Here is a 54760-nt window from a genome sequence, read left to right on the forward strand (position 1 = left end):
CGGCGGCAGGATGGCCGGGGCCCGGCGGCAGGACGAGCGGGCCAGGCCCGACCCGCGCACACTGGCGCGGGTCGGGCCGGGCGTCACACGAGCCGCTCGAGCTCGGCCGGCGTCCCGGTCATGATCACGGCGGCATGCTCGGTGATGCGCTCGATCGGCCAGTCCCACCAGCGCACCGCGAGGAGCCTGCGGACATCCTCTTCGTCGAACCGCATGCGGATGCGCCGCGCGGGGTTCCCGCCCACGACCTCGTACGGCGCGACGTCCTTCGTGACGACACTGTGCGCGCCGATCACCGCGCCGTCGCCGATGGTCACGCCGGGGAGGATCGTCGCCTCGCGGCCGATCCACACGTCGTTGCCGACGACCGTGTCGCCGCGCTGCTCGATCGCGAGGAAGGCGTCGAGGGTGTTCTCCATCCAGGCCCCGCCGAACATCGTGAACGGATAGGTGGATGGTCCGACCATCGGATGGCTGCCGCCCGGCATGAGGAACGTCGCCCCCGGGGCGATCGCCGTGAAGCGGCCGATGACGAGGCGCTGGGGGCCGTAGAGGTACCGGACGTTGGCCTCCTCGAACGGCGGACGGGTTCCCTCGTCGTCGTAGTACGTGTACTCGCCGACCTCGATGAGCTCGGACGTCACGACGCTCCGGAGGAACAGGACGTTCGACAGCTCCGGCCGCGTCGTCGGCGTGGGCTGGGAGGGGTCGGGGATGCGGGGATCGGTCACTGCTGCTCCTCCTCGGAGGTCATCCACTGCACGAGCTGGTACACGACGCCGTTCGGGTCGGCCATCTGGAAGTAGCGCTCGCCCCACGGCTCGGTCTCGATCGGCGTGACGATCTCGACGCCCTCGGCGCGCAGGCGCTCGTACTGCGCGTCGATGTCGGGAACGACGAACACCACGAGCAGTCCCCCGGCGTCGTGCGCCTGCGCGGCGGGCCTGAAGGTCCCGAGCCCGGTGCGCAGGAAGATGAGCGCGAACCCCGCCTCGGGGTGCGCGAGCGAGCAGAACCCGTCGGCGGACATGGTCTCGGAGAAGCCGAGATGCCGCTTCACCCAGGCGGCGGACGCCTCGACGTCGCGGACATTGAGCGAGAGGGCGGATTCGGTGATGTGCATGGAGCGGCCCCCTGTCGGTCGGATGGTCTCGGCTGCGGATGCGGTCGTGCGGGTCATCGCGTCCTCCTTCTCCTCAACGGAACGTCGTACACTGTACGGTATACGACGTACAGAGCACAACCCCGTCCATGGCAGGATCATTCCCATGTCCTCGAACCGCACCGGATCCGGCGAGCCCAGCGCCACGCTCGCCCTGCTGTGGGGCGAGCCCGCTCGCACGCAGCGGAAGGGGCCCGCGCGCTCGCTCACCGCGGTCCAACTCGTCGATGCCGCGCTCGAGCTCGCCGACGAGAGCGGCCTGGCCGCGGTGACCATCCGCGCCGTGGCCGAGCGGGTGGGAGTGTCGGCGATGTCGGTCTACACGTATGTCCCCGGCAAGCCGGAGCTGCTGGACCTCATGGTCGACGCGCTCTACGGCCGGATGCCCCGGCGCCCCTGGGCGGATGAGACGTGGCGGGCGCGGCTCGGGATGGTCGCCGAGGCGAATCGCGAGCTGCTGACGGAGCACGCATGGCTGACCGAGGTCGCCGCTCTGAGCCGGCCGCCCCTCGGGCCCGGACTGATGGCGAAGTACGAGCACGAGCTCGCGGCGTTCGACGGGACGGGACTCGCGGATGCCGACGTCGACGCGACGCTGACCTATCTGCTCGGCTTCGTGCAGGCGCACTGCCGCGCGGCGCACGACGCGCAGCGCGCCACAACGGATTCGGCGATGAGCGACGGCGAATGGTGGGCGGCCAATCAGCCGATCCTCGCGCGCGCGTTCGACCCGGCGCGCTATCCCCGCGCCGTCCGGATCGGAGCCGCGGCCGGGGAGGCGCAAGGGTCTGCCTGGGCGGCGGATCGGGCGTGGGAGTTCGGTCTTGCTCGCACACTCGACGGCCTCGCCGCGCTCATCGACTCGGCCTGAGCCCCGCCGACGGGAACGGGCGAGGCGAGCCCCGGCGACCCGCAGGTCGCCCTCTCGCCTCGCCCGCTCCTCAGTGACCGGCGACGATCCGGATCAGCCGCAGGGGTTCTGCGTCGTCACGGCGCCGTTCGCGACCGCAGCGGTCGTGCCCGACAGGACGTAGTCGGCTCCGCCGTTGTTGTCCCACGTGCCCGCGCCGTTGTTGAACGCCGCCGTCACCGACGCGCCGTTCGAGTCGATCGTCCGCGACACCCATCCCGAGCACGCCGCCGTCATCGACTGCCCCGGCGCCGTCGTCCACGCGCCCGAGCCGACCTTGTAGTGGATGTTGTACGCCGACCATCCCTTCGACGTCGAGTAGTACACCGTCAGGTCGTCGGTCGCCGTCGTCGCGCAGGGGTTCTGCGTCGTCACGGCGCCGTTCGCGACCGCAGCGGTCGTGCCCGACAGGACGTAGTCGGACCCGCCGTTGTTGTCCCATGTGCCCGCGCCGTTGTTGAACGCCGCCGTCACCGACGCGCCGTTCGAGTCGATCGTCCGCGACACCCATCCCGAGCACGCCGCCGTCATCGACTGCCCCGGCGCCGTCGTCCACGCGCCCGAGCCGACCTTGTAGTGGATGTTGTACGCCGACCATCCCTTCGACGTCGAGTAGTACACCGTCAGATCGTCGCCGGTGACGGGGCCCGTCGTCGCCTTCGCGTCCTTGTGGAGCGCGATGGCGTCGTCGGCGCCCACCGTCGCGGTGAACTGGCCGCCCGAGACCGTGATCGTGGGGCCCGACCACACGCCGTTCGTCTTCACGGCGTCGATGACGTTGTAGTAGGTGCCGTCGGGCAGGCTCGTCGTGAACGTGCGGGTGAGGTCCCCGCCGCGGTTGATCGCGACGAAGCCGGCGTCTCCGCGGCCGAACGCGATCGCGCTGCTGCCATTGGTCCACTTGTCCGTGATCGGCTTGCCGTACGTGGCGGTGCGGAAGCCGACCATGTTGAGGATGTCGTTCTGCTTGTGCGTGAAGGTCCATCCGCCCTGAGGGCTCGCGTCGACGACCGCGCCCGCGCCATCCGTCGCCGGGCCGGCGTCCTTGTTGCTGAACGCGTAGCCGGAGTGGATCGACGGCGAGCCGTAGTTCCAGGCGAGCGTGAAGATCTGCGCGAGGTCGTAGGCGGCGCCGTCCTTGTACGAGAGGGTCTCGCCGTTGCGCTCGGTGTCGTGGTTGTCGACGAACACCGCGGCGTTGGCCTGCGGGAGGAAGCCGCTCCAGGTCGGTCCGATGCCGTTGCCCTCGATGAGCCAGTTGAGCGTGCGGCCGCCGAACGCCTCCTTGAGCTTGCGCGCGAACGCGAACTCGTGGATGTCGCCGATCGAGGTGTACTCCTCCGGCTGGATGGGCTCGTTGGCGCGGATGACCTCCTGCACGACGTAGAGCGAATCGCGGTTCTTCACCTTGCTCCAGATGCCCTGCATGTCGGTCGCGGCGATGTGCTTCACGGCGTCGATGCGGAAGCCGGCGACGCCCATGTCGACGAGCTTGTTGAGGTAGCCGGCGATCGTGTTCTGCACGTACGTCGAGCTCGTGTTGAGGTCAGCGAGGTTGACGAGATTGCACTCCTGCACCTCCCAGCGGTCCTGGTAGTTGACGATGTCGCGCTTGCACCCGTGGAAGTCCCAACTCTGGTAGAGCCCGGGGTACGTGTAGTGCTGGTATTGAGTTCCGGCCCATCCGGTGCCGCCCGCGGACTGCCCCGACATGTGGTTGATCACGGCGTCGACGATGACGCCCACCCCCGCCGCGTTGCACGTGTCGATCATGTTCTGGAACTCGGCCTCGGTGCCGAGGCGCGAGTCGAGCTTGTACGAGACCGGCTGGTAGTGCGTCCACCAGGCCGACCCGAGCACGTGCTCCTGCGGGGGCGACGTCTGCACGTACCCGTAGCCGGCGGGGCCGAGGGTCTCGGTGCACTCGCGGGCGATCGCGTCCCACGTGTACTCGAACAGGACGGCCGTGGTGTCCTTCGGCCCGGGAGCGGCGGCTTCGGCGGGCTCGGCGGGAGCGGCGATCGCGAGGAGCGGGGCCGCGAGGGCGAGGGCTCCGGCGAGCGCGAGCGCGCGGAGCGGGCGCCTTCTGCGGCGCGGGCGGTCGACGGTCGGGGCAGGGTTCATCGGGGCATGCTCCTTCGCTTGTCGTCGATGCGCGCTTCGCCTTCGAGTGCGCACCGGGGCACATCCGCGTGCCCGCTGTGACGCTAGCGGCGCGGATGGGTCTGCTGCAAGCGTTTGCAGAAAATTCGTCGAGGGCGGATGGTGATGGCGCGGGTCGCGCGCAATCTCGGGGCTTCTCATCGACATGAGTCGGCAAGCGCTTGCATCCACGGCGCGACCACTACGCTGTCGACGTGCGCCTCGGAGTCCTCGACATCGGTTCGAACACCGTCCACCTGCTCGTCGCGGATGCCCACCCCGGCGGCAGACCGCTCGCGCAGACGAGCGAGAAGTCCGTCCTGCGGCTCATGCGCTATCTCGAGGACGACGGGCGCATCTCCGACGAGGGCGTGAAGGCGATCATCGACGCCGTGCATCGCGCGCGCGAGGTGGCCGAGAAGGAGGGCGTCGACGAGCTGCTCGCCACGGCGACCTCCGCCGTGCGCGAGGCCGCGAACGGCACCGACGTCATCCTGCAGATCGAGGCCGCGCTCGGCCAGCCGCTCCAGGTGCTGGGCGGCGAGCAGGAGGCGCGCTTCACGTTCCTCGCCGTCCGGCGCTGGTTCGGCTGGTCGGCGGGGCAGATCCTCCTCTTCGACATCGGCGGCGGGTCGCTCGAGATCGCGGGTGGCAGCGAGGAGCTGCCCGATCTCGCCGAGTCGGTCCCGCTGGGCGCCGGCCGGATGACGATCGGGTTCCTGCCCGACGACCCGCCCGGCGACCGGCAGGTCGACCGGCTCCGCGCGCACGCGGCGTCGGCACTCGCTCCGCTCGCCGAGCGCTTCGCGTCACTCCCCCGCCCCGACCACGTCGTGGGGTCGTCGAAGACGATCCGCTCCCTCGCGCGGCTCGCGGGCCATCCGCTCGAGGGCTGGGCAGGCAACGACCGGATGGTGCTGCGCCGCGACGCGCTCGGCTCCTGGATCCCGGTGCTCGCGCGGATCCCCGCGCAGGCGCGGCAGGAGCTGCCCGGCATCACGGCCGATCGCACGTTCCAGATCACGGCGGGTGCGGTCGTCCTGCACGAGGCGATGGCCGCACTCGAGGTCGACGAGCTCGAGGTGTCGCCGTGGGCGCTCCGCGAGGGCGTGCTGCTGCGCTACATCGAGGACCTGGGCTGGTAATCCCCACTTCTGGCGCGGGATTCCGCGCCGCGCCGAGGGCTACCGTGGAAGGGTGAGCGACGAAGACACCGGCTGCGGCTGCGGGTGCGGAACCCCCGGGCGCGGCGCTTTCCTCTCCCTGAGCACACGGCCGCCCTCGACGGCGCCGGCCAACACAGGGCGCCACGCGATCGAGCAGGCGCGCATCCCGGCGGGCGCGTTCACGATGGGCGACTCGTCGGGCGATCGCAACCCTCAGGACGGCGAGACGCCGCTGCACCGCGTGACGCTCGACGCGTTCGAGATCGACACGACGACCGTGACCAACGCCGACTTCGCGCGCTTCGTCGACGACACCGGCTACCGCACCGAGGCCGAGACGTTCGGCTTCTCGGCGGTGTTCCACCTCGCTGTCGCAGCCCCCGAGGAGGACATCGTCGGTCAGCCGCCGGGGACTCCCTGGTGGTTCGGCGTCAGGGGCGCCGACTGGCGCCATCCGGGAGGATCCCGCTCCGACCTCGACGGACTCGACGACCATCCGGTTGTGCACGTCAGCTGGAACGACGCCGTCGCGTACTGCGCGTGGGCCGGTCGCCGCCTGCCCACCGAGGCCGAGTGGGAGTACGCCGCGCGCGGCGGAATCGACGGGGCGAAGTACCCGTGGGGCGACGCGGAGGTCGACGAAGGCGGATGGCGCGCCAACATCTGGCAGGGCGTGTTCCCGCGCGAGAACACCCTGGACGACGGATGGCTCACCACGGCTCCCGTGCGCACCTTCCAGCCGAACGGCTTCGGGCTCTGGCAGACCGTCGGGAACGTGTGGGAGTGGTGTCAGGACTGGTTCGATCCGCGCACCTACGAGCGCGGCGACGTCGAGAACCCGACTGGGCCCGCCACCGGGGCCGCGCGCATCCTGCGCGGCGGCAGCTATCTCTGCCACATCTCGTACTGCAACCGCTACCGCAACTCCGCCCGGTCGCAGAACACCCCGGACTCGTCGATGGGCAACGCCGGGTTCCGCACCGTCGCGCTCCGCGAGGAGCGCTCGTGAGCCGCTTCCCGCAGCGCGTCTACCGCGAGGGCGACGAACCCGACCCCCGTTTCAGCCTCGCGAACGAGCGCACGTTCCTCGCGTGGCTCCGCACCGCGCTCGCGATGTACGCGGGCGCGTTCGCTCTCGAGGCGCTCGACATCCCGACGGCCGCCGGATGGCGCCTCGCGGCCGCGGCCGTCTTCCTCGTGCTGGGCACCCTCGCCGCCGTCCAGGCCTGGCTCGGGTGGGCGCGCACCGAGAAGGCGCTCCGTCTGGGCCGGCCGCTTCCCGGGCTCGGCGTCGGAGGGGTCATCGTCGTCGGCGTGGTCGTCGCCGTGGCGCTCGTCACCATCGGGATGTTCGTGTGACGGACGCGGTCTTCGACCCGGGGCTGCAGCCCGAGCGCACGCTGCTCGCATGGCGCCGCACGAGCCTCTCCTTCGGGCTCGCGAGTCTCGTCGCCATGCGCTTCACGGCGGAATCGCTCGGGCTCGCGGCCGTGATCGTGGGCCTCGTGGGGGCAGGGCTCGCCGTGGGAGCGTACTTCGCGGCGGCCATCGGATACCGCCGTGCGCACGCGTCGCTCCACCGCTCCGGCGCCCTGGAGCGGGGAGCGTGGCCGCTCGCTCTCGCGACCGCCGCCGCGCTCATGCTCGGCGCCGCGTGCGCCGGCTACCTCGTGATGGGCGCGCTCGGGAGCTGAGGCCCGTCATCCTCGTCAGACTAGCTTTCGTCGTCGAAACCGGTGCTCCCGGCACAGGTCCCGACGACCAGGGCTAGTCTCGACGGCGGTGGGCGGTTCCCGACCCGCGCTCAGGCGAAGAGGGAGTACGTGACGAGCGCGCCGCCGCGTCCCCGAGACCGTTCGACGACGACCTCGGGCGGGCGCTCGGCCTTGCACTGGCCTGCGACCGCTGCCGGCGGCAGTCCGCCGGTGAACGGGCGCGCCTTGCCCTTCGACCGGTCGCGGACGTGCTCGGCGACGCCATCCGGAACCCTCATGACCGGGCCGCAGCGCGAGCCGTCGATCACGACGTGCACCGAGACATCCGCCGGCGCCGAGGGCTCATCCGGCTGGTCGTCCGCGTGCGCGGCGCCGCCGAACGCGAGCGCGCCGCAGATGGCGAGCACTCCGCCCCATCGCGCCGTCCGCCGCATCACCACCGAAGCATATCGGGGCGCTGCGCAGCGCGATACACGGATGGCGCCACGCGTGCGGGCGCGGCGCCATCCGAGCTCAGGCTGCGGGCAGATCGATCGTGTGCGCGGTGTGATCGCGCTTCGTGCGCAGGTAGTTCGCGTTCGAGGCCGAGAGGTGCACGGCCGTGGGAACGCGCTCTTCGACCGCGACGCCGAGGGCGCCGAGCTGGGCGGCCTTGTCGGGGTTGTTGCTCAGCAGGCGGATGCGGTCGACGCCGACTGCGCGCAGCATCTGCGCCGCCGAGGTGTAGTCGCGCTCATCCTCACCGTGGCCGAGCGCGAGGTTCGCCTCGTAGGTATCGAGTCCCGCGTCCTGCAGGGCATAGGCGTCGAGCTTCGCGTAGAGTCCGATGCCGCGTCCCTCCTGGCGGAGGTACAGCAGGAAGCCGCCCTCGTCGGCGATGCGCTCGACGGCCTCGCGCAGCTGCGGGCCGCAGTCGCAGCGCTCCGAGCCGAAGACGTCGCCCGTGAGGCACTCGCTGTGCGGGCGGACGAGCGGTGCGACGCCGTCGCGCTCGAGTGCGCCGCGCCAGTCGCCCAGCGCGAGAAGGAGGTGCTCCCGGCCGTCGGCGAGTCCGTCGAACGTGATGACCTCGGCCTCCGTCGCGTATCCGTCGGGGAACCGAAGAGGGATGCGCACGCGCACCCGCTCACGGGCGGCGGGGACATCCAGCGTCGCAGCGGGGCGCGAATCCGAGAACTCGATCACAGCAGGTGAAACAGCCCTCTCCGGCGTCTATTCCCTCGAATCGAGAATGTGACGAGGGGGCCTTTGGCGCGTGTCTCGGTACGGGCGGGAATCCGCCCCGGATGACCGCGGGAAGCGAGACACGGGGCGTCCGCCGGACGAGCGTGTCTCGGTGCCGGCGGGAATCGGGCTCGGATAACCGTGGGAAGCGAGACACGGGGTGTCAGCCGGACGAGCGTGTCTCGGTACCGGCGGGAATCCGCTCCCGATAACGGCGGGAAGCGAGACACGGGGTGCCCGCCGGACGAGCGTGTCTCGGTACCGGCGGGAATCCGGCCCGGATAACCGCGGGAAGCGAGACACGCGGCGTGCGTCGGACCGGCGTGTCTCGGTACCAGCGGGAATCGGGCTCGGATAACGGCGGGGCGTGAGACACGGGGGGCCCGCCGGACGAGCGTGTCTCGGTACCGGCGGGAATCGAGCCCGGATGACCGCGGGAAGCGAGACACGGGGCGTCCGCCGGACGAGCGTGTCTCGGTGCCGGCGGGAATCGGGCCCGGATAACCGCGGGACGCGAGACACGCCGCGTGCGTCGGACCGGCGTGTCTCGGTACCGGCGGGAATCGGCCCCGGATAACCGCGCGAAGTGAGACACGTGAGGTCTCGGCCCGAACGAGCGGCTACGACGCGTCGGGAGCAGGGGTCTCGGGAGTCGGGTCGTCGGGAGCGGGCGTCTCGGGAGCGGGCGTCTCCGGAGTCGGATCTTCGGGCGTCGGCGTCGGCTCCTCGGGCTCGGGCGTCGGCTCCGGGCTCGTCTCGGGCGTCGGCTCGGGCGACGGGTCCGGCGTCGGCACGGGAGCGGGCACGACCGGCGTCTGCTGCCGCTCGCGCTCCTCCGCCTCGCGCTGCTCCTGCTCGAGGCGCTCCTGCTCGATCGCGATCGCCGCCCGATGCTGGTCCGCACGCAGCGCATCGACCGCAGAGGCGAACTCCTTTAGCCGCTGCTCCAGCTGGGCGGGGTCGCTCGCGTCCGCCGCGCTCTGCGCGGCCGACGCGACCGCCGCGCGGAAGTCCTCGACAGCATCGGGGTTCTCCCCCAGGATCACCTCGGCGCGGGGCAGCAGGGATCCACGGAATGCCTCAAGCGCCGCGGAGAACTCGGCGTCGAGCTCCGCCATCCGATTGCGCGCCTCGCCGACGGCTGCGATGGTCGCGTCGGCTTCGGCCTCGGCCCCGTCGAGGGCCGTGAGGGCACGGTCGAGATCCTCATCCGTCTCGACCGTCGCGGTCTCGGGCACGGCTGCCGGCTCGGACGGCAATTCTAGTCGGCCGAGCCCGTCCGCATAGGCGGCCACCGCCTGCGCGGCGGTCGACCGCGCGGCCTCGTCGGCGTACCCCTCCGCGCCCGCAAGGGCCGTGGACATCCGCTCGGCCGTCTCCGTGCGGGTCGCGATCGCGGCGGCGACATCGGACCGCGCGGAAGACGCCTCATCCCGAGCCGAGACAGCCTCCGCACGAGCGCTCGCGTACTGCTCGGTCCGGTCCGACTCCCCCGCCCGCGCGAGCATCGGCCCCGCCACGAGCGCGACGACGACGATCGCCAGGACGACGGCCGCCGCCGACCCGATGAGCAGCGGACGCAGACTCCGGCCCGGTGCCTGCGCGCGAAGCGAACGACGCGTGGGCGCGAGGTCGGGGTGAACCGGCACCCAGGTGGTGCGCATCGGGCGTTCGGGCGTCTCGGAGCGGGGCATCGTCTCCAGGATAGAGAGACGACCGTACGTCCGACGATTCGGCGGCCGCGGCCATCCGCCCAGAGAGCGCGGAGGGCAAACCCGCGGATGGCCCCGGCTCGCGTCAAGCGCGCCGCAGCGAACCCGGCTCGCGTCAAACCCGCCCCGGCAAACCCGCCCCGTCAAGCGCCCCGACCGATGACCCCGGCAGGCCCGCGCGCCGGGAACGGCCGCGCGTCAGAGCGCGAGCCGCTCCCGGACGACGTCGGCGATCGCGTCGGCGTGACGCTGGGCCGAGGCGCCGTCGGCTGCCTCGACCATCACGCGGACGAGCGACTCCGTACCCGATGCGCGCAGGAGCACGCGGCCGGTGTCGCCGAGCTCGGCCTCGACCGTGCGGACGACGTCCTGCACGACCTCGTCGTCGACGCGCGTCTTGTCGACGCCCTTCACGTTGACGAGCACCTGCGGGTAGACCGTCATGATCGCCGCGAGCTCGGCCAGGCTCTTGCCCTGACGTGCCATCTCGGCCACGATGTGCAGGCCCGTGAGCACGCCATCGCCCGTCGTCGCGAAGTCGCTCATGATGACATGGCCCGACTGCTCGCCGCCGAGGGAGTATCCGCCGGCGTTCATCTCCTCGAGCACATAGCGGTCGCCGACGGCGGTCGTCTTGACCGTGATCCCCCGCTCGCGCATCGCGACGTGCAGGCCGAGGTTGCTCATCACGGTCGCGACGAGCGTGTCCTGCGCGAGCATGCCGCGCTCCTGCATCGAGGCGGCGAGGATGGCCATGATCTGGTCTCCGTCGACGGGCGTGCCGTCGGCGGTCACGGCGAGGCAGCGGTCGGCGTCGCCGTCGTGCGCGATGCCGACGTCGGCGCCGTGCGCGACGACGGCCTCGGCGAGCTTGTCGATGTGCGTCGATCCGACGCCGTCGTTGATGTTGAGCCCATCGGGGTCGGCGCCGATGACGGTGACCTGGGCGCCTGCGTCGCGGAACACCTCGGGCGAGACGCCGGCGGCCGCGCCGTGGGCGCAGTCGAGCACGACGCGGATGCCGTCGAGGCGCGCGGGAAGAGAGCCGAGCAGGTGCAGGAGGTAGCGGTCCTCGGCGTCGGAGAAGCGCCGGATGCGGCCGACCTCGCCGCCGGTCGGCAGCAGCTTGTCGCGCGTGAGGTAGCTCTCGATCCGCTGCTCGACGACGTCGGGCAGCTTCACGCCGCCGCGCGCGAAGATCTTGATGCCGTTGTCGGGCGCGGGGTTGTGCGATGCCGAGACCATGACGCCGAAGTCGGCATCGCGGTCGGCGATGAGGAAGGCGAGCGCGGGCGTCGGGATGACGCCGGCGTCGTAGACGTCGACGCCGGATGCCGCGAGACCCGCCGCGACGGCAGCGCTGAGGAACTCGCCCGAGATGCGGGGGTCGCGGCCGATGACGGCCGTGGTGCGCTTGCCCGCGGCTCGGCGCGCCTCCGCGGAACGCCCCTGGCCCAGGACGACCGCGGTCGCCTGGGCCAGGGAGAGAGCCAGGTCGGCGGTGAGGGTGCCGTTGGCAAGCCCTCGCACGCCGTCCGTGCCGAAAAGCGGCATGGAGTGTGTCTGCCTCAGCGCTTCGAGAACTGCGAAGCCTTGCGGGCCTTCTTGAGACCGGCCTTCTTGCGCTCGATGACGCGAGCGTCGCGCGTGAGGAAGCCGGCCTTCTTGAGGGTCGGGCGGTTGTTCTCGCGGTCGACCTCGTTGAGGGCACGGGCGATCGCGAGACGCAGCGCGCCGGCCTGGCCCGAGGGGCCGCCGCCGTTGATGCGGGCGATCACGTCGTAGGCGCCGTTGAGGTTGAGCACCGTGAAGGGGTCCGTGATGAGCTGCTGGTGCAGCTTGTTCGGGAAATAGTCCTCGAGGGTGCGGCCGTTGACCGTGAAGGAGCCCGAGCCGGGGATGATGCGCACGCGGGCGATGGCCTGCTTGCGACGACCCACGGCAGCACCGGGGACGCTCACGACGGGGCGCTCGGCCACGACGACGTCGTTCGCCGGCGTCTCAGTCGAGTAGTTCTGGATGTCGTTTTCGATTTCGTTCGCCACGATGAAGTCCTTAAACGCCGCTTACTGGGCGACCTGGTCGAGGGTGTACGTCTTGGGCTGCTGAGCGGCGTGCGGGTGCTCGGCACCGGCGTACACCTTCAGCTTGGCGAGCTGCTCGCGACCAAGGGTGTTCTTGGGGAGCATGCCGCGGACTGCCTTCTCGACAGCGCGAACCGGGTTCTTCTCGAGGAGCTCGGCGTAGGTGACCGACTTGAGGCCGCCCGGGAAGCCCGAGTGACGGTAGGCCTTCTTCTGCTGGAGCTTCTGACCGGTGAGCGCGACCTTGTCGGCGTTCACGATGATGACGAAGTCGCCCATGTCCATGTGGGGAGCGAAGGTCGCCTTGTGCTTGCCGCGGAGGAGGGCGGCGGCGTGCGAGGCCAGGCGGCCGAGAACGACGTCGGTGGCGTCGATCACGAGCCACTCGCGCTGGGCTTCACCGGCCTTCGGGCTGTAAGTGCGCGTCACAGTAGTGCTGCTTTCTGTTCGAACGGAGACGTTCGTGAATCCCGCTCCGGGCGGTTTGACCGGTCGATGCCGGCCATCACCTGCGGTGGAGGGCTCACGTTCGCGGCGCCCGAGACGGGCACCAAAGAGCAATCCTAACCGATGAGGGTGCGGATGGCCAAAAGCGGTCGTCAGCGATAGCTCGCGCTGACGAGGATGGGCAGGTGATCGCTCGCGCCCTGCGGCAGCGTCGTGATGTCGTCGATCGTCAGCCCGGCGGACGTCGCGAAGTCGTAGTGCCCCCGGAAGAACCGATACCGCGTGTAGGTGCGGGCGTCGCTCAGGGTCAGGTCGTAGCCGTGGCCCTTGATCCGCTCGTGCAGCCGCTCCTTGAAGACGGGGTAGTTGTAGTCGCCCACCATGAGCGTCGGGAGGCCCGGACCCAGGCGCTGGAGCGCACCCAGCGCCGAGCGGATCTGGTGACGCCGGAGCGAGTTGAGTGCGGTGAGCGGAGCCGCATGGAACGACGCGAAGATCACCTCACGCCCGGCATCGATGTCGAACATCCGCGCTCCGAGGAGTCGCTCGTGGGCGGGCTTCAGGAGGATGTCGTGCAGCGAGCGCTTGAGCGAGAGCACGACGACGTCCTCGAGGCGGAACATGTTCTCGCGGTAGTAGAGCGCGAGGCCGAGCCGGTTCCGCTCGGTCGCCTTCGCGAGTCGGAGGCCCGCGACGTGCTCGGGGAGGTCGGTCGTGTCGGCCTCCTGCAGGCAGAGGACGTTCGCCTCCCACCGATCGACCAGGTGCTCGAGCTCCGCGGCCGCGGCGTGCTTGCGGAGGTTGTACGAGATGACTCTCATGCCGCCCACGGTATGCCCGCCGAACGTGCGGAGGCTATGGGTTGCGCGCGCGTGTCCTGGACGCGAGCCGGCCGCCATCCGCTCGCCCGCCATCCGCTCGCGCGTCAGCCGCCGACCTCGTCGGCGTCGCGCCGGTTGCGCGTCTGCTCCGCCCGCTGCGCGAGCTGGTCGTCGGCCGGATAGCCGACCTCGGTGAGCGTGAGGCCGCGCGCGGCGAGCACCTTGAACTCGTTCGTGCGCTCGAGTCCGTCGCGGATGATGCGGAGGTGCTCGGCGGTGAGCTTGCCCTCCCCCACAGCGACGCACGCGCCGACGAGCGCGCGCACCATCGAGTGGCAGAACGCGTCGGCGCGGACGTTCGCGACGAGCACGCCGTCGTCGTCACGGCGCCAGTCGAACTCGAGGAGCGTGCGGATGGTCGTGGCCTCGGGCCGCGGCTTGCAGTACGCCGCGAAGTCCCAGAGTCCGACGAGTCCGCGCGCGGCCTCGTCCATCGCGGCGACGTCGAGCTCCGCGCGGACGGTCGTCGTGCGGTGGCGCTCCATGGGGTCGTAGCCGACGACCTGGTCGGCGATGCGATACGCGTAGCGGCGCCACGTCGCGGAGAAGCGCGCGTCGAATCCCTCGGGCGCGGTCGACACGCGGTTCACGGCGACATCGGAGTACTGGCCGAGCACGCCCATGAGGCGACGCGCGACCGGCTCCATCGGGTCGTCGACCTCGGGGGCGTTGCGACGACGCTGCGTCATCCGCTCCCACTGCACGTCGTCGATGTCGGCGTGGGCGACCTGCCCGGTCGCGTGCACGCCGGCGTCGGTGCGCCCTGCGACCACGAGCTGCACGGGCGAGCTCGCGATCCGCGTGAGCGCCGCCTCGAGCGTGCCCTGGACGGTGCGGAGCCCCGGCTGCCGGGCCCATCCTCGGAAGTTCGTGCCGTCGTACGCGATGTCGAGCCGGATGCGCCGCATCGGTTCAGGATATCGGGGAGCGGCGGGCGCTCTTTCGCGGCCGGGAGCCGGCGACGTCCATCCAGGGCCGCGGCACCGCCAGGGACACGCACCACCCGGCCGCACCGCCGCCCCACCCCGCCGCGGCGCCCCACCGCCCAGGTCGCGAAAACCGTCCCAGAGACCGCCGATACGGACGACAACTGCGACCCGACGGATGGCGCCCAGCCCAGGTCGCGAAAACCGTCCCCAAAACCCTCGATAGGGACGGCAACTGCGACCCAGACGGATGGTGCCCAGCTGTTAGCGCCCAGGTCGCGAAAACCGTCCCAGAAACCGCCGAAAGGGACGACAACTGCGACCCGAACAGATGGCGCCCAGCTGTTGGCGCCCAGGTCGCGAAAACCGTCCCAGAAACCGCCAAAACGGACGACAACTGCGACCCGAACAGATGGCGCCCAGCCCAGGTCGCGAAAACCGTCCCAGAAACCGCCAATAGGGACGACAACTGCGACCCAGACGGATGGGCGCCTAGCCGACGAGCTGCGGCAGCGCCGCGAGCACCGCCTTCGCCGACCGCTCTGCGGCGTCATCGACGTGTGTGAGGAACTCGGTGCCGTCGGGGGCGCAGAGGTCGCTGATCGCACGCACCGACACGAAGCGGACTCCGTGATTGAAGGCCGTCTGCGCGATGGCCGCGGTCTCCATGTCCACGACGTGGATGCCCGGGAAGACCTCGCGGAGACGGTGTGCGATCTCGACCGTGACGAACTTCTCCCCCGAGCCGATGCCGCCGCCGCGCACGCGCACGCCGTCCGGTGCCGATGCGGTGAGAGCCGCGACGGCGAGCGGGTCAGGTGCGTAGCTCGCGGGCATCCCCGGGACCTGGCCCGCCTCGTAGCCGAATGCACGGGCATCCGCTTCGACGTTGACGTAGTCCATCCCGACGAACACGTCCCCGACCTCGACGTCGGCGGCGAGGCCACCGGCCGACCCGGCCGAGACGAGGAGCACGTCGTCGCCGTACCTATGCAGGGCGCCGACCGCGGCATCCGCCGCGTTGACCATGCCGATGCCCGATCGCACGAGCACGAACGTGCGGCCGTCGACCACGACGCCGCGGTGCTCGGCGCGCGCGATGCGGACCGGCTCGCTCACCTCGCTGGCCGCGTCGAGGAAGGGCTGCGCCTCCTCGTCCATCGCGACCTGGACGACGACGGTCGTCATGCGCTCGCGCCCGGCGCGAAGACGGTCGCCCACGCGTCGCGCTGCGCGAGGAAGTCGCGGACGGCGCTCTGGGCGCCCTCGAGGGTGTGGTTCGCACCCCATCCGCATTGCGTCTCGTTCGCGGCGGGCACCTCGGTCGCCTCGAGGATGTCTCGGAGAGTCGCCTCGACGAGCGCGAGGACCTCCTCGTAGGCGGGCTCGCCCTGCAGGATGAGGTAGAAGCCGGTCTGGCACCCCATCGGCGAGAAGTCGATCACGCGATCCGAGTGATTGCGGCTCTTCTCGGCGAAGAGGTGCTCGATCGAGTGGATGGTAGGCATCTCGAGATGCGCGACGTTCGGCTGCGCGAAGCGGACGTCGTACTTCACGATGACGTCGCCCGCCGGCAGCTGCTTGCGGTCGGCGAGGCGCACGTACGGCGCGGACACGATGCGGTGGTCGAGGTTGAACGACTCGACGTTCATGCGGGGCGCTTCAGTCACCCTCCGAGCCTACGCGCCGTCGCGCCGGGGGCGGGTGGTGTGGCCGGGAGGAGGCAGGGGCTGCGGGCGACGGGAGCCCGCCCCTCGCACCGGCCCGGGGCCATCCCCCGCCCGGACACAGCGAAGCGCCCCGCACCATCCGGTGCGGGGCGCTGCGCGGTCGCGAAGTGCTTACTTCGACTCGGCCTCGGGAGCGTCGGCCTCCTCGGCCGCCTCCTCGTCCGATGCCTCGTTGTCGACGAGAGCCTCGCCGGCGGTGTCCTCCGCGGCGACGCCGGCCTCTTCGACCTCGGCGGGCTCGGCGGCCTCGTCCTCGTTCGCGTCGGCGACGGGAGCGGCGGGCTCAGCCGGCGCGGCGGGCTTCGACGTGGACTTCTTCGCCTTCGGCGTGACGGGCTCGAGGACGAGCTCGATCACGGCCATGGGAGCGTTGTCGCCCTTGCGGTTGCCGACCTTGGTGATGCGCGTGTAGCCACCCTCGCGGTCCGCGACGAGCGGAGCGATCTCGTTGAACAGGACGTGCACGACTTCCTTGTCACCGATCACCGAGAGCACGGTGCGGCGCGCGTGGAGGTCGCCGCGCTTGGCCTTGGTGATGAGGCGCTCAGCCAGGGGGCGGAGGCGCTTCGCCTTCGTCTCCGTGGTCTTGATCGACTTGTGGGTGAACAGAGCCGCTGCGAGGTTCGCGAGAAGCAGGCGCTCGTGGGCCGGGCCGCCGCCGAGGCGGGCACCCTTCGTGGGCTTGGGCATTTCTTGTTACTCCAGTATCAGGACAGGAAGTCGGGTCAGAGGGACTCTTCGTCGTAGCCGCTGTAGAAGCCGGTGCCATCGAAGCCGGGCACCGAGTCCTTCAGCGACAGACCGAGCGAGACGAGCTTGTCGCGCACCTCGTCGACCGACTTCTGACCGAAGTTGCGGATGTTCATGAGCTGCGTCTCCGAGAGGGCGACGAGCTCGCTGACCGTGTTGATCCCCTCGCGCTTGAGGCAGTTGTACGAGCGGACCGACAGGTCGAGGTCCTCGATGGGCATCGACAGCTCGTTCGAGAGGACGGTCTCGACCGGCGCGGGGCCGATCTCGATGCCCTCGGCCTCGACGTTCAGCTCGCGGGCGAGGCCGAACAGCTCGACCAGCGTGCGGCCGGCCGACGCGACGGCGTCGCGGGGCGCGATCGACGCCTTCGTCTCGACGTCCAGGATCAGCTTGTCGAAGTCGGTGCGCTCACCGGCACGGGTGGCGTCGACGCGGTAGCTGACCTTGTAGACGGGCGAGTAGATCGAGTCGACGGGGATCTGACCCGCCTCTGCGTACTCGTTGCGGTTCTGCGTCGCCGACACGTAGCCGCGGCCGCGCTCGATCGTGAGCTCGAGCTCGAACTTGGCGTCCGAGTTGAGCGTCGCGATGACGAGCTCGGGGTTGTGGACCTCGACGCCGGCCGGAGCCGAGATGTCTGCGGCCGTGACCTCGCCGGCACCCGTCTTGCGCAGGTACGCGGTGATGGGCTCGTCGCGCTCGCTCGAGACGACCAGCTGCTTGATGTTGAGGATGATCTCGGTGACATCCTCCTTCACGCCGGGGATCGTGCTGAACTCGTGCAGCACGCCGTCGATGCGGATGCTCGTGACAGCCGCGCCGGGGATCGACGAGAGGAGGCTGCGACGGAGCGCGTTGCCGATCGTGTAGCCGAAGCCGGGCTCCAGGGGCTCGATGACGAACCGGCTGCGGAACTCGGAGATCTTCTCCTCGGTGAGGGTCGGACGCTGTGCGATGAGCACTATGTGTTCCTTTCGATCAAGTGCCCGCTATATGACACTTGCGATGATGAGAGGTCTTGAGTTGTACTCGGGACCCAGCTCGCGCCGGGCGTTGAACGGCGAATGCGCCGGGGTGCTCGAACGAGCACCCCGGCGAAGACGTTCTCAGACGCGGCGACGCTTCGGCGGACGGCAGCCGTTGTGAGCCTGCGGCGTCACGTCCTGGATCGAGCCGACCTCGAGGCCGGCGGCCTGGAGCGAGCGGATCGCGGTCTCGCGGCCCGAGCCCGGACCCTTCACGAACACGTCGACCTTCTTGACGCCGTGCTCCTGCGCCTGACGCGCAGCCGACTCGGCGGCGAGGCCGGCGGCGAACGGCGTCGACTTGCGCGAGCCCTTGAAGCCCACGCCACCCGACGAGGCCCAGCTGATCACGGCGCCGGACGGGTCGGTGATCGAGACGATCGTGTTGTTGAACGTCGACTTGATGTGGGCCTGGCCCAGCGCGATGTTCTTCTTCTCCTTGCGGCGCGGCTTGCGCGCGGCAGTCTTCGGTGCAGCCATGGTTTTCTCCTAAACCTATCCGCGCGCCTTAGCGGGCCTTCTTCTTACCGGCGACGGTGCGCTTGGGACCCTTGCGCGTACGCGCGTTGGTCTTCGTGCGCTGACCGCGGACCGGGAGACCACGACGGTGGCGGAGACCCTCGTAGGAGCCGATCTCGACCTTGCGGCGGATGTCGGCGGCGACCTCGCGGCGGAGGTCACCCTCAACCTTGTAGTTGCCCTCGATGTAGTCGCGCAGCGCGACGAGCTGGTCGTCGGAGAGGTCCTTCACGCGGATGTCGGGGCTGACACCGGTGGCGGCGAGGATCTCGTTCGAGCGGGTACGGCCAACGCCGTAGATGTACGTGAGTGCGATCACCACGCGCTTGTCGCGCGGGATGTCGACGCCGGCAAGACGTGCCATGCGGTTCTCCTGATGATTGTGGAGGTGTGGAGCAGGATCGGTGCCCGGGCCTCCGCCCCGAGGTGTCCCCCGCCGAGCGGGTTCTGATCCTGCCTGAATTCAGTTGTGGGTCTCTGCGACTGATCCGTCACGACTCAACGCTCCTTCGTCGCATTGAGCCGCGCCGCATCAGCCCTGGCGCTGCTTGTGGCGCGGGTTGCTCTTGCAGATGACCATGACGCGGCCGTGACGGCGGATCACCTTGCAGTGGTCGCAGATCGGCTTGACGCTGGGGTTGACCTTCATGATGCTTCCTGTTCGCTGTCTTCGTACCGGCGTCGTCGCGCGCGACGGCCGCCGGTCGTTACTTCTCGACCGGTCAGCGGTAGCGGTAGACGATGCGGCCGCGCGTCAGGTCGTAGGGGCTCAGCTCCACGACCACACGGTCTTCGGGGATGATGCGGATGTAGTTCTGCCGCATCTTCCCGGAGATCGTTGCGAGCACCTTGTGCCCAGCGGGCTTGTCGAGCTCGACACGGAACATCGCGTTCGGCAGCGCCTCGACGATGGTCCCCTCGGACTCGATGACTCCGTCTTTCTTCGCCATATCCTCGCTCGCGTAGCTGCAGACCGGTCGGTCTGCGGTGGTTGGATGGTGATGCCGGGTTCGTCGAGACGACACGCCGAGATGAGGCGCAAGGCACCAAAGATCTATGTTAGGTCACGTCGGGCGTGTCGGCAACTCGGCGTGTCGCGCCCTGCGCACCCCTGCTACTTCGTGAGGAGCGGCTCGAGGTCGGTCTCGGGGCCCTGGAGCGTGAGCGAGACGACCTCGCCGTTGACGACGATCGTCGGCGTCGAGATGCCGGTGGCGCCCTCCGCGAGCGGCGTCTCAGGCGTGCGCTCGGCGACATAGTCGGCGTACTCCTCGCCCTGGATGCACGACGCGGCGTCGCCCGCGCCGACCTGCGACGCGTACTCGACGAGCTGGTCGTTCGTGAGGCCCTCGGTCGACTCCGCCGGCTGCTTCTCGAAGAGGCGGTCGACGTAGGCGTAGAACGCGTCGGGGTTCGTCTCGGCGACGCAGTACGCGGCGCTCGCGGCGCGCGTGGAGTACTTCGTGCCCATCGACGCGTTGTCGAGGATCGAGATGGGGTGGATGACGAGCGTGACGTCGCCCGACTTCACCTTCTCGCTCACGTAGTCGCTGTAGCCCGCCCAGTAGTCCCCGCAGAAGGGGCACATGAAGTCGACGTACTCCTCGATGACGTTCGGCCCGTCGCCGAGGCTCACTCCCCCGGTCTCCTCGTTGACGACGCCCGCGGCGGGCGCCTCGGCGGGAGCGGTCGCGGCGTTGTTCATCGTCACGACGAGCGCGCCGACGCCGACGACGGCGACCACGACGACCAGCGAGATGATGATCGCGAACCAGTTCGTCTTCTTGCCAGGGGCTGCCATCATCACGTCAGTTCTTCTCCGGGGTGTCAGGCGATGGGGTGAGGGGTCACGCCGAACGCGGCGAGAGCAGCGGCTCCGCCGTCGGGCGCTGTGAGGACCCAGATGCCGTCATCATGCACGGCGACGCTGTGCTCCCAGTGGGAGCCGTCGCTGCCGTCGACGGTCGACACGGTCCAGTCGTCGTCCTCGACGAAGACCTCCTCCGATCCGGAGGTCATCATCGGCTCGATGCACACGGTGAGCCCGGGGCGTACATCCGCGCCGCGGTCGCTCGTGCGGTAGTTGAAGATCGAGGGCGCCTCGTGCATCTTGCGGCCGATGCCGTGGCCGACGTAGTCGCGCAGGATGCCGGCGGGCTGCCCCGTCCACGAGAGCGGGTTCGCCTCGATGTGGTCCTGGATGGCTGCGCCCACCTCGCCGAGGTGCGCCGCGGAGGCGAGGGCGGCGATCCCCGCCCACATCGAGCCCTCGGTCACGCGAGAGAGCTCCTCGCGGCGCGCGACGACATCCGCATCTCCCCCGGGCACGACGATCGTGATGGCGGAGTCGCCGTTCCATCCGTCCTTCGTCTCGGCGCCGCTGTCGATCGACACGATGTCGCCGGGCTCGAGCACGCGCTCACCCGGGATCCCGTGGACGACCTGCTCGTTGACCGAGATGCACGTCGTGTGGCGGTACCCGCGGACGAGCTGGAAGTTCGAGCGCGCACCGCGCTCGACGATGACGCGGTGGGCGGCGGCGTCGAGCTCGGCGGTCGTGATGCCCGGGCGGATGATCCGGCGCACCTCCTCGAGGGAGGCGGCCGTGATCAGTCCGGGCTCGATCATCGCCCGCAGCTGCGCGGCGTTCTTGTAGGGCGAGCGGCGGAACACGCGCTCAGGCAGCCACGCGCACGAGGCCGCGGGCCTCGAGGGCGGCGAAGATGCGCGCCGTGATCTCGTCGAGCGTGCCGACGCCGTCGATGCGGTCGACGATGCCGCGCTCGGCGTACACGTCGACGATGGGCGCGGTCTCCGACTCGTAGATGTCGAGGCGCTTCGCGATCGCCTCCTCCGTGTCGTCGCTGCGGCCCTGCTCCTCGGCGCGCTTCGCGATGCGCGCGATGGACTCGTCGCGCGGGACGTCGAGGAGGATCACGGCGTCGAGGTTCTCGCCGCGCTCCGCGAGGAACGCGTCGAGGTGGCCGACCTGCGTCGTGTTGCGCGGGTAGCCGTCGAGCAGGAAGCCGCCCTGGGCGTCGTCCTGCGAGAGGCGGTCGCGCACGATCTCGCTCGTGACCTCGTCGGGCACGAGGTCGCCGGCGTCGGTGATCGCCTTCACCTTGAGGCCGAGCTCGGTGCCCTGCTTGATGTTGGCGCGGAAGATGTCGCCGGTCGACACCACGGGGATGCCGAACGCCTCGGCGACGAGCACGCCCTGCGTGCCCTTGCCGGAGCCCTGGGGGCCGACGATGAGGAGACGGGCTGTCATCGGAGGAGTCCTTCGTAGTGGCGCTGCTGGAGCTGCGCGTCGATCTGCTTCACGGTCTCGAGTCCCACGCCGACGATGATGAGGATCGACGCGCCCCCGAACGGGAAGTTCTGGTTGGCGCCGACCGTCGCGAGGGCGATGAGCGGGATGAGAGCGATGAGGCCGAGGTACAGCGAGCCCGGGAGCGTGATGCGCGTGAGCACGTAGTCGAGGTACTCGGCGGTGGGGCGGCCGGCCCGGATCCCGGGGATGAAGCCGCCGTACTTCTTCATGTTGTCGGCGACCTCGACGGGGTTGAACGTGATCGCGACGTAGAAGTAGGTGAACCCGATGATGAGCAGGAAGTACACCAGCATGTACAGCGGGTGGTCGCCTGTCGTCAGGTAGCTGTTGATCCACGTGACCCAGCCGGGCAGGTTGCCCTCGGCGTCGGGCGTGGAGTTGAACTGCGCGACGAGCGACGGGATGTACAGCAGCGACGAGGCGAAGATGACCGGCACGACGCCCGCCATGTTGACCTTGATCGGGATGTACGTGTTCGTGCCGCCGTACGTGCGGCGTCCGACCATCCGCTTCGCGTACTGCACCGGGATGCGCCGCTGCGACTGCTCGACGAACACCACGGCCGCGACGACGACGATGCCGACCGCGAGCACGAGGAGGAAGATCTCGAAGCCGTTCGCCTGCCAGATGGCCCACATCGCGGCCGGGAAGGTCGCGGCGATCGACGTGAAGATGAGCAGCGACATGCCGTTGCCCACGCCGCGCTCGGTGACGAGCTCGGCGAACCACATGATGAGGCCGGTGCCGGCGGTCATCGTGATGATGACGAGCAGCTGCGCCCACCAGGCGTCGTTGGTCAGCACGTTCTCGCACTCGGGGACGCCGGTGACCCCGAACAGCTGGCCGCTGCGCGCGACGGTGATGAGCGTGGTCGACTGCAGGAGCGCGAGCGCGATCGTCAGGTAGCGCGTGTACTGCGTGAGCTTGGCCTGGCCCGCCTGGCCCTCCTTGTAGAGGGTCTCGAAGTGCGGGATGACCACGCGCAGCAGCTGCGTGATGATCGTCGCGGTGATGTAGGGCATGACGCCCAGCGCGAAGATCGACAGCTGCAGGAGCGCGCCACCGGAGAAGAGGTTGACGAGGGAGAGCAGGCCCTGCGTGCCCGACGTCTGATCGATGCAGCTCTGCACGTTCGGGAAGTTGACGAACGGTGCGGGGATGTGCGCGCCGAAGCGGTACACGGCGATGATCCCGAGCGTGAAGCCGATCTTCCGCCGCAGATCGGGCGTGCGGATGATCCGCGCGATAGCGCTGAACAAGGAAGAGCCTCCCAGTGGAATGGAGTGGTGGGCCGCGAAGAGAAGGCGCACCGATGTCCAGAGTAACGGAAAGGGCCGGAGGCTCTCGCCTCCGGCCCTTTCGCGGGGTGTTACTTGATGCTGCCGCCGGCGGCGACGATCTTCTGCTCAGCCGAGCCGGAGACCTTGTCCACCGACACGTTGAGCGCGACCGAGATGTCGCCGTTGCCCAGGAGCTTGACCTTCTCGTTCTTGCGAACGGCGCCCTTGGCGACGAGGTCGGCGACGGTCACGTCGCCACCCTGGGGGTAGAGCTCCGCGAGCTTGTCCAGGTTCACGACCTGGTACTCGACGCGGAACGGGTTCTTGAAGCCGCGGAGCTTCGGGGTGCGCATGTGCAGCGGCATCTGCCCACCCTCGAAGCCGACGCGCACGGTGTTGCGGGCCTTCGTGCCCTTGGTGCCACGACCGGCCGTCTTGCCCTTCGAGCCCTCACCACGGCCCTTGCGGGTCTTCGCGGTGTTGGCACCCGGGACGGGACGGAGGTGGTGGGCCTTCAGCACGCCGGGGCGCTGCTCGTTGGTCTCAGCCATCAGTCGATCTCCTCAACGTTCACGAGGTGAGCGACGGTGCGGACGTAGCCGCGCGTCTGAGCGTCGTCGGGACGGACGACCGAGTCGCCGATCCGCTTGAGGCCGAGGCTGCGCAGCGTGTCGCGCTGGTTCTGCTTCTCGCTCACCTTGGACTTGATCTGGGTCACCTTGAGACGCGCAGCCATCACGCACCTGCCTTTGCGGTAGCGGCGGCCTCGGCCTCCGCGCGCACGAGACGAGCCGGAGCCACCTGGTCGAAGTCGAGACCGCGACGCGCGGCGACCGCACGGGGCTCCTCGAGCTGCTTCAGCGCCTCGACGGTCGCGTGCACGATGTTGATCGTGTTCGACGAGCCGAGCGACTTCGAGAGCACGTCGTGGATGCCCGCGCACTCGAGGACGGCGCGGACGGGGCCGCCCGCGATGACACCGGTACCGGCAGCGGCCGGACGGAGGAGGACGACACCGGCGGCCGCCTCACCCTGCACGGGGTGCGGGATGGTGCTGCCGACGCGGGGAACGCGGAAGAAGTTGCGCTTCGCGTCCTCGACGCCCTTCGAGATGGCCAGGGGCACCTCGCGGGCCTTGCCGTAGCCGACGCCGACCACACCGCTGCCGTCGCCGACGACGACGAGCGCGGTGAAGCTGAAGCGACGACCGCCCTTGACGACCTTCGACACGCGGTTGATCGTGACGACGCGCTCGAGGAACTGGCTGTCGTTGCCGCGGCTGTTGCGGTCACGGCTGTTGCCGCGCTGCTCGCGACCGCCGCGGCGAGGCTCGCGCTCGCGGCGCTCCTCGGTCTGCTCGGGCGCTGCCTGAGCAGCGGCTTCGGTGGTCACTTCGGTCTCCTTGTTCTCACTCACAGGTTCAGGCCTCCCTCACGGGCGCCATCCGCGATCGCGGCGACACGACCGGCGTAGCGGTTGCCTCCACGGTCGAACACGACGTCGTTGATGCCGGCGGCCTTCGCGCGCTCGGCGACGAGCTCGCCGACCTTGCGGGCCTTGGCGGTCTTGTCACCCTCGAACGAACGGAGGTCGGTCTCGAGCGTCGACGCGCTGAAGAGCGTGATGCCCTTGCTGTCGTCGACGAGCTGCACGAACACGTGGCGCGCAGAGCGGTTGACGACGAGACGGGGGCGCGCCTCGGTGCCCACGACCTTCTTGCGAAGGCGAGTGTGGCGACGCGAGCGCGCGACGGACTTCGACTTCACAGCCATGATTACTTACCAGCCTTTCCGGCCTTGCGACGCACGACCTCGCCGGCGTAGCGCACACCCTTGCCCTTGTACGGCTCGGGCTTGCGGATCTTGCGGATGTTGGCAGCCACCTCGCCGACGGCCTGCTTGTCGATGCCGCTGACGGTGAGCTTGTTGTTGCCCTCGACCGTGAACGTGATGCCGGCCGGCGGCTCGACGACGACCGGGTGCGAGAAGCCGAGAGCGAACTCGACGGACGAGCCCTTCTGGGCGACGCGGTAACCCGTGCCGACGACCTCGAGGCCCTTGGTGTAGCCCTGGGTCACGCCGATGATGTTGTTGGAGATGAGGGTGCGGGTGAGGCCGTGCAGGGCACGCGACTCACGCTCGTCGTCGGGGCGGGTGACGAGAACCTGGTTCTCCTCGACCTTGACCTCGATGGGCTTCGCGACCTCGAGGGCGAGCTCGCCCTTGGGGCCCTTGACCGCAACCTGCGACCCGTCGACCGTCACGGTGACGCCGGCGGGGATGTCGATGGGAAGACGTCCGATACGCGACATGGTTCGATCACCACACGTAGGCGAGAACTTCTCCGCCCACGCCCTTCTGCTCGGCCTGGCGGTCGGTGAGGAGACCGCTGGAGGTGGACAGGATGGCGACGCCGAGTCCGCCGAGCACGCGCGGGAGCTCGGTCGACTTCGCGTACACGCGGAGACCGGGCTTCGAGACGCGCTTGATGCCCGCAATGGAGCGCTCGCGGTTCGGGCCGTACTTGAGGGTCAGCGTGAGGGTCTTGCCGACGCGCGCGTCGGTCTCCTCCCACGCCGAGATGTAGCCCTCCTGCTTGAGGATGTCGGCGATGTGCGTCTTCAGCTTGCTCGACGGCAGCGACACGGAGTCGTGGTGCGCCGAGTTCGCGTTGCGCAGACGGGTCAGCATGTCTGCGACCGGGTCTGTCATTGTCATATGACGATTCCTTTGTTCATGAGGTTTCGGCTGCCGTTACACGACAGACGACCTTCGATGACCTGCGATGCTCGATTGTGTGCCTTCACACGAGACGCCCCCGCGGCGCGGCCGCGGGGGCGAAACGCATGAAGCAAACGCCCTAGTGTATCAGGCCTGCTCGTTCTTGCCCACGAAGGGGAATCCCAGGTGGCGCAGGAACGCGCGACCCTCGTCATCCGTCTTCGCGGTCGTCACGATGGTGATGTCGAAGCCGCGGACGCGGTCGATCTTGTCCTGGTCGATCTCGTGGAAGATCGACTGCTCCGTGACACCGAAGGTGTAGTTCCCGTTGCCGTCGAACTGCTTCGGCGACAGGCCGCGGAAGTCGCGGATGCGGGGCAGGGCGAGCGAGATGAGACGGTCCAGGAACTCCCACGCGCGGTCACCGCGGAGGGTGACGTGCGCGCCGATGGCCTGGCCCTCGCGCAGCTTGAACTGAGCGATCGACTTCTTCGCCTTGGTGACGACAGGCTTCTGGCCGGTGATGGCGGTGAGGTCTGCGACCGCGCCCTCGATGACCTTGCTGTCGCGAGCGGCCTCGCCGACACCCGTGTTCACGACCACCTTGACGAGGCCGGGAACCTGCATCGGGTTCGCGTAGCCGAACTCGTCCTGCAGCTTCTGACGGATCTCGTCCCGGTAGACCTGCTTCATACGCGGCTGGATTTTGCCAGTCTGCGCAGCGGTATCCGTGCTCATTCTCAGATGTCCTTACCCGACTTCTTCGCGTAGCGCACGCGAACAGTCTTCTTGACGCCGTCCTTGACCTGCTCCTCGAGACGGAACCCGACGCGGGTCGGCTTCTTGGTCTCGGGGTCGACGAGCGCGACGTTGGACACGTGGATGGGGGCCTCGAGGGTCTCGATGCCGCCGGTCTTCGTGCCGCGCTGCGTCTGGCCGACGCGGTTGTGCTTCGTGATGTAGTTGACGCCCTCGACGACGACGCGGTTGCCGCCGTCCACGACCTCGAGCACCTTGCCCTGCTTGCCGCGGTCTCCACCGCGCTCGGGCTTGGCGCCGGAGATCACCTGGACGAGGTCGCCCTTCTTGATCTTCGCCATGAGTTACAGCACCTCCGGTGCGAGCGAGACGATCTTCATGAACTTGCGGTCACGAAGCTCGCGGCCGACGGGCCCGAAGATGCGGGTGCCGCGGGGCTCCCCGTCGTTCTTCAGGATGACGGCGGCGTTCTCGTCGAACTTGATGTACGAGCCGTCGGGACGGCGCGTCTCCTTGACAGTGCGGACGACGACGGCCTTGACCACGTCGCCCTTCTTCACGTTGCCGCCGGGGATCGCGTCCTTGACGGTGGCGACGATCGTGTCACCGAGACCCGCGTAGCGGCGGTTCGAGCCGCCGAGCACGCGGATGGTGAGCAGCTCCTTGGCGCCGGTGTTGTCAGCGACCTTGAGGCGGGATTCGTTCTGAATCACTTCTTACTCCTTGGTTCCAAGCGAGCCCCGGAGGGCTTACTTGGCCTTCTCGAGGATCTCGACCAGGCGCCAGCGCTTGGTGGCGCTCAGCGGGCGGGTCTCGTTGATGACCACGAGGTCGCCGATGCCGGCGGTGTTCTGCTCGTCGTGCGCCTTGAGCTTCTTCGTGCGACGGATGACCTTGCCGTAGAGGGGGTGCTTCACGCGGTCCTCGACCTCGACGACGATCGTCTTGTCCATCTTGTCGCTCACGACGTAGCCGCGGACGGACTTGCGGTAGCCGCGCTCGGCGGTCTCCTCGGTCTTGTTCTCGGTGGCCATCACTCAGCCTCTCCCTCGGCGGCAGCCGGCGTCTCCGCCTTGTCCGCCTTCTTCGCCTTGGTCTTCTTGGCCTTCGTCTCGACCGGAGCCGGCGTCGCCCGGATCCCGAGCTCGCGCTCGCGGATCACGGTGTAGAGACGCGCGATGTCGCGCTTGACCGCACGGATGCGGCCGTGGCTCTCCAGCTGGCCGGTGGCCGACTGGAAGCGCAGGTTGAACAGCTCTTCCTTGGCCTTGCGCAGCTCCTCGACGAGGCGCTGGTCTTCGAACGTGTCGAGCTCCTTGGGGGCGAGCTCCTTGGTGCCGATCGCCATTACGCGTCGCCCTCCTCGCGCTTGATGATGCGTGCCTTGAGAGGCAGCTTGTGGATTGCTCGGGTCAGTGCCTCACGGGCGAGCTGCTCGTTAACACCGGCGACCTCGAAGAGGACGCGACCCGGCTTGACGTTTGCGACCCACCACTCGGGCGAGCCCTTACCGGAGCCCATTCGGGTCTCGGCGGGCTTCTTCGTGAGCGGACGGTCGGGGTAGATGTTGATCCACACCTTTCCGCCACGCTTGATGTGACGCGTCATGGCGATACGAGCTGCCTCGATCTGACGGTTCGTCACGTACGCGGGCGTGAGCGCCTGGATGCCGAAGTCGCCGAAGCTGACCTTCGTGCCACCCGTGGCCTGGCCGTCGCGCTTGGGGTGGTGCTGCTTGCGGTACTTGACCTTGCGGGGGATGAGCATTACGCCGACGCTCCTTCCGCGACCGGCGCTGCCTCGGCGTCGTTGCGACGCGGGCCACGACGGCCGCCACGGTCGCGCTGCGAGGAGGGCTTACGCGAAGCCTCTTCACGCGCGAGTTCCTTGTTGGTGAGGTCGCCCTTGTAGATCCAGACCTTCACGCCGATGCGGCCGAAGGTGGTCTTCGCCTCGTAGAAGCCGTAGTCGATGTTCGCGCGGAGCGTGTGCAGCGGCACACGGCCCTCGCGGTAGAACTCCGAGCGGCTCATCTCGGCGCCGCCGAGACGGCCCGAGACCTGGATCCGGACGCCCTTGGCGCCGGCGCGCTGCGCACCCTGCAGGCCCTTGCGCATCGCGCGGCGGAAGGCCACGCGGGCGCTGAGCTGCTCGGCGACACCCTGCGCGACGAGCTGAGCGTCGGCCTCGGGGTTCTTCACCTCGAGGATGTTCAGCTGGATCTGCTTGCCCGTGAGCTTCTCGAGCTCACCGCGGATGCGCTCGGCCTCCGCACCGCGGCGGCCGATGACGATGCCCGGACGCGCGGTGTGGATGTCGACGCGCACGCGGTCGCGGGTGCGCTCGATCTCGATGTTGCTCACACCGGCGCGGTCGAGCGACGTGGTGAGCAGCTGACGGATCTTGATGTCCTCGGCCACGTAGTCGGCGTACCGCTGACCCGGCTTGGTCGAGTCAGAGAACCAGCGCGAGACGTGGTCCGTGGTGATGCCGAGGCGGAAGCCGTACGGGTTTACCTTCTGTCCCATTACTTGCTCGCCTTCTTGTTGCCCGCAGCGGCCGCCTCGGCGACCTCCGGGGTCGAGAGCACGACCGTGATGTGGCTCGTGCGCTTCTTGATCTGGAACGCGCGGCCCTGTGCACGGGGCTGGAAGCGCTTGAGCGTCGTCCCCTCGTCCACGAAGGCGTTCTTCACGTACAGGTCCTGCTCGTTGAGGTACTCACCGGCGTTGCCGGCCTTGACCTGCGCGTTGGCGATCGCCGACTCGACGAGCTTGTAGATGGGCTCCGAGGCGGACTGCTGCGCGAACTTGAGGATCGCGAGAGCCTCCTGGGCCTGCTTGCCCTTGATGAGGGCCACGACACGACGAGCCTTCTGAGGGGTCACGCGGATGTGTCGCACACGTGCGATGGACTCCACCATTTCTCTCTCCTCTCGGTCGCCTTAGCGGCGACGGCCCTTCTTGTCGTCCTTCACGTGACCGCGGAAGGTGCGGGTGGGCGCGAACTCGCCCAGCTTGTGGCCGACCATGGTCTCGGTCACGAACACGGGGATGTGCTTGCGACCGTCGTGCACGGCGATGGTGTGTCCCAGCATGGCGGGGATGATCATCGAACGGCGCGACCAGGTCTTGATGACGTTCTTGGTACCCGCCTCGTTCTGCGAGACAACCTTGCGAAGCAGGTGCTCGTCGACGAAGGGGCCCTTCTTCAGACTGCGTGGCATCTTCTTGACTCCTACTTGCGCTTCTTGCCGGCGTTACGACGACGAACGATGAGCTTGTCGCTTTCCTTGTTCGCGTGACGGGTGCGGCCCTCAGGCTGACCCCACGGCGTGACGGGGTTGCGACCACCGGAGGTCTTGCCCTCACCACCACCGTGCGGGTGGTCGACCGGGTTCATCGCGACACCGCGGACGGTCGGGCGGACGCCCTTCCAGCGCTTGCGGCCGGCCTTGCCCCAGTTGATGTTGGACTGCTCGGCGTTGCCGACCTCGCCGATGGTGGCGCGGCAGCGTGCGTCGACGTTGCGGACCTCGCCCGAGGGCAGACGGAGCTGCGCGTAGGGGCCGTCCTTGGCGACGAGGCGCACCGAGGCGCCCGCCGAACGGGCCAGCTTCGCGCCGCCGCCGGGGCGGAGCTCGATCGCGTGGATGACCGTACCGGTGGGGATGTTGCGCAGCGGCAGGTTGTTGCCGGGCTTGATGTCGGCGCCGGAGCCCGACTCGACGATGTCGCCCTGACGGAGCTTCTCCGGCGCGAGGATGTAGCGCTTCTCGCCGTCGAAGTAGTGCAGGAGCGCGATGCGCGCGGTGCGGTTGGGGTCGTACTCGATGTGAGCGACCTTCGCGTTGATCCCGTCCTTGTCGTTGCGACGGAAGTCGATCACACGGTACTGGCGCTTGTGGCCACCGCCGATGTGACGCGTCGTGATGCGGCCCTGGTTGTTGCGGCCACCCGTCTTGGCGAGCGGGCGGAGCAGCGACTTCTCGGGCGTCGAGCGCGTGATCTCTGCGAAGTCAGCCACCGACGAGCCGCGGCGACCCGGGGTCGTGGGCTTGTAGTTGCGAATAGCCATTTCTCTCTATTCCTCCTGGCCGTCTCAGGCGACAGCCGTGAAGATGTCGATGGTGCCCGACTTGAGGGTCACGATGGCGCGCTTGGTGTCCTTGCGCTTGCCCGTGCCGAAGCGGGTGCGGCGTGCCTTGCCGACGCGGTTGATCGTGTTCACCGAGGCGACCTTCACGTCGAAGATCTTCTCGATCGCGAGCTTGATCTCCGACTTGTTCGAGCGGGGGTCCACGATGAACGTGTACTTGCCCTCGTCGATCAGGCCGTAGCTCTTCTCCGAGACGACCGGCGCGATGATGACGTCGCGCGGGTCCTTGTTGAGAGCGGTCATGCCGAGACCTCCTGGGTGGCGCCGGTCTTCTGCGCGATGAACGCGTCGATCGCGGCCTTCGTGAACACGACGTCGTCGGAGGTGACCACGTCGTAGGCGTTGAGCTGGTCAGCGGCCAGGACGTGGACGTTGCGCAGGTTGCGCACGCTCAGCCAGCCGAAGTCGTCCGTGCGGTCGAGCACGACGAGGACCTTCTTCGACGAGGTGACCTGCGCGATGAACTGCGCAGCGGCCTTCGTCGAGGGCTTCTCGGTTCCGAACGCGTCGACGACGTGCAGGCGGCCGCCGCGGAAGCGGTCGCTGAGCACGCCCGCGAGGGCGGCGGCGATCATCTTCTTGGGGGTGCGCTGCGAGTAGTCGCGCGGCTTCGGACCGTGGACGATGCCACCGCCGGTCATGTGCGGCGCACGGATCGAGCCCTGGCGGGCGTTGCCCGTGCCCTTCTGCTTGAAGGGCTTGCGGCCGGCGCCCGAGACCTCACCGCGACGCTTGGTCGAGTGGGTGCCCTGGCGAGCCGCCGCGAGCTGCGCGACGACGACCTGGTGGATCAGCGGGATGTTCGTCTTGACGTCGAACACCGAAGCGGGAAGCTCGACCGTGCCGGTCTTCTTGCCGTCGGTGCCGAGGACGTCGAGAGCGAGAGTCGAGTCAGCCATGTGCCTCAGGCTCCCTTCACAGCGTTGCGGACGAAGACGATCCGGCCGCGCGCACCGGGGACGGCGCCCTTGACGAGCAGCAGACCCTTCTCGGCGTCGACGGCGTGAACCGTGAGGTTGAGGACGGTCACGCGCTCGCCGCCCATGCGGCCGGCCATGCGCATGCCCTTGAAGACGCGGCTCGGGGTCGACGACGCGCCGATCGAACCGGGCTTGCGGTGGTTGCGGTGCGCACCGTGCGAAGCCGAGACGCCCTTGAAGTTGTGGCGCTTCATGACACCCGCGGTGCCCTTGCCCTTGCTGGTGCCGACGACGTCGACCAGCTGGCCGGCCTCGAACACGCCGTCCACCGTGAGCTCCTGGCCCAGGGTGTAGTCGGCGGCGTCCGCGGTGCGGATCTCGGTGAGGTGACGACGGGGCGTCACGCCGGCGGCCTCGAAGTGGGCCGTGAGGGGCTTGTTCACCTTGCGGGGGTCGACCTGCCCGTAGCCGATCTGGACGGCGTTGTAGCCATCCTTCTCGACCGAGCGGATCTGCGTGACCACGTTCGGAGCGAGCTCGATCACCGTGACGGGGATGAGCTTGCCGTTCTCGTTCCAGACCTGGGTCATGCCGAGCTTGGTGCCGAGCAGACCCTTCGAAACCTTGTTGTTGATGTCAGCCATGTCGAACCTCAGAGCTTGATCTCGATGTTGACGTCAGCAGGGAGGTCCAGACGCATGAGCGAGTCGACCGCCTTGGGGGTCGGGTCGACGATGTCGATGAGGCGCTTGTGGGTGCGCATCTCGAAGTGCTCGCGGCTGTCCTTGTACTTGTGAGGCGATCGGATGACGCACACGACGTTCTTCTCCGTCGGGAGCGGCACCGGGCCGACGACCTGAGCGCCGGCACGGGTCACCGTGTCGACGATCTTGCGCGCCGACGTGTCGATGACCTCGTGGTCATACGACTTCAGGCGAATGCGGATCTTCTGTCCCGCCATTGTCTGTCTCTCTTTCCGCGTCGTACCTCTCGGGCATTGGACGCACTGCGGCGCTGGCGCGCCTTCGGCACATCGAGGCCGCCCGAGGACGGCGCATGCTGCACCACTGTTCTGCTGTCAATCGGCCATCCGGAGACGACCGCAGCCGCACTTCTCCCCGGGAGGGGAGGTGGGGTCGGGTGTTCTGCTGCCCGCGGCCTAGGTCTCTGCGCTCGAGGCGCCGCCTATGCACTGCCCTGGCAGTGATCCGGCTGGCGCGCCGAAGCGCACGCCGGAATGTGGAACCTGTCTATTCTGCCATCCCCGACGGTGTCGTCGCAACCCGGGCGTGTCGCGCCTCGGGCCGTTGTGCCGCAAGGGATCCCGGGCAGGCGTTCAGGTTCGTCGCGCACCCCTCCGGCGGGCCTGCGTCTTCGGGCTGCCGGGGCTGTCGCACCCCCTCCTGCATGTCTCACTTTCGGCGGCCATCCGCTCGCCATTCCAGCGACGAGTGAGACACGGACGGATGGATGTCTCACGCACTGCGGGGCATGTCTCGGTTTCGGCGGCCATCCGGTCACCATTCCAGCGACGAGTGAGACACGGACGGATGGATGTCTCACGCACTGCGGGGCATGTCTCGGTTTCGGCGGCCATCCGGCCACCATTCCAGCGACGAGTGAGACGCGGACGGATGGATGTCTCACGCACTGCGGGGCATGTCTCGGTTTCGGCGGCCATCCGGTCACCATTCCAGCGACGAGTGAGACACGGACGGATGGATGTCTCACCCGCAGCGGCTATAGGCCTTCGATTCCCACGCCAGGTGAGACACGGGCAAGGTGGTGGACCCGTGCTCCGATGCCGTAGGCCGATCCGCCTCGAGGATGCTCATCCGCTTGCCGCGATTCGCGACGAACCGGCGTCCGTTCGGAAGCGCGGCCGCCCCAAACGACGCCCAAAGCCCCAAACGCCGCCCCCGCCCGCCGAACGAGCCTCGTGCCGCTCAGTACCAGCCGACGGACTGGGAGTGACCCCACGCGCCGCAAGGGTTGCCGTAGGTGCCCGCAATGTAGCTCAGACCCCACGCGATCTGGGTGGCCGGGTTCGTCGCCCAGTCCGCGCCGAACGACGCCATCTTGTCGCCGGGGAGCGCCTGCGGGATGCCGTAGGCGCCGCTCGACGGGTTCTGGGCGGTCGACGACCATCCCGACTCCTTGTCCCAGAGGGACACGAGGCACGCGAACTCGCCGTCGCCCCAGCCGTACTGGTCGGCCGCCATCTGCCGTGCGATCTCCTGCGCGCTGCCCGACGGCACCGCCGGCGCCTGGGGCGCGGGCTGAGGCGCGGGAGCAGCCTGCTCCTGCTGAGCCTGCTCCTCCGCCGCCTGCTGCTCGGCGGCGGCCTGCTCCTCCGCGGCGCGCTGCTCCGCCGCGGCCTGCTCTGCGGCCGCCTTCTCGGCGGCAGCCTTCTCCGCGGCGGCCTTCTCGGCCGCGGCCTTCTCCTCGGCGGCCTTGCGCTCGGCGTCGGCCTTCTCGGCGGCAGCGGTCTCGGCGACGACCTCGTCGGTCTCCGCCTCGGCGTCCTCGGCCGCGGCGAGCACCGTCACGACGGGGAGCTTGTCGGAGGCGTCGAGCGTCGCGACGTACTTCTCGAGCTGCGCCGTGTCGACCGAGGGGTGCGCCTCGTCGATCGCCTGCTGCGCGGCGTCGAGGGCCTCGGTCGCCGTCCGCGCCGCGGCGTCGACGGTCGCCGCGGCCGTGACCTCCTGCGCGGTGCGCGGCACGGGCGTCAGCTCGACGGCGGCCGCGGCGACGCTCCCGCCCGCGGCGGAGAGGCACAGCGCGAGAGCCGACCCGATCGCCCAGCGGCGACGGCGGCGGCGCTCCTTCTCCTGACGGAGGAGCACGAGGTGGTTCGGGCGGGGGAAGGGGGTGAGAAGCTGCTCGGCCATGCGGTGTCCTGATCTCGTGTTCGTGGCTCAGTACCAGTCGGTGGCCTGGGAGTGCCCCCAGGCGCTGCAGGGGGTGCCGTACGCGGCGGCGATGTACTCGAGGCCCCAGGCGATCTGCGTCGACGCGTTGGTCTGCCAGTCGGCGCCGGCCGTCGCCATCTTGTCGCCGGGGAGCGACTGCGGGATGCCGTAGGCGCCGCTCGAGGGGTTGGTCGCGGTGTACGACCATCCCGACTCCTTGTTCCAGAGCGAGACGAGGCACGAGAACTCGCCGTCGCCCCAGCCGTACTGCTCGGCGGCCATGGTGCGGGCGGTGGCCTGCGCGCCCTCGACCGTGTTGGCGGCTGCCGCGGCCTCGGCGTCGGCAGCGGCCTCCGCGGCCTCGGCGGCCGCCTTCTCCTCGGCGGCCTTCTTCGCGGCCTCCGCGTCGGCGGCCTCGGCGGCAGCGGTCTCGTCGACGACGCGCTCGGTCTCGGCAGCGGCGTCCGCGATGGCGGCCTCGACGGTGACGACGGGGAGCTTGTCGTACGCGCGGAGCGTGTCGACCTGCTCGACGAGCGCGGCCGTGTCGACCGACGGATGCGCGTCGGCGATGGCCGTCTCGGCCTCCTCGATCGCCGACGTCGCGGCCTCGACCGTCTCGGGCTGCACGAGGGCGACCGTCACCTCGGCGGCCGTGCGGGCGCCAGTCTGGAGCTCGGCGGCTGCTGCCGCGACGCTTCCGCTCGCGGCGGTCACGCAGAGGGCGAGCGTCGCGCCGATCGCCCAGCGGCGGCGCGTGCGTCGCTCCTTCTCCTTGCGGAGCAGCGAGAGGTGATTCGGTCGGGGGAACGGGGCGAGCAGGGGCTCACCCGCTTGGAGATCGCGGGGCATTCAACGTCCTGTGTCGTGGGGGCCGGCGGTGCGCCGGGGCGGGCGCCGGTCTCGCCGGTGAGGGTGCCGGTGTCGGGTGCACCGGTGCGGCCGTCGTTCGGGCGTCGGCCACAGGACGAAGACCCTGACCCGCGAGTCTGGGCGGTCTCTGGGTATGCCCTCCGAGGCGCATGGATGGCCCCGCGCACGTCGATCACGGAATGTAACGGATCGATAACGAGAGATCCGCATGCTGACGCGGATCGCGGAGGGGCGCGTCACACCGCCCGAACCGGAACCTCCGAAATGCCTGGCAATCCCCCGAAGCGGGCGCGATCAGCGCGTGATCGCCACTCCCCCGGCGACGAGGACGCCGCGGATCTCGTCGATCTCGGCGGCGTCGAGCGCGCGGAGCGGGGCGGATGTCGCGGGCGTCGCGATCACGCCGCGCAGCCACAGCGCGGCCTTGAATGCCCCGAGCGCTGCGGCCGTGTAGCCGAGCCGCGCACGGTCGCCGACCTCGGTGATGCGGAAGAGCCGGATGAGCCGCTCCTGCTCGCGCCGTGCGGTCGCGATGTCGCCCGCGGCGACGGCCCGCTCGATGGCGACGTAGCCGGCGGGATCGACGTTGCCGAGGCCGGGGACGATGCCGGCCGCGCCGAGCTCGAGGGCCAGATCGGCGAACAGCTCGGAGCCGGTGAAGACGGCGACGTCGGTTCCCGCGACGGCGTCGAGCGCTCGCCGGAAGCCCGCGATGTCGCCGCTGGAGTCCTTGAAGCCCGCGATCACGCCATCCCGAGCGAGCTCGCCGAGGACGGATGCCGGAAGCGGCACGTGCGTCGCAGACGGGATGTCGTATGCCACCACGGGGATCGACACGGCCTCGGCCAGCAGCCGGTAGTGGCGGGAGATCTCATCGGCGTGCGGCGCGACGTAGAAAGGGGGCGTGGCGACCACGGCGTCGACGCCCGCAGCCTGCGCCCGCTGCGCGTGCCGCACGACTCGCGCCGTGCCGGTGTCGATGACGCCCGCGAGCACGGGGACGCGCCGGGCCGCCGCCTCGACCGCGACCTCCGCCGCCCGCACGCGCGTCTCGTCGTCGAGCAGGGCGATCTCCCCCGTCGACCCGCCGACGAAGACGCCGCCCGCGCCCGCCGCGATCTGGTCCTCGACGACCCGGACGAGGCTCGCCTCGTCGAGAGCCCGCTCATCCGTGAGGGGCGTGACGACAGGAGGGATGACTCCGCGCAGCATGTGCCGCACCCTACCGAACGCACGGGGCGAGCGGGTGAACCGCCCTGGACGCAGACGAGGGCCCCGCCGTCCGGCGGGGCCCTCGTGCGCTCACGGCTGCGTCAGCGGTCGTTGCCGATCGCGCCGTCGATGTTGTCGCGGACCTCGTCGATCTTGCCGTCGACCGAGTCCGGGAGGATCTTCTTCGCGAAGTCGGCGACGCCGCCGAGCACGTTGTCGCTCACCTGCTCGGCCTGGTCGCTGTGAAGCGCCTCGTCGACCTTGTCCTTGTTCTGCTCGTAGAGATCCTTGCCCTTGTTCACGAGGTCATCCAGACCCATGTCACCCTCCTCGGCGTTGGACGCCCGCAGGTCCGGGCGCTTCGCGATCAGTCTGGCATCCGGGGAGCGCAACCGGCTAGACATCCGGGTGAATTCGTGCATGGGGTGCCCGGGGCGCGACCGGACCAGCCGCGACGCGCGGCGCGTCAGGAAGCAGCGACGCGGCACGTCACGAGGCCGCGACGCGCGGCGCGTCAGGACGCGGTGTCACCGGGGAAGAGCGCGGCCTTGCCGGTCTTCAGGAGGATCACGATGTCGCCCATGACGCTCCAGTTCTCCACGTAGGAGAGGTCGAGGCGCACGCTGTCGTCCCACGAGAGCGTCGAGCGCCCGGAGACCTGCCACAGGCCCGTGATGCCGGGCTTGACGAGGAAGCGGCGGTGCACGTGGTCGGCGTACTGGTCGACCTCGCGCTGGATGGGCGGGCGAGGGCCGACGAGCGACATGGATCCGCCGAGCACGTTGAACAGCTGAGGCAGCTCGTCGAGGCTGAACTTGCGCATGACCCGGCCGACCTTCGTCACGCGCGGGTCGTCCTTCATCTTGAACTGCACCTCGTTGCCGAGGTCCTGCTGCTCGATGAGGTCGTCGAGGAGGTGCTCCGCGCCCACGACCATGGAGCGGAACTTGAGCATCTGGAACTCGCGCCCGTGGCGCCCGATGCGGGTCTGCTTGTAGATGACGGGGCCGGGCGAGGAGACCTTCACGATGGCCGCAAGCACGAGGAGCACGGGGCTCAGCAGCGTGACGATGAAGAGCGAGCCGAAGAGGTCCATCATGCGCTTGACGAAGCGCTGGCCCGGCGAGAAGCGCGGGGTCTCCACGTGCATGAGCGGGAGGCCCGACACGGGGCGCATGTGGATGCGCGGACCCGCGATGTCGGTGATGCTCGGCGCGAGCACGAGGTGCTGGCGACCGGCCTCGAGCGCCCAGGAGACCTGCTTGACGCGCTGCGGCCCGAGCTCGTCGGTGCTCGTGATGACGACGGTGTCGGCGCCCGTCACCTCGATCGCGCGCTCGACCGAGTTGACGCTGCCCATGACGGGGATGTCGGTGTCGGTGAGCTGACCCGCGATGCGCCCGGTCGGGATGCACGCGCCCACGATCCGGTAGCCGGCGCCCTTCGCGCGCTTGAGCTCGCGCGCCGTGTGCGCGACCGAGCGCTCGGAGCCGACGAGGAGGACGCGGGCCGAGTACTCCCCCTTCGCCCGCTGCCGCGCGAGCCAGCGTCGCCAGATCCAGCGCTCGATGAAGAGCGCGGCGACGCCCGACGGGAGGGCGATGAGCAGGTACCCGCGGGCGATCTCGACCTTGAGGAGAAAGGCCGCGATGGCGATGACGCCGAAGAGCATGAAGCTCGCGTCGAAGATGCGCTTGTACTCGGCCGTCCCGACGCCGATCACGCGATCGGAGCGCGTGTCGTTGAGGGCGAGCACCATCATCCAGAGCAGCACGACGACGACCGAGAGCATCGTGTACGACGTGAGCCCCGGCAATGCCGGGATCGGCATCTCGATGAGCTTGTGCATGCCGAGCCAGCTGAACTGCGTGCCGAACACGACGAGCGTGAGGACGATGAAGTCGGTCAGGCGCAGGTAGCGCGCGTAGCGCTTGCGCCAGTTGAACTTCGGCGGCGCCGACGCGGCGACGACCGGGATCTTGCCGCTCGCGGTGCGCACGAGGGCGGGGAAGGCTGCGCTCGTCGTGAGAGCAGAGGCGGTCGTCGCGGCGGCGGACTCGGCGTCCGCGGCGCGCTGCCCGCTTCGTGTGATCTCCGTGGTCACGCGTGTTCCCCCGTGTCCTGATCGAAAGATGGACTGAGGCAGTGTACCGCGCAGGTTATTCCCAGACACGCCGAGGCGCGCGCGAAACGGCTCGGACGGGCGCTTCTGCCCATCAGCCGCATGCGGTCAGCGCACCCGTCGTCGCCTGCACCATCGGGGTCGAGCGCAGCGCGAGCGGGCCGAACTCGCCCTCGCCCGAGAACGTCGCCGTCACCGTCGCGAGCTCGCTCGGGTCGAGCACGGTCGTGAACCACGCGACCGGACGGCCGAGGTCGACGACGTCGTCGCGCCGGAGCGTGACCTCCTCGCCCTCCACCGCGACCGACTCGACGGTCGTGCCGGGAGGGCCGTACACGTAGACCTGCGTGTGGAAGCGCGTCCCGTCGGTCTGGCTCTTCACATACTGCGGAAGCGCATCCGCCGTCGCCTGGTCGATGTCGAGGTGCAGCGTCGTCCGGACCTCGAAGGTCGACGCGTCGGCCTGGCAGGTCTGGGTGACGTCGATGTTCGACTTCATGTAGTAGTCGATCTTCGACGCCGACTCGTCGCGGAAGAACACGCCGAGGGTCGTCTGCTCGTCGTTGTCCTTCGGCAGGATGCCCGCGACCTTCTCGTCGGCGATCTGCTTCTGGACATCCTCGTTCTGGCTGTGGAAGAGGATGTTGCCGCCCTCGATCCCGTGGCGGATGGCCCACAGCATCGACTGGATGTCGAAGTCGCCGGCCGACACCTTCGTGAAGACCTGCTCGGCGACGCTCGCGAAGAACTCGTCGGCGGCGGCCGGATCGGTGACGCTGTCGAAGCGGCTGTAGACGTCGCTCAGCAGCAGCTGCGCGGCGTTCTGGCTCGTCATGACGTCGCCGGTCGTCAGCTGGATGGGCCCGGTCGCCTCGAGGATGTAGCCGAGCGCGATCGGGTCGATCGACGCGACTCCGTCGATGCGGTCGTCGGAGATGTCGCGCTGCCAGAACTTCGTGACGATCTCGGCCATCGTCGGGAAGTCCGGACGGCTCGGCGACGTGTTGACGTGGTGGATGAGGTACTCGTTGTAGAGGTCGAGCGCGCTCTGGTCGACGTCGACGTCGACCGGCACGAACTCGGTGAAGTCGGCGCTCGAGGCCTGGTTCACGATCTGCAGGTTGCCCGCATCGGCGCTCATGAGGGTCTGCGACGCCGCGGACCCGCCGAGGCCGACCGACTCCGCGTTGTTCTGGAACACGAGCAGGTAGTTGCGCGCGCCGTTCGCGCCGAGCAGCTCGGGGCCGTACTCGAACGCGGGCGCGGCGACCGACATCACGGAGTCGACGAGGTTCACACCGGTCTGAACGGGAGGGATGAGCGTCCCCGCGTCCTTGACGTCGGCGATGCCCTCCGCGATGCGCACGACGTCGTCGGTCGAGTCCTGGAGGAGCGGCAGCACGCGCGCGATGATCGACTCGCCGCTGTCGGATGACATGGCCTCGAGCGCGGGCTGGCCGATCCGGTTGCTGACGACGTCGAGCGCCTCGGCTGCCAGGCGCACGCCGCGGAGGTTGTCGCCGGCCCACGGGATGAACTCGGCGAGGCGCCACACCGGGTCGACCGAGACGCTCGCGGCGTTGGCGGCGTGCTCGCCGAGGATGGGCACCGACACCTCGAGGGTTCCGCCGTCCTGCACGTGGTTCACCACGCGCTGGGCGGCCTCCAGCTCGCTCTTGACGATGAGCACGCGCGCGCCCAGCCACAGGCCCGCGATCACGAGGACCGCGATGCCGATGAGCACGCCGATGCGGATCCGGCGGCGACGCGAGCCGTCGCCCTTGTCCTTCGCGCCCTTCCCGGGCGGCGGGGCGGATGGCGGTGCCGCGCTCTCGCCGCGGGGCGCGTCGAGGAGCTGGGTCGGCGCGTCGAAGCGCTGCGTCGGCGTCGCGTCGGCGGCCCCGCCGACCGCGCCCATGCGGGTCGTCGGCGTCTCCCCCGCGTCGCGCGGCGTGTGCAGCACCTGCGTCGCGGGCGCCGCGTCGGCGCCGCCCGGCGCCTGCGCGGAAGCCGGCGCGTCCTGCCGCTCGAGGTCGAACACGTCGATGCGGCCGGTCGCGGCCGCATCGATCCCGGTGGCGTAGAACCCGGGCTCCTGCGGTGCCTCAGCCTGGCGTGCGAGCCGTCGGGCGCGTCGACTCAGGGGCTTGTCGCGCGCGTCGTCCTGCGAGTGGGGCATTCTCCAACCCTACGAAACCTTCTGCAAGATTCCCTCGTTGTCGCGTGCGCGACATGGCCGGGGCGCGCGGCCCCGGCCATCCGCTCGTCTCAGTCCTCGGGGCGCGCGGGCGTCTCCGTGGGGTCGGGCGTCGCGGTCGGCGACGCCGTCGGCGTCGGCGTCGGCTCGTCGGCGGGCGAGAAGTCGCCGGCCAGGAAGACGGCGCTGCCCGTCAGCGGCACGGTCACGGTGCCGTTCTCGGGCTCGAGAGTCGTCACGGCGCCCGACATGTCGGTCATCGTGATGGGGCCCGACGCCTCGTACTCAGCGCTCGCCTGGCCGTTGAGTGTCCACGCGACGCGGACGCCGTCGGACTCCTCGCCGAAGAGGTACGAGTGGTTGCCCGACCCGATGTCGTCGCGCGCGGTCGCCTCGCGCCCGCCCAGCTGGTCGATGAAGAGCGCCTGGGCGAAGGCGGCGGGCTTCGGAGCCGCGGTCGCGACGCTCGCGGCCTCCTGGTAGAACATGCCGAAGTTGCCCTCGTGGTTGTTGCCGTCTGTGCTGTCGTCGATGAGGTCGTACCAGTAGTACTTCTCGACGCCGTTCGCGAGGCTCACGGCCTCGGCCGCGACGAGGTTCTGCGCCTGCGCCTCGAGCGAGCGCGCCTGGCCGAGCTCGTTGCCCGTCGTCCATCCGAACTCGGTGAGCCAGATCGGCAGCTCGCCGCCCGCGCCCGCCTGCATGTTCTCGCGCGCGTCGGCGAACGCGCCGGTCAGGTTCTCGGGCTGCTGGTAGTACGACGGGTTGTACGGGTGGAAGCTCATCGCGTCGGCGTGCGCGAGGGTGTCGGTCTCGGCCCACAGGCGCCGGAACCACTCGGCGTCGTAGTTGGCCGTCGATCCCGCGATGACGGGGATCGAGTCGTCGACCTTCGCCTGCACCGACTGGACGAGCGGGAAGTAGCAGGTCGGCGCGGTGCCGCAGCCGCCCGTGTTGAAGCGCTCGTGGTTGAACTCGTTGAACACCTCGAGGCCGACCACGTCGAACCGCTGCGCGATCGCCGCAGCGTAGTTGCCGTACGCCTCGACCGCGCCGGGCGACGACGGCGGGTTGCCGCCGTCGTAGAGCGGGTTGCCGTAGTTGACGATGCCGAGCAGGCCGATGCCGTGCGCGTGCATCTTGTCGAACTCGGACGTGTAGTGGCCGCTGAACTCGTAGACGCCGGGTGTGCGCTCGTTCTGCTCCCACAGCACGTCGTTGCGCGCCGAGCCGAAGCCGACCGACTGCAGCACGTCTGCCGCGTCGACGTACCACGACTGGTCGACGTGGGTGATCGCGCCGATGCGCTCGTCGGGCGCGATGCGGGCGCCCTCGAAGTCGACGACGGCGACGGGGGTGGCGACGCTCTGCCCCGAGGCGTCAGTGACCGAGACGCGGTAGTAGCCCTGCGTGACGCCCTCGAGCGGGATGGCCGAGACGCCGTCGCGCAGCGGGGCGGTCCCCTCGGCCGCGACCGAGCCGTCGGCGCGGGTCACCTGCCAGCGCGCGTCGCCGGCGCCCATCTTCACGCCGAGCGCCGCGCTCTTCTCGCGGAGGATCAGGGCGTTATTGAGGATGCCCCAGTCGGAGGTGACCTCCTCGAACGACGGGTTCGGCACGACGTTCTCGCCGCCCTGGGGCGTCAGCGAGAGGTCGTCGATGCCGAGACCCGACACCGGCCCCTCGATCTGGATCGCGATGGTCGTCTCGCCGGCGCCCTCCGGCGCGGTGTACTCGCCCTCGACCTCGGTCCACGACGCGTCGATCTCGCCGAGCTCGATGCGCGTCTCGCCGATGAGGATGGCCGCGGAGACGGGCTCGGGCAGGGTCGCCATCTGGCGCACCTGCGCCGAGAAGTCGTAGGTGGTTCCCGCCTGGACCGCGACCGTCGCGGTGAGGGCGGCGACCGGCGCGTCGACGACGGGGGCGTCGATGTACGCGGAGGTCTCGCCGCTCGCGGCATCGCCCGCCTGCGGCCACACGTCGGCGATCTGCGCGGAGCCCGCGCCCTGCCATCCGTTGAGCGCGCCCTCGACGGGAACCGAGACGGGCAGCTCGACGGGCTCCGGCGTGGGGGTCGGCGTCGGGGTGGGGGTCGGCGTCTTCGTCGCCGTCGGCGTCGCGGTCGGCGTCTCCGACGCGACCGGCGCGGGCTGCTGCGTGAGGTTGAGCGCGAGCGCCGTGCCTCCGCCCAGCACGGCGACCGCGCCGACGGCGCTCGCCGCGATGATGGCGATCTTCTTCTTGTCTCTCTGGCGAGCGAACATCGGCTGGTCCTTCCCCCGAGGGCTGGTCGACTGCGTCAATCCTGTCACCCGCGCGGCCCCTCCCCCTGCGCATTGCCCGGGGATGCCGCCTCCCGGCGCCGGCCATCCGCCTCCGTAGGATTGACGCATGCCGCACGACACCCCGCTCATCGACGTCGTCGTGCCCGTGTACGGCGGCTGGGATCACGTCGAGCCATGTCTGCGCGCGCTCGAGGAGCAGACGGTCGCGGCGAACGTCATCGTCGTCGACGACCGCTCGCCCGACGACACCGCCGACCGGATCGCCCGCGCGTTCCCGGGCGTGACGCTCCTGCGCAACGGCCGCAACCGCGGATTCGCGCACACCTGCAACCGCGGCATGGCGCACGGCGAGGCGCCGTACGTGCTCCTCGTGAACAGCGACGTCATCGCCGAGCCGACGCTCGTCGAGCACGTCCTGGCGGCCTTCGAGGCGGCGCCGCCGACGCTCGGCAGCGTGGCTCCGCTGCTCCTGCGCCCGGATGGCCGCGTCGACTCCCTGGGGATCACGGCCGACGCGACGGCGGCGGGCTTCGTCCGCTATCACGGCGCGACGGTCGACCGCGCGTCGGCGACGCGGCCCGCGCTGCTCGGACCGTACGGCGCCGCCGCGGCATATCGTCGCCGCGCGCTCGGCGAGGTCGGCCTGCTCGACGAGGGCATCTTCATGTACGGCGAGGAGCTCGACCTCGCCTTTCGGCTGCGGGCCGCGGGATGGGACGCGATCGGCCTCGAGACGCCGGGCGGCATGCACATCGGCGGCGCGTCGGCCGGCGAGGGCTCGCCCAAGCAGCGGTACCTCGCGGGCTTCGGCCGCGGCTACCTCCTGCGCGCGTGGGGCATCCTCCGGACGCGTCGGGCGGCGCGCGCGCTCGCGACCGAGGCGATCGTGTGCCTGCGCCGGATCGTGCTGTACCGCGACGTGAAGTCGCTCACCGGGCGGATCGCCGGATGGCGCGCGGCGGCGCGCGAGGTGCGCCCGCAGTTCCCGCTCGCGGCGGCGGATGCCTCGATCGACATGCCCCGGTCGCTCCGGATGCGCTCGGCGTCGTTCTGGGAGAAGCTGTGACGGGCTCTCGCTGATGGCCCTCGCACGACGGCTCCTGAGCTTCTCGACGATCCCGGCGGCGTCGGCGCTCATCCCGTTCCTCGTCCTGCCGGTCCTCGCGTACAACGCGGGAGCGGGCCCGTGGGTCGCGGTCGCCGTCGGCCAGTCGGTCGGCGGGTTCTTCGCGCTCGCCGTGAGCCTCGGCCTCAATGTCGTCGGGCCCACGCTCGTGAGCCTCGCGCCCGAGGCCGAGCGCCCCGAGCTCTTCGCGACCGGGACGCGCGCACGCCTCGCGGTCGCCCTCCCCGGAGCGCTCGTCGCGGCGGTGATCGCCGCGGTGCTTGCTCCCGGTGCCGACGCCCCGATCGCGGCGACCATGGCGGTCGCGATCACGCTCGGCGGGCTGTCGTCGGCGTGGTTCCTCATCGGGCTCGGGCGCCCGCTGCCGCTCATCCTCTTCGAGCTGCTCCCGCGGGCCGCCGCCACCGCACTGGGCGGCGCGATCATCCTCGTCGGCGGCCCCGTGCTCTGGTACCCGGCGCTCCTGCTGCTCGCGATCGCGGGAGGCATCGCCGCATATGCCGCGACCGTGATGAAGCCCGCCGCCCTCGTGCGCGGCGACTGGCGGGGATCGCTCGCCTTCGCCCGGCGACACCTCGCAGCGGCGGCGACGGAGACGGTGAGCGGCGCGTACACGACGCTCGCCGTGTCGCTCGTCACGGCCGGGACGACGACCGCGCAGGCCGCCGCCTACGTCTCGGGCGACAAGCTGTTCCGGATGGGCCAGACGGTCGTGGGCGCGCAGGGCAACGCCCTGCAGGGCTGGGTCGTCGAGGAGGATCGCGCGCACTTCGGCGCCCGCGCTCGCAAGGCACTGCTCCTGCACGCGGTGCTCGGAGTGCTCGGGTTCGCGGCCTTCGCGCTCATCGGGCCGTGGCTGACCGGCATCCTCTTCCGCGGGAAGGAGATGGACGCGGCCACCGCCATCCTCTTCGGCGTCGCGATCCTCTGCATCTCGCTCACGACATCCCTCGGACGGCATGTGCTCGTGCCGCTCGGGCGCACCCGCGCGATCTTCGTGAGCGTCGTGGCCGGTGCGGTCGTCGGCGTGCCGCTGACGCTCGCGCTGTCGGCGCTGTGGGGGTCGGTCGGCGGCGCGACGGGCCTCGCCTCCGCCGAGGTCGTCGTGCTCCTCGTGCAGGTGGGGTACGTGCTCGCGGCGCGGAAGGCGAGGGTGTGATGCGGGTGCTCGTGGTCGTCCTGAACTGGAACGGCATCGACGACACGGAGGAGTGCCTCGACGCCCTCGCGGCGCAGACGCATCCGGCCGACGTGCTCGTCGTCGACAACGGCTCCTCCCCTGACGACGTGCGGCGCCTTCGCGCGCGTGCCGCGAGCGGGGCCATCCGCCTCCGGCTGGAGCCCGAGAACCTGGGGTTCGCGGGCGGCGTGAACGTCGGCATCCGCCTCTCTCAGCACGACGGCTACGACGCGGTCGCGCTGCTGAACAACGACGCGCTCCCCGAGCCCGGATGGCTCGCCGCGCTCGTCGCGGCGCTCGAGGCCGACCGCGACGCGGCGATCGCGACCGGCCTGCTCGTCCGGCGCTCCGACGACCCCGCGATCGCGGGCACGATCGACACGGCCGGCGACGGCCTGAGCGTGTGGGGCATGCCGTTCCCCCGCGGGCGATCGGATGGCCGCGCGGACGCCCCCGAGAAGGGGCGCGTGTTCTCGGCGAGCGGCGGTGCGTCGCTCTATCGCACGGCGCTCTTCGATGAGATCGGACTGTTCGACGAGACGTTCTTCGCGTACTTCGAGGACATCGACATCGGGTTCCGCGCACGGCTCGCGGGCCACGAGATCGTGTACGAGCCGGCGGCTGTCGCCCATCATCGGATCGGCGCGACGAGCGGACGCATCCCCGGCTTCACCGTGCGGCAGACGTTCAAGAACCTCCCCGTCCTCCTCGTGAAGGACGTGCCCGCAGGCCTCCGCCACGTCATCTGGCCGAGGTTCGCCCTGCTCTTCGCGATGATGCTCGGCAAGACCTTCGCGACCGGCTCGGGCGCGCATGCCCTGCGCGGAATCGGCGGGGCCATCCGCCTGCTGCCGCACGCGCTGCGGGAGCGTCGCCGGATCCAGCGCGCCCGCATCGCGACCGCGGCGGACATCGACGCGCTCCTGCTGCACGACCTCCCTCCCGAGCAGCATGGGATGCGGAAGCTGCTGCGCGTCTTCCGGCGCTGAGGCCGGGCCGGGGGCGCCGGGTCCGGGGCGCGTATGGTTCGGACCGGGCCGGGGCGGTCAACAGCGTCACCGGATTCGGAGTCGTGGGACAGATGTGCGCGTGTCGCACGACACCAGGCAACACCAGCCCCACCGATCCGAATCGGGACACGGCAGCGACGTCACCGGAATCGGACTCGTGGGGCAGATGTGCGCGTGTCACACGACACCAGGCCACACCAGCCCCACCGATCCGAATCGGGATACGGACGGACGGTGAGGGAAGGCAGGTGACGGACGCGGGACACGGACGGCCGGCGACCCGGTGACGGATGCCCCCCTACACCCCCGCGGCGCCGTCGCGGCCGAACTCGCCTCGGATGAACGCCGCCTCGACCTCGCGGTCGAACACCTCGCGCTCACGGCGGATGGCCGCACGGTACGGCTCCTGCGCGCCGAGTGCGGCGGCCGGGTCGGCGAGCACGCGCTCGATGGCGGTGTGGGCCGCCGCGACGACGTCGGGGGCGACGTCGACCTTGTGCTCCCACGGCAGCGGCACGTCGACGTCGTTGGCCCCCGCGCCGCGGCGCGCGACGAGCACGATCGAGCCCATCGCGGCGGCTTCACGGGGCATCCGGTCCTTGCCGGGGTGCGTGCCGAGGTCGAGGTAGATGAGGGATGTCCGCAGCGCGTCGGCGACCTCGTCGCGCGTCATCCCGCGCAGCGGCAGGAGCTCGATGCCCGGCCAGCGCCGTGAGAACTCGCGCATGAGCGCGGCCGACTTCGCGGGGTTGTAGGTGATGCGCGGCGCGCGCCCCTCGACGGCGACCGTCTCGGGGAAGTCCAGGGGCGTGTAGTCGGAGAGGATGGTCCCCACCCGGCCGAGGTGCGCGAAGACGTGGTTCCACGCGTAGTGCGACTGCACGAGGTGGCCCGCGCGCGCGAGCACGGCGTCCTCCCCCGTCGTGACACCGCGCAGGGCGCGCTTGAGATGGCGGGCCCAGATGAGCGGCGGGCGCGACATCGGCGTGCGCTCGAGCGGGAGCGTCGACTTCTGAGCGCGCTCGATGACGAAGCGCGGCGCGTAGTCGATCGAGAGCCACCACACGAACGGCTGCGCGTGCGCGAGGCCCCGCAGCAGGAGCGCCTGCGTCTCGGGAACGACGATGGCGTTTCCCGGCGCATCGACGACCGCGGGCGCCTCGGGGGCGTCGTAGTGCGCGTAGCGCTCCGCGCGAGGCGCGTCCTCGGTGCCGGGAACCGGGACGAGGAACGCGTCCTGCCCCTGGCGACGGAGCGAGTCGACGAGCTGGTGCAGCGCCTCGGGTCCGCCTGTGGCGAGCCCGCGCGGGTAGTAGACGTAGGTGGTCATGCGGCCTGACTGACGGAGGCGGACGGGATGCGACCATCCTGCCGCGTCCCCAGCCGCGTCGAGAACGCGACCGCCGTGATCGCGGCGAAGAACGGCACGAGGTGGTTGTCGCCGAGGAACGTCGTCGTGTCGAGCATGCCGTGCGCGAGCACCCACGAGACGCCGACGAACACGACGAGCAGCTCGACGGACGCGCGCGAGACGAGCTTGTCGTGGCGCGCGGCGCCGATGCGGCGGAGCACGGCGATGATCGGGAGCAGCGACAGCGCGATCGTCAGGAGCAGCGCGATGATGCCGGCGTCGGCCCACGCCTGCGCGAAGAGGTTGTGCGGCGGGAAGAGCTGCAGGCCGCGGCCGGGGAAGGCCATCCGCCACTCCTCCGCGATCGTGAGCCGCCAGTTGCCGAAGCCGAGCCCCGTGAACCAGTTCTCGGGGAACCTCTGGAAGACGACGCCCCACAGCCGCCGCCGCTCGTCGAGCGTGCGCACGACCTCGTCGAGCAGGCGCGGCCGCATGGCGGTGACGATGGCGACGGCTCCCGCGGCGAGCCCCGCGCCGGCGACCGCGACGACGACCGTGAGGACGGGCTTGCGCACGGCGACGAGGGCGAGCACGCCGAGCACCGGCAGGATGACGATGGCGACGAGGGGCGTCTTCGATCCGGTCCCGAGGGAGGCGTCGAGCGAGATGGCCGCGACCGCGAGGAACAGCCAGAAGCGACCGCGCCCCGGGCGCTGCAGAGCCGCCCACACGTACAGGCACGCGACGACCGCGAGGAAGAGCGACGCGGTGTTCGCGTTCAGGAAGAGGCCGCCCGCCTTGAAGATGTCGTTGACGTTCTCGGTGCTGCCGTGCGCGATCATCTCGACGCCCGGCTCGGTGAACACGCGCGCGATCGGCGACGTGAGATACGCCTTCTCGAGATCGGGCGCGAGGCGGAAGAGCGTGACGAGCCACGCCTCGATGAGGATGAGCGGCGACACGATCGCGAGCGCCTCGATGAGTCCCTGCGGAGACGAGCGGATGGTCTCGCGCGCGAGGAGCGCGGTGGCGATCAGCGCGAGGGTGAGCAGGACGCCATAGGCGGCCGAGCCGACCTTGTCGGCCCAGAGCACCGAGATCGCCTGCCACACGGCGAGCGCGCCGAGCAGCCCGATCCAGACGTGGGCGTTGCCGCGCCAGAAGCGCCAGATCGCGCCCGGGAGGAGGGCCGCCGTCGCGATGAGCCCGAGGGACGTGAAGCCGAACGGGCCGAAGAACTGCAGCGTGCCGAGCGCGAAGGCGCCCGCGAGCAGCGTCCGCGCCGGCAGCCGGAACGACAGCAGCACGATGACGCCGGCCCCGAGCAGGGCGGCCGCGAGGATGAGGACGATCTCGAGCGGCGTGCGGGAGCCGAGGAACGACGGCTCGGCCAGGACGATCACGATCTGCTCCACACGTCGACGGCACGGTATGGAGGTCTTGCGTCCCCCGCTATCCAGGTTAGCGCTCTCACTTCCGAGCTCTGGGAGGCGGTGCCCGGGCGACAGTCCCCAGTTGTGCGTCCGCGCTCGCGATCAGACGGCAACGCTCGTGTTCAGGGTTACAAGCGGCGGCTCATCGACACGGGCTGCGTGAAGGCAGACGGCCACGGATACGTCGCGTTCTCCCTTCCTCACCTCGGCGAGTACATTCGCTCCATGAGCGCTGATCCGGCCGAGGCTTCGAGGGAGCGCGACGAGTGGGGAGCATTCCCGCCGCCACGCAGCGTGTGACGACGAGCGGCACTTCCCGCGTTGAGCGCCGCCCTCTACGGTCGGACGCGAAGGCCCGACCGAGGAGGATTCGATGCAGCCGGCGATCGTCCTGACTGCGACACACGGGCAGGACTCTCCGGACTGTGCGCGGGACAGCGTGCCGCGTGCACCCCAGCGGCACCGCGATCAGCTCGCCGCTCCGGCAGACTGAACGACCGTGCTCACGCTCCCCTTCGCGATCGCGGCCGCCGTCTCGTACGGCCTGTCGGACTACGTCGGCGGCCGGGCATCCGGGCGGATCGACGCGCGGGTCGTCGCGCTCATCAGCCAGGCGTGCGCGGCGGTGCTCGCGGTGCTCCTCGTCGTCTCACCGGTCGGGCAGGGAGCTCTGACCGGAGCGGACGTCCTCTGGGGCGCAGGCGCGGGGCTGGGCAGCGCGATCGGCAACGTGCTGATCTACCGGGGCATCGCGACGAGCTCGGTCACGAGCGTCGCGCCGATGTCGGGTGTCGTCGCGGTGACGATCCCGGTCGTCGTCGGGGTCGCGTTCGGCGGCCTGCCAACGCCGTTGCAGACGGCCGGTCTCATCGCCGTGGTCCCGGCGATCTGGCTCGTCGCGGCAGGCGGCCGGTCCGCAGTGGATCGGCGAGGCCTGCTCATCGGCGCGGGAGCGGGCGCCGGCTTCGGCACGCAGTTCACCTGCCTCGGCCAGACGTCGGAAGCCGCGGGCCTGGTGCCCCTCGCGGTCGGCCAGGGCGTGTCGGTCGCGCTCCTCACGGTGCTCGCCGTCGGCGTCCTGCGCACCGGCGGCCCGCTCCCCCGGCGGGCGGTCGGGATGGCGGCGGTGGCGGGCGTCCTCGCCGGCGTCGCGACGGTGAGCTACCAGGTCGCGGCCCAGCTCGGCGATCTCGCCATCGCGGCGGCGGTCACGTCGCTCTACCCGGCGGTGACGGTGGTCGCGGCGGCGATCGTCACGCGTCGCTGGTGGACGCGCACCGAGGGCATCGGCCTCGCGCTGTGCACGCTCGCGCTCGTGCTCATCAGCACGTGAGCGCGCGCTCGAGCAATCACCCCGGTCGTCGAGCGAGCAACCACCCCCGGTCGTCGAGCGAGCAACCACCTCCCGGTCGTTGAGCGAGCGGAGCGAGACGAAACGACACCGTCCCCGACGTCGGCTCGCGACGTTTCGGCTGCGCTCGCTGGCGCTCGCTCCGCTCAACGCCCGGAAGGACGGCCACCGCCGTTGAGCGAGCAACCACCCCCGGTCGTTGAGCGAGCGAAGCGAGACGAAACGACACCCCCGAGATCGGCTCACGACGTTTCGACTGCGCTCGCTGGCGCTCGCTCCGCTCAACGACCGGGAGGGCACCGCACCCCGGTCGTCGAGTGAGCAACCACCCCCGGTCGTTGAGCGAGCGGAGCGAGACGAAACGACACCCCGTCCCGGCATCGGCTCGCGACGTTTCGACTGCGCTCGCTGGCGCTAGATCGCGCTCAGGGCGACAGGAGGGGATCGGGCTGGCTCGGATGCGGGACGTCGCCCAGCCGCGCCTGCTCGGCCCACATGGCCCGGGCGAGTTCAGCGCGGATCTCGCGGTACTCCGGATCGTGCGCGACGTTGCGGAGCTCATCCGGGTCGCGTTCGAGATCGTAGAGCTCCCATTCCGGCGGATAGGTGAAGGGTCCTGTGCCCGGCAGGCCCATCCCGTCGTTGTAGTAGTAGATGAGCTTGTAGCGGCGCGTCCGATAGCCATAGTGGGCGGGTGCCCGATGGAACGCGTCGTCGTGCTCCCAGTAGCGGTAGTACACGCCCTCCGTCGGCGCCGGTGCAGGCGCTCCCACGAGCTCGGGCCAGAAGCTGCGCCCCTGCATGCGGGGATGGGCCGGCACCCCGGCGGCGTCGAGAATCGTCTGGGCGAAGTCGACATTCGTCACCAGGGCGTCCAGCACCTGCCCTGCTGCAAGATGCCGTGGATAGCTCAGCACCACGGGCATCCGCAGCGACTCCTCGAACATGAACCGCTTGTCGAACCAGCCGTGCTCGCCAAGGAAGAAGCCCTGATCCGACGCGTACATGAGGAACGTGTCCTCGAACTCTCCGCGCTCGCGCAGGCGGTCGATCACGCGGCCGACGCTCTCGTCGACCGAGGCGACGCACGCGAGATAGTCCTCCATGAAGCGCTGGTACTTCCAGAGCGCGAGGTCCGCGTAGGGCAGTCCGTCGGGCGGAGTCTCCTTCAGGTCCTCCTCGTTCAGGTTCTCGGCCAGCCGCATGAGCGCGCGGCGCGTCGATGACGAGCGCGTCGCGTAGTCGTCCCAGAACGTCGACGGCACGGGCACCGCGTCGCGGAAGCGCGCGGCGACGTCCGGCTTCGGCTCCCACGGTCGGTGCGGCGCCTTGTGGTAGATGAGCACGCACCACGGGGCGTCGCCGTCGAGCGAGTCGACCCATCCGAGGGCGAGATCCGTGATCACGTCGGTCGCGTAGCCCGGCACAGTGCGCTCGCCGTCCTCCGACAGGAAGAGCGGGTCCCAGTACTCGCCCTGCCCGTCGTGCCCCACGAGGATGTCCCAGTAGTCGAACCCCTGCGGCGTGGACCCCTCGCCCTCCCCCATATGCCACTTGCCGACGATCGCGGTGCGGTAGCCCGCGGCCTTGAGCTGTGAGACGAACGTCGGCTGGCTCGCGTCGATCGGCGCGACGAGCGTCGTCACCCCATTGACGTGGCTGTAGGTGCCGGTCAGGATCGACGCCCGGCTCGGGGAGCACAGCGCATTGGTCGCGAAGCAGCTCTCGAGCCGCCACCCGAGGGAGGCGATCTCGTCGATGCGCGGCGTCGCGATCATCGTGGATCCGTAGGCCCCGACCGCCTGGGCGCCGTGATCGTCGGTGAGGATCATGACGATGTTCGGCCGCCGCTCGGGCATCAGGCGCTCTTCCTCTCCTCCGGGAGCACGGCCATCCGCTCGCTCGCCTGGTACGTCGTCTCGTCCAGGCCGCTCTGGGTCGGGTCGTAGTCCACGTCGCCGACGTCGTACATCGTCGTCATCCAGTGGTAGAAGTTGTCGCCGCGCTCGCGGAGCACGCTGTACAGCCGCTGCATCATCCGCTTGCGCACGGGCCTCATCTCGGGGTGCTCGTACAGGTTCAGAAGCTCGTCGGGGTCGAGCTCGAGATCGTACAGCTCGTTCACCGAATCGGGGTTGACCACGAGCTTGTAGCGGTCCTCGCGCAGCATCCGCTGCGGGTACGGGAAGTGGTGGCCATGGAACTCGCAGACGATGTCCTCGTCCCACTCGGGGTGCTCGCCTGCCGCGAGCGGGACGAGACTGCGCGAATCGACGGCGGGCGACGGGTCGATGCCCGCCAGGTCGAGGATGGTCGCGGTGCAGTCGAGCAGGCTGACGAACTCCCTGCGCACCAGGCCCGGCTCCCCGCCGGGGATCCGCAGGAGCCCGGGAGTCCGGTAGATGTCCTCGTACATCGCGGGCCCCTTGTCGTGGAGCCGGTGAGCCCCGGTGAACTCTCCGTGATCGCACGTGAAGAACACCGCGGTCTCGTCGACCAGCCCCAGCCTCTCGAGCGCGGCCATGACCCGGCCGATCTGCTCGTCGATGAGGGCGACGTACCCCCAGTACACCGCGATGAGCTTCCGGGTGACCTCGATCGGCATGGTGTCGAAGGTCCAGTGCGCGCTGTAGTTGCGCTGCACCGGCGGCTTCCCCTCGAAGTTCTCGGCGATCGACTTGGGCAGCTCGATCTGCGCGGGATCGAACATGTCGAAGTACGCGTCCGGAACGATGTAGGGCAGGTGCGGGCCGAAGAAGTTCAGCTCGAGGAAGAACGGGCGCCCATCGCGTTCGTGCTCTTCCGCGTAGCGCTCGAGGAGCTCGATGGTCCGCGTGGCGAGGTAGTACTCGAAGGTCGCCTCGACCGGCTGATGGAGACGCGCGGCGAGCAGGTTCCCCGGCCCGCCGTTGGGCAGCGTTCCCCGGATGCGGTCGCTGATCCGGTAGGGCGGGAGTCCTCGTTCGGCGAGGAAGGCGAGGTAGTCCTCGTTCTCGACCGGGTTGTGCCACCCGGGGAGATCGGGGCCGTCGAAGCCGAAGTCGGCGGCGTTCTTCACCGTGCCCGCGTGCCACTTGCCGACGAGCCCCGTGTTGTAGCCGTGGTCACGCAGTGCCTCGACGAACGTGAACGTGCCGTCCTCGAGGTCTTCGAGGTACCCCACGTTCCGCTCGTGGTTCGCGAGCACACGGTGACGGAACGGCGCTTGCCCGGTGAGGAGGCTCGCACGCGCGGGCGTGCAGATCGCCGTGGGCGTGTACCAGCGGTCGAACCGCGTGCCTGTGCGCGCGAGCTCGTCGAGCACGGGCGTCGCGGCGAGCGCGTTGCCGTATTCGCCGAGAGTGTCCGCCCGATGCTGGTCGGTCATCAGGAAGAGGATGTTGCTCGGCTTCATGGCGCTCACTCTCCGGCCTCGAGGAAGAGGTCGCCCGTGTAGAACTCTGCGGGGTCGACGGGGTCGGACAGCTTTCCGGCTTCCACGAAGTAGTCGACCATCGTCGTCAGCCACGTGTCGATGGTGCCGTCCTCGGTGTACTGGTCGATGTCCTCGAGCGACAGGATCTCGACGTTGCCCGCGTCGGCCTCCACCTGAGCGGGGTCGAGGGCCGAGAACTCGGCGGTCAGGACGATCGCCTCGTCGACGTTGTCGGCGCGGTACGCGATCGCCTCGCGCAGGGCCTTCAGCACGCGGTCGATCTTCTCCGGCTCGTCTGCGACGACGTCGTTGCCGGCCACGAACGCGGTCGGGAAGGCGACGTCGTCGAAGTCGGAGTTCTTCGCGAGCTCGACGAGGTCGGGCACCTGTGCCTTCACCGTCGCGAGCGCGGGGTACCAGAAGCCCGCGGCGTCGACCTGCTTGGACGAGAGTGCCGCGACGATCGCCGCAGGCTCCATCGGGACGAGGTTCACATCGTCCTTCGTCATGCCCGCCTTCTCGAGCGACAGCGTGAGGATCATGTCCCCAGACGTGCCCTCGGGCACGGCGACGGTCTTGCCTTCGAGGTCCTCGATCGAGTCGATGCCCGCCTGCGCGACGACACGGTCGGCCTGGCCGAGCGTGTTCATCGCGACGATCTTGGCCTGTCCCGACGCCGGCAGCCAGAAGGCGCCGGGGCCGATGTAGCCGAAGTCGAGG

The 54760-nt window shown here is 69.9% G+C and carries 64 protein-coding genes (1 of these 64 running past the window's edge); 9 read left to right on the forward strand and 55 right to left on the reverse strand.

Features of this window, described 5'->3' with window-relative positions; translation table 11 throughout:
- Window positions 1-83: 83 nt before the first annotated feature.
- Window positions 84-731, reverse strand: a complete 648-nt coding sequence (locus tag PKE79_RS03885) for a CatB-related O-acetyltransferase (RefSeq protein WP_271172347.1) — start codon at window positions 729-731, stop codon at window positions 84-86.
- Window positions 728-1180, reverse strand: a complete 453-nt coding sequence (locus PKE79_RS03890) for a VOC family protein (RefSeq protein ID WP_271172348.1) — start codon at window positions 1178-1180, stop codon at window positions 728-730. The genes PKE79_RS03885 and PKE79_RS03890 overlap by 4 nt, the downstream gene beginning before the upstream one ends.
- Window positions 1181-1268: 88 nt before the next feature.
- Here PKE79_RS03890 and PKE79_RS03895 point away from each other — a divergent pair, with 88 nt between their 5' ends.
- Window positions 1269-2033 (forward strand): TetR/AcrR family transcriptional regulator C-terminal domain-containing protein, encoded by a 765-nt coding sequence (locus tag PKE79_RS03895; RefSeq protein ID WP_271172349.1) that lies wholly within the window; start codon window positions 1269-1271, stop codon window positions 2031-2033.
- Window positions 2034-2126: 93 nt separating this feature from the next.
- Here the strand turns inward: PKE79_RS03895 and PKE79_RS03900 are convergent, their stop codons facing one another.
- The gene (locus tag PKE79_RS03900; protein ID WP_271172350.1) at window positions 2127-4196 is read right to left on the reverse strand and encodes a carbohydrate binding domain-containing protein; all 2070 of its coding nucleotides are present in this window, start codon (window positions 4194-4196) and stop codon (window positions 2127-2129) included.
- 233 nt (window positions 4197-4429) lie between these two features.
- On the opposite strand from PKE79_RS03900, the gene PKE79_RS03905 reads away from it, so the two are divergent.
- Genes PKE79_RS03905 through PKE79_RS03920 form a run of 4 tightly spaced genes read left to right on the forward strand, consistent with a single transcriptional unit; the run spans window position 4430 to window position 7074 of the window.
- Window positions 4430-5359, forward strand: coding sequence for a Ppx/GppA phosphatase family protein (locus PKE79_RS03905; protein ID WP_271172351.1), 930 nt, complete (start codon window positions 4430-4432; stop codon window positions 5357-5359).
- 52 nt (window positions 5360-5411) lie between these two features.
- Entirely contained in the window at window positions 5412-6389 is a 978-nt protein-coding gene (locus PKE79_RS03910) for a formylglycine-generating enzyme family protein (RefSeq protein WP_374727721.1), read from the forward strand.
- Window positions 6386-6739, forward strand: coding sequence for a YidH family protein (locus PKE79_RS03915; RefSeq protein ID WP_271172352.1), 354 nt, complete (start codon window positions 6386-6388; stop codon window positions 6737-6739). Before PKE79_RS03910 ends, PKE79_RS03915 begins: the two co-directional genes overlap by 4 nt.
- Window positions 6736-7074: a DUF202 domain-containing protein gene (locus tag PKE79_RS03920; protein ID WP_271172353.1), complete on the forward strand. Its 339-nt coding sequence runs from the start codon at window positions 6736-6738 to the stop codon at window positions 7072-7074. Before PKE79_RS03915 ends, PKE79_RS03920 begins: the two co-directional genes overlap by 4 nt.
- A gap of 110 nt (window positions 7075-7184) precedes the next feature.
- Here the strand turns inward: PKE79_RS03920 and PKE79_RS03925 are convergent, their stop codons facing one another.
- The 47 genes from PKE79_RS03925 to PKE79_RS04155 all read right to left on the reverse strand — a co-directional run bounded on the left by PKE79_RS03925 (window position 7185) and on the right by PKE79_RS04155 (window position 43153).
- On the reverse strand, window positions 7185-7532 hold the full coding sequence (locus PKE79_RS03925) for a hypothetical protein (protein ID WP_271172354.1): 348 nt from the start codon (window positions 7530-7532) through the stop codon (window positions 7185-7187).
- A 76-nt stretch (window positions 7533-7608) separates the two neighbouring features.
- Entirely contained in the window at window positions 7609-8205 is a 597-nt protein-coding gene (locus tag PKE79_RS03930) for a GTP cyclohydrolase II (protein WP_271172438.1), read from the reverse strand.
- A gap of 734 nt (window positions 8206-8939) precedes the next feature.
- A complete protein-coding gene (locus PKE79_RS03935; protein ID WP_271172355.1) occupies window positions 8940-10013 on the reverse strand; it encodes a hypothetical protein in 1074 nt (357 codons plus the stop codon).
- 216 nt (window positions 10014-10229) lie between these two features.
- A complete protein-coding gene (gene glmM / locus PKE79_RS03940) occupies window positions 10230-11585 on the reverse strand; it encodes a phosphoglucosamine mutase (RefSeq protein ID WP_271172356.1) in 1356 nt (451 codons plus the stop codon).
- 14 nt (window positions 11586-11599) lie between these two features.
- Window positions 11600-12064 carry a 30S ribosomal protein S9 gene (rpsI, locus tag PKE79_RS03945; RefSeq protein WP_374727767.1) on the reverse strand — a complete coding sequence of 155 codons (465 nt, stop codon included), beginning with the start codon at window positions 12062-12064 and terminating at the stop codon, window positions 11600-11602.
- A gap of 33 nt (window positions 12065-12097) precedes the next feature.
- Entirely contained in the window at window positions 12098-12544 is a 447-nt protein-coding gene (gene rplM, locus PKE79_RS03950) for a 50S ribosomal protein L13 (RefSeq protein WP_271172358.1), read from the reverse strand.
- Window positions 12545-12714: 170 nt separating this feature from the next.
- A complete protein-coding gene (locus PKE79_RS03955; RefSeq protein ID WP_271172359.1) occupies window positions 12715-13383 on the reverse strand; it encodes an endonuclease/exonuclease/phosphatase family protein in 669 nt (222 codons plus the stop codon).
- 104 nt (window positions 13384-13487) lie between these two features.
- Window positions 13488-14351, reverse strand: a complete 864-nt coding sequence (locus tag PKE79_RS03960; protein ID WP_271172360.1) for a tRNA pseudouridine synthase A — start codon at window positions 14349-14351, stop codon at window positions 13488-13490.
- Between the two features lie 510 nt (window positions 14352-14861).
- Window positions 14862-15557, reverse strand: a complete 696-nt coding sequence (mtnN, locus tag PKE79_RS03965) for a 5'-methylthioadenosine/S-adenosylhomocysteine nucleosidase (RefSeq protein WP_271172361.1) — start codon at window positions 15555-15557, stop codon at window positions 14862-14864.
- Window positions 15554-16021, reverse strand: a complete 468-nt coding sequence (locus PKE79_RS03970) for an S-ribosylhomocysteine lyase (RefSeq protein ID WP_271172439.1) — start codon at window positions 16019-16021, stop codon at window positions 15554-15556. Before PKE79_RS03970 ends, mtnN begins: the two co-directional genes overlap by 4 nt.
- A 189-nt stretch (window positions 16022-16210) precedes the next feature.
- A complete protein-coding gene (gene rplQ / locus PKE79_RS03975; RefSeq protein WP_271172362.1) occupies window positions 16211-16789 on the reverse strand; it encodes a 50S ribosomal protein L17 in 579 nt (192 codons plus the stop codon).
- Window positions 16790-16824: 35 nt separating this feature from the next.
- Window positions 16825-17814, reverse strand: coding sequence for a DNA-directed RNA polymerase subunit alpha (locus tag PKE79_RS03980; protein WP_271172363.1), 990 nt, complete (start codon window positions 17812-17814; stop codon window positions 16825-16827).
- Window positions 17815-17958: 144 nt separating this feature from the next.
- A complete protein-coding gene (gene rpsK / locus PKE79_RS03985; RefSeq protein WP_271172364.1) occupies window positions 17959-18357 on the reverse strand; it encodes a 30S ribosomal protein S11 in 399 nt (132 codons plus the stop codon).
- A gap of 28 nt (window positions 18358-18385) precedes the next feature.
- A complete protein-coding gene (gene rpsM / locus PKE79_RS03990) occupies window positions 18386-18760 on the reverse strand; it encodes a 30S ribosomal protein S13 (RefSeq protein ID WP_271172365.1) in 375 nt (124 codons plus the stop codon).
- Window positions 18761-18928: 168 nt separating this feature from the next.
- A complete protein-coding gene (gene rpmJ, locus PKE79_RS03995) occupies window positions 18929-19045 on the reverse strand; it encodes a 50S ribosomal protein L36 (RefSeq protein WP_005050492.1) in 117 nt (38 codons plus the stop codon).
- A gap of 73 nt (window positions 19046-19118) precedes the next feature.
- Window positions 19119-19346: a translation initiation factor IF-1 gene (gene infA / locus PKE79_RS04000; protein ID WP_156242004.1), complete on the reverse strand. Its 228-nt coding sequence runs from the start codon at window positions 19344-19346 to the stop codon at window positions 19119-19121.
- Window positions 19347-19510: 164 nt separating this feature from the next.
- A complete protein-coding gene (locus tag PKE79_RS04005) occupies window positions 19511-20200 on the reverse strand; it encodes a DsbA family protein (RefSeq protein WP_271172366.1) in 690 nt (229 codons plus the stop codon).
- 23 nt (window positions 20201-20223) lie between these two features.
- Window positions 20224-21069, reverse strand: a complete 846-nt coding sequence (map, locus tag PKE79_RS04010) for a type I methionyl aminopeptidase (protein WP_271172367.1) — start codon at window positions 21067-21069, stop codon at window positions 20224-20226.
- A 4-nt stretch (window positions 21070-21073) separates the two neighbouring features.
- A complete protein-coding gene (locus PKE79_RS04015) occupies window positions 21074-21667 on the reverse strand; it encodes an adenylate kinase (protein ID WP_271172368.1) in 594 nt (197 codons plus the stop codon).
- Window positions 21664-22989, reverse strand: coding sequence for a preprotein translocase subunit SecY (gene secY / locus PKE79_RS04020; RefSeq protein WP_271172369.1), 1326 nt, complete (start codon window positions 22987-22989; stop codon window positions 21664-21666). The genes PKE79_RS04015 and secY overlap by 4 nt, the downstream gene beginning before the upstream one ends.
- A 110-nt stretch (window positions 22990-23099) precedes the next feature.
- Window positions 23100-23561, reverse strand: coding sequence for a 50S ribosomal protein L15 (rplO, locus tag PKE79_RS04025; RefSeq protein ID WP_271172370.1), 462 nt, complete (start codon window positions 23559-23561; stop codon window positions 23100-23102).
- A complete protein-coding gene (rpmD, locus tag PKE79_RS04030; RefSeq protein WP_271172371.1) occupies window positions 23561-23746 on the reverse strand; it encodes a 50S ribosomal protein L30 in 186 nt (61 codons plus the stop codon). The genes rplO and rpmD overlap by 1 nt, the downstream gene beginning before the upstream one ends.
- Entirely contained in the window at window positions 23746-24426 is a 681-nt protein-coding gene (gene rpsE / locus PKE79_RS04035; protein ID WP_374727720.1) for a 30S ribosomal protein S5, read from the reverse strand. Before rpsE ends, rpmD begins: the two co-directional genes overlap by 1 nt.
- Window positions 24423-24782: a 50S ribosomal protein L18 gene (rplR, locus tag PKE79_RS04040; RefSeq protein WP_271172373.1), complete on the reverse strand. Its 360-nt coding sequence runs from the start codon at window positions 24780-24782 to the stop codon at window positions 24423-24425. The genes rpsE and rplR overlap by 4 nt, the downstream gene beginning before the upstream one ends.
- Window positions 24783-24784: 2 nt before the next feature.
- Complete coding sequence (rplF, locus tag PKE79_RS04045) at window positions 24785-25321, reverse strand: 50S ribosomal protein L6 (RefSeq protein ID WP_271172374.1); 537 nt, start codon at window positions 25319-25321, stop codon at window positions 24785-24787.
- A gap of 7 nt (window positions 25322-25328) precedes the next feature.
- Entirely contained in the window at window positions 25329-25727 is a 399-nt protein-coding gene (gene rpsH, locus PKE79_RS04050; protein WP_271172375.1) for a 30S ribosomal protein S8, read from the reverse strand.
- A gap of 150 nt (window positions 25728-25877) precedes the next feature.
- The gene (rplE, locus tag PKE79_RS04055) at window positions 25878-26468 is read right to left on the reverse strand and encodes a 50S ribosomal protein L5 (protein ID WP_271172376.1); all 591 of its coding nucleotides are present in this window, start codon (window positions 26466-26468) and stop codon (window positions 25878-25880) included.
- A gap of 2 nt (window positions 26469-26470) precedes the next feature.
- Window positions 26471-26830 (reverse strand): 50S ribosomal protein L24, encoded by a 360-nt coding sequence (gene rplX / locus PKE79_RS04060; RefSeq protein ID WP_271172377.1) that lies wholly within the window; start codon window positions 26828-26830, stop codon window positions 26471-26473.
- Between the two features lie 3 nt (window positions 26831-26833).
- A complete protein-coding gene (gene rplN / locus PKE79_RS04065; protein ID WP_271172378.1) occupies window positions 26834-27202 on the reverse strand; it encodes a 50S ribosomal protein L14 in 369 nt (122 codons plus the stop codon).
- Window positions 27203-27238: 36 nt separating this feature from the next.
- Window positions 27239-27523 carry a 30S ribosomal protein S17 gene (gene rpsQ / locus PKE79_RS04070; RefSeq protein WP_271172379.1) on the reverse strand — a complete coding sequence of 95 codons (285 nt, stop codon included), beginning with the start codon at window positions 27521-27523 and terminating at the stop codon, window positions 27239-27241.
- Window positions 27523-27837 (reverse strand): 50S ribosomal protein L29, encoded by a 315-nt coding sequence (gene rpmC / locus PKE79_RS04075; RefSeq protein WP_271172380.1) that lies wholly within the window; start codon window positions 27835-27837, stop codon window positions 27523-27525. Before rpmC ends, rpsQ begins: the two co-directional genes overlap by 1 nt.
- Window positions 27837-28256 (reverse strand): 50S ribosomal protein L16, encoded by a 420-nt coding sequence (gene rplP / locus PKE79_RS04080; protein ID WP_271172381.1) that lies wholly within the window; start codon window positions 28254-28256, stop codon window positions 27837-27839. The genes rpmC and rplP overlap by 1 nt, the downstream gene beginning before the upstream one ends.
- Entirely contained in the window at window positions 28256-29017 is a 762-nt protein-coding gene (gene rpsC, locus PKE79_RS04085; RefSeq protein WP_271172382.1) for a 30S ribosomal protein S3, read from the reverse strand. Before rpsC ends, rplP begins: the two co-directional genes overlap by 1 nt.
- A complete protein-coding gene (gene rplV / locus PKE79_RS04090; protein ID WP_271172383.1) occupies window positions 29017-29412 on the reverse strand; it encodes a 50S ribosomal protein L22 in 396 nt (131 codons plus the stop codon). Before rplV ends, rpsC begins: the two co-directional genes overlap by 1 nt.
- A gap of 21 nt (window positions 29413-29433) precedes the next feature.
- The gene (rpsS, locus tag PKE79_RS04095) at window positions 29434-29715 is read right to left on the reverse strand and encodes a 30S ribosomal protein S19 (protein ID WP_147911206.1); all 282 of its coding nucleotides are present in this window, start codon (window positions 29713-29715) and stop codon (window positions 29434-29436) included.
- Window positions 29716-29726: 11 nt separating this feature from the next.
- Window positions 29727-30566 carry a 50S ribosomal protein L2 gene (gene rplB, locus PKE79_RS04100; protein WP_271172384.1) on the reverse strand — a complete coding sequence of 280 codons (840 nt, stop codon included), beginning with the start codon at window positions 30564-30566 and terminating at the stop codon, window positions 29727-29729.
- A 24-nt stretch (window positions 30567-30590) separates the two neighbouring features.
- Window positions 30591-30890, reverse strand: a complete 300-nt coding sequence (rplW, locus tag PKE79_RS04105; protein ID WP_271172385.1) for a 50S ribosomal protein L23 — start codon at window positions 30888-30890, stop codon at window positions 30591-30593.
- Complete coding sequence (gene rplD / locus PKE79_RS04110; protein ID WP_271172386.1) at window positions 30887-31546, reverse strand: 50S ribosomal protein L4; 660 nt, start codon at window positions 31544-31546, stop codon at window positions 30887-30889. Before rplD ends, rplW begins: the two co-directional genes overlap by 4 nt.
- A 5-nt stretch (window positions 31547-31551) precedes the next feature.
- Complete coding sequence (gene rplC / locus PKE79_RS04115) at window positions 31552-32211, reverse strand: 50S ribosomal protein L3 (RefSeq protein WP_271172387.1); 660 nt, start codon at window positions 32209-32211, stop codon at window positions 31552-31554.
- 8 nt (window positions 32212-32219) lie between these two features.
- Window positions 32220-32528: a 30S ribosomal protein S10 gene (gene rpsJ, locus PKE79_RS04120; RefSeq protein WP_098409068.1), complete on the reverse strand. Its 309-nt coding sequence runs from the start codon at window positions 32526-32528 to the stop codon at window positions 32220-32222.
- A 985-nt stretch (window positions 32529-33513) separates the two neighbouring features.
- Window positions 33514-34461, reverse strand: coding sequence for an aggregation-promoting factor C-terminal-like domain-containing protein (locus PKE79_RS04125; RefSeq protein WP_271172388.1), 948 nt, complete (start codon window positions 34459-34461; stop codon window positions 33514-33516).
- 27 nt (window positions 34462-34488) lie between these two features.
- A complete protein-coding gene (locus tag PKE79_RS04130) occupies window positions 34489-35334 on the reverse strand; it encodes an aggregation-promoting factor C-terminal-like domain-containing protein (RefSeq protein WP_271172389.1) in 846 nt (281 codons plus the stop codon).
- A 315-nt stretch (window positions 35335-35649) separates the two neighbouring features.
- Window positions 35650-36567 (reverse strand): dihydrodipicolinate synthase family protein, encoded by a 918-nt coding sequence (locus PKE79_RS04135; RefSeq protein WP_271172390.1) that lies wholly within the window; start codon window positions 36565-36567, stop codon window positions 35650-35652.
- Between the two features lie 101 nt (window positions 36568-36668).
- The gene (locus PKE79_RS04140) at window positions 36669-36887 is read right to left on the reverse strand and encodes a hypothetical protein (protein WP_271172391.1); all 219 of its coding nucleotides are present in this window, start codon (window positions 36885-36887) and stop codon (window positions 36669-36671) included.
- Window positions 36888-37081: 194 nt separating this feature from the next.
- A complete protein-coding gene (locus tag PKE79_RS04145) occupies window positions 37082-38671 on the reverse strand; it encodes a sugar transferase (protein ID WP_309299959.1) in 1590 nt (529 codons plus the stop codon).
- 112 nt (window positions 38672-38783) lie between these two features.
- Window positions 38784-40868, reverse strand: a complete 2085-nt coding sequence (locus tag PKE79_RS04150; protein ID WP_271172392.1) for a DUF4012 domain-containing protein — start codon at window positions 40866-40868, stop codon at window positions 38784-38786.
- Between the two features lie 89 nt (window positions 40869-40957).
- A complete protein-coding gene (locus PKE79_RS04155) occupies window positions 40958-43153 on the reverse strand; it encodes a carbohydrate binding domain-containing protein (protein ID WP_271172393.1) in 2196 nt (731 codons plus the stop codon).
- 127 nt (window positions 43154-43280) lie between these two features.
- Here PKE79_RS04155 and PKE79_RS04160 point away from each other — a divergent pair, with 127 nt between their 5' ends.
- The 3 genes from PKE79_RS04160 to PKE79_RS04170 are packed head-to-tail and all read left to right on the forward strand — an operon-like array spanning window position 43281 to window position 46469.
- Window positions 43281-44240: a glycosyltransferase family 2 protein gene (locus PKE79_RS04160; RefSeq protein WP_271172394.1), complete on the forward strand. Its 960-nt coding sequence runs from the start codon at window positions 43281-43283 to the stop codon at window positions 44238-44240.
- Window positions 44241-44253: 13 nt separating this feature from the next.
- Window positions 44254-45459: a polysaccharide biosynthesis protein gene (locus tag PKE79_RS04165; protein WP_271172395.1), complete on the forward strand. Its 1206-nt coding sequence runs from the start codon at window positions 44254-44256 to the stop codon at window positions 45457-45459.
- Complete coding sequence (locus tag PKE79_RS04170; protein ID WP_271172441.1) at window positions 45459-46469, forward strand: glycosyltransferase family 2 protein; 1011 nt, start codon at window positions 45459-45461, stop codon at window positions 46467-46469. The genes PKE79_RS04165 and PKE79_RS04170 overlap by 1 nt, the downstream gene beginning before the upstream one ends.
- Window positions 46470-46788: 319 nt before the next feature.
- Here PKE79_RS04170 and PKE79_RS04175 read toward each other — a convergent pair whose 3' ends face one another.
- Window positions 46789-47820, reverse strand: a complete 1032-nt coding sequence (locus tag PKE79_RS04175; RefSeq protein ID WP_271172396.1) for a hypothetical protein — start codon at window positions 47818-47820, stop codon at window positions 46789-46791.
- The gene (locus PKE79_RS04180; RefSeq protein WP_271172397.1) at window positions 47817-49256 is read right to left on the reverse strand and encodes an O-antigen ligase family protein; all 1440 of its coding nucleotides are present in this window, start codon (window positions 49254-49256) and stop codon (window positions 47817-47819) included. The genes PKE79_RS04175 and PKE79_RS04180 overlap by 4 nt, the downstream gene beginning before the upstream one ends.
- A gap of 517 nt (window positions 49257-49773) precedes the next feature.
- Between PKE79_RS04180 and PKE79_RS04185 the strand changes: the two genes are divergently transcribed.
- Window positions 49774-50607 (forward strand): EamA family transporter, encoded by an 834-nt coding sequence (locus PKE79_RS04185; RefSeq protein ID WP_271172398.1) that lies wholly within the window; start codon window positions 49774-49776, stop codon window positions 50605-50607.
- Between the two features lie 443 nt (window positions 50608-51050).
- Here PKE79_RS04185 and PKE79_RS04190 read toward each other — a convergent pair whose 3' ends face one another.
- The 3 genes in view from PKE79_RS04190 to PKE79_RS04200 are tightly spaced (at most 5 nt apart) and all read right to left on the reverse strand, a layout consistent with a single transcriptional unit that may run on beyond the window.
- On the reverse strand, window positions 51051-52484 hold the full coding sequence (locus tag PKE79_RS04190; protein ID WP_271172399.1) for a sulfatase family protein: 1434 nt from the start codon (window positions 52482-52484) through the stop codon (window positions 51051-51053).
- A complete protein-coding gene (locus PKE79_RS04195; RefSeq protein ID WP_271172400.1) occupies window positions 52484-54019 on the reverse strand; it encodes a sulfatase family protein in 1536 nt (511 codons plus the stop codon). The genes PKE79_RS04190 and PKE79_RS04195 overlap by 1 nt, the downstream gene beginning before the upstream one ends.
- Window positions 54020-54024: 5 nt before the next feature.
- Window positions 54025-54760, reverse strand: the 3' portion of a protein-coding gene (locus PKE79_RS04200; RefSeq protein ID WP_271172401.1) for an aliphatic sulfonate ABC transporter substrate-binding protein. 290 nt of this gene lie beyond the right edge of the window; the window shows 736 of its 1026 coding nt (coding positions 291-1026); its start codon lies off the right edge, out of view — the gene reads right to left on this strand; it ends in the stop codon at window positions 54025-54027.

It is taken from the genome of Microbacterium barkeri (genome assembly GCF_027921765.1).
GTDB lineage: Bacteria > Actinomycetota > Actinomycetes > Actinomycetales > Microbacteriaceae > Microbacterium > Microbacterium barkeri.

Bases quoted from the DNA above. Each gene is read 5' to 3' on its own strand.
- PKE79_RS03890 (WP_271172348.1), bottom strand. From the start codon at position 1,180: ATGACCCGCACGACCGCATCCGCAGCCGAGACCATCCGACCGACAGGG.
- PKE79_RS03895 (WP_271172349.1), top strand. From the start codon at position 1,269: ATGTCCTCGAACCGCACCGGATCCGGCGAGCCCAGCGCCACGCTCGCC.
- PKE79_RS03900 (WP_271172350.1), bottom strand. From the start codon at position 4,196: ATGAACCCTGCCCCGACCGTCGACCGCCCGCGCCGCAGAAGGCGCCCG.
- PKE79_RS03935 (WP_271172355.1), bottom strand. From the start codon at position 10,013: ATGCCCCGCTCCGAGACGCCCGAACGCCCGATGCGCACCACCTGGGTG.
- glmM (WP_271172356.1), bottom strand. From the start codon at position 11,585: ATGCCGCTTTTCGGCACGGACGGCGTGCGAGGGCTTGCCAACGGCACC.
- PKE79_RS03955 (WP_271172359.1), bottom strand. From the start codon at position 13,383: ATGAGAGTCATCTCGTACAACCTCCGCAAGCACGCCGCGGCCGCGGAG.
- PKE79_RS03960 (WP_271172360.1), bottom strand. From the start codon at position 14,351: ATGCGGCGCATCCGGCTCGACATCGCGTACGACGGCACGAACTTCCGA.
- mtnN (WP_271172361.1), bottom strand. From the start codon at position 15,557: ATGACGACCGTCGTCGTCCAGGTCGCGATGGACGAGGAGGCGCAGCCC.
- PKE79_RS03970 (WP_271172439.1), bottom strand. From the start codon at position 16,021: ATGAACGTCGAGTCGTTCAACCTCGACCACCGCATCGTGTCCGCGCCG.
- rplQ (WP_271172362.1), bottom strand. From the start codon at position 16,789: ATGCCCAAGCCCACGAAGGGTGCCCGCCTCGGCGGCGGCCCGGCCCAC.
- rpsK (WP_271172364.1), bottom strand. From the start codon at position 18,357: ATGGCTGCACCGAAGACTGCCGCGCGCAAGCCGCGCCGCAAGGAGAAG.
- rpsM (WP_271172365.1), bottom strand. From the start codon at position 18,760: ATGGCACGTCTTGCCGGCGTCGACATCCCGCGCGACAAGCGCGTGGTG.
- rpmJ (WP_005050492.1), bottom strand. From the start codon at position 19,045: ATGAAGGTCAACCCCAGCGTCAAGCCGATCTGCGACCACTGCAAGGTG.
- infA (WP_156242004.1), bottom strand. From the start codon at position 19,346: ATGGCGAAGAAAGACGGAGTCATCGAGTCCGAGGGGACCATCGTCGAG.
- PKE79_RS04005 (WP_271172366.1), bottom strand. From the start codon at position 20,200: ATGATGGCAGCCCCTGGCAAGAAGACGAACTGGTTCGCGATCATCATC.
- PKE79_RS04015 (WP_271172368.1), bottom strand. From the start codon at position 21,667: ATGACAGCCCGTCTCCTCATCGTCGGCCCCCAGGGCTCCGGCAAGGGC.
- rplO (WP_271172370.1), bottom strand. From the start codon at position 23,561: ATGGCTGAGACCAACGAGCAGCGCCCCGGCGTGCTGAAGGCCCACCAC.
- rpmD (WP_271172371.1), bottom strand. From the start codon at position 23,746: ATGGCTGCGCGTCTCAAGGTGACCCAGATCAAGTCCAAGGTGAGCGAG.
- rplR (WP_271172373.1), bottom strand. From the start codon at position 24,782: ATGGCTGTGAAGTCGAAGTCCGTCGCGCGCTCGCGTCGCCACACTCGC.
- rplF (WP_271172374.1), bottom strand. From the start codon at position 25,321: ATGTCGCGTATCGGACGTCTTCCCATCGACATCCCCGCCGGCGTCACC.
- rpsH (WP_271172375.1), bottom strand. From the start codon at position 25,727: ATGACAATGACAGACCCGGTCGCAGACATGCTGACCCGTCTGCGCAAC.
- rplE (WP_271172376.1), bottom strand. From the start codon at position 26,468: ATGAGCACGGATACCGCTGCGCAGACTGGCAAAATCCAGCCGCGTATG.
- rplX (WP_271172377.1), bottom strand. From the start codon at position 26,830: ATGGCGAAGATCAAGAAGGGCGACCTCGTCCAGGTGATCTCCGGCGCC.
- rpsQ (WP_271172379.1), bottom strand. From the start codon at position 27,523: ATGGCCACCGAGAACAAGACCGAGGAGACCGCCGAGCGCGGCTACCGC.
- rpmC (WP_271172380.1), bottom strand. From the start codon at position 27,837: ATGGCGATCGGCACCAAGGAGCTCGCCCCCAAGGAGCTCGACACGTTC.
- rplP (WP_271172381.1), bottom strand. From the start codon at position 28,256: ATGCTCATCCCCCGCAAGGTCAAGTACCGCAAGCAGCACCACCCCAAG.
- rpsC (WP_271172382.1), bottom strand. From the start codon at position 29,017: ATGGGACAGAAGGTAAACCCGTACGGCTTCCGCCTCGGCATCACCACG.
- rplV (WP_271172383.1), bottom strand. From the start codon at position 29,412: ATGGTGGAGTCCATCGCACGTGTGCGACACATCCGCGTGACCCCTCAG.
- rpsS (WP_147911206.1), bottom strand. From the start codon at position 29,715: ATGCCACGCAGTCTGAAGAAGGGCCCCTTCGTCGACGAGCACCTGCTT.
- rplB (WP_271172384.1), bottom strand. From the start codon at position 30,566: ATGGCTATTCGCAACTACAAGCCCACGACCCCGGGTCGCCGCGGCTCG.
- rplW (WP_271172385.1), bottom strand. From the start codon at position 30,890: ATGACCGCTCTCAACAAGGACCCGCGCGACGTCATCATCGCGCCGGTC.
- rplD (WP_271172386.1), bottom strand. From the start codon at position 31,546: ATGGCTGACTCGACTCTCGCTCTCGACGTCCTCGGCACCGACGGCAAG.
- rplC (WP_271172387.1), bottom strand. From the start codon at position 32,211: ATGGCTGACATCAACAACAAGGTTTCGAAGGGTCTGCTCGGCACCAAG.
- rpsJ (WP_098409068.1), bottom strand. From the start codon at position 32,528: ATGGCGGGACAGAAGATCCGCATTCGCCTGAAGTCGTATGACCACGAG.
- PKE79_RS04125 (WP_271172388.1), bottom strand. From the start codon at position 34,461: ATGGCCGAGCAGCTTCTCACCCCCTTCCCCCGCCCGAACCACCTCGTG.
- PKE79_RS04130 (WP_271172389.1), bottom strand. From the start codon at position 35,334: ATGCCCCGCGATCTCCAAGCGGGTGAGCCCCTGCTCGCCCCGTTCCCC.
- PKE79_RS04135 (WP_271172390.1), bottom strand. From the start codon at position 36,567: ATGCTGCGCGGAGTCATCCCTCCTGTCGTCACGCCCCTCACGGATGAG.
- PKE79_RS04140 (WP_271172391.1), bottom strand. From the start codon at position 36,887: ATGGGTCTGGATGACCTCGTGAACAAGGGCAAGGATCTCTACGAGCAG.
- PKE79_RS04150 (WP_271172392.1), bottom strand. From the start codon at position 40,868: ATGCCCCACTCGCAGGACGACGCGCGCGACAAGCCCCTGAGTCGACGC.
- PKE79_RS04155 (WP_271172393.1), bottom strand. From the start codon at position 43,153: ATGTTCGCTCGCCAGAGAGACAAGAAGAAGATCGCCATCATCGCGGCG.
- PKE79_RS04160 (WP_271172394.1), top strand. From the start codon at position 43,281: ATGCCGCACGACACCCCGCTCATCGACGTCGTCGTGCCCGTGTACGGC.
- PKE79_RS04165 (WP_271172395.1), top strand. From the start codon at position 44,254: ATGGCCCTCGCACGACGGCTCCTGAGCTTCTCGACGATCCCGGCGGCG.
- PKE79_RS04170 (WP_271172441.1), top strand. From the start codon at position 45,459: ATGCGGGTGCTCGTGGTCGTCCTGAACTGGAACGGCATCGACGACACG.
- PKE79_RS04175 (WP_271172396.1), bottom strand. From the start codon at position 47,820: ATGACCACCTACGTCTACTACCCGCGCGGGCTCGCCACAGGCGGACCC.
- PKE79_RS04190 (WP_271172399.1), bottom strand. From the start codon at position 52,484: ATGCCCGAGCGGCGGCCGAACATCGTCATGATCCTCACCGACGATCAC.
- PKE79_RS04195 (WP_271172400.1), bottom strand. From the start codon at position 54,019: ATGAAGCCGAGCAACATCCTCTTCCTGATGACCGACCAGCATCGGGCG.